Source organism: Paraburkholderia sp. USG1 (genome assembly GCF_031570135.1).
Taxonomy (GTDB): Bacteria; Pseudomonadota; Gammaproteobacteria; order Burkholderiales; family Burkholderiaceae; genus Paraburkholderia; species Paraburkholderia dioscoreae.
This window is the reverse complement of the sequence record NZ_JAMWXW010000023.1, coordinates 1-56,683: the sequence shown is the minus strand read 5'-3', so window position 1 is coordinate 56,683 and position 56,683 is coordinate 1. Positions and strand designations below refer to the sequence as shown.

Sequence of the window (56,683 nt, the reverse complement as noted above, 5' to 3'; positions counted from 1 at the left end):
AACACGGCGACATCGACGCTTGACCATGTGGTCGTGAACGCGATGTTCGAAACCGACGCCGCGGCGTCGTGTTTCGAAGCGCTCGGCTTCGCGTCTACCCCGCGCGGCTATCACTCGCTTGGCTCGGTCAATCACCTGATGATGTTCGATGGACATTATCTCGAACTGGTCGGCCTACCGCCCGGCGCCACCACGTTGCGGCGCGAGATTCTCGAAAGCCGTCTGGGTATAGACGGTCTCGTGTTCAAGACGGACGACGCGCAGGAAACCTATGCGCGATTGATCGATGCCGGCGTGCGTGCCAGTGAACCGCAGTCGTTCACGCGGCCCGTGGACATTGAAGGCGTCGAGCAGATCGCCCGTTTCCGGACAACCCGGCTCGCGGCCGAAGAACTGTCCGCCGGGCGCGTCTATTTCTGCGAGCACCTCACGCCGGAATGGGTCTTCCGTGCCGAATGGACGAAGCATCCGAACGGCGCGCAACGCCTGAAGGAATGTGTGATCGTGAGCGACGACCCGCAACTCGAAGCGCGCCGCTATGCGCTGATTGCCGGCGAGTCGGATCTCACATCGCCGTCCTCCCACCGCTCGCGCATTGCGTTGCGTGATTTCGATCTGGACTTTATCGATGGCGCGGCATATCGCGCGCGCTATGGCGACCTCGTATGTAACGCAGCAGGACGCGACAGCTATTTTGGCGCGGTCGTCGTCGAGGTAAGCGACCTTGCGGCGATGCGCGCACGTCTGGACGCGCTCGCGTCCCACGTCGACGAGAGCGTCGTGCGGCTGATGGCGCCGGCCCATGCGCAGAGCGGCGTGTCGTCCGTTGTCGTGCTGTTAGGCGAACTCAATACTGTCATTGAATTTATCGGAGCAGTTGAACATGCCCACGCCTGAGAATCTCGGCGATCTGATCGACGCCGACGGCGATCCGTGCAAGCTTGCAGTGATCGCGCTTGGGGAACCAGATGAAACGGGTTGCGCATGGCACGATACGCGCATGACCTACGGGGAACTCGACGCGCTGGCTGACGGCGTCGCGCGTGCACTGGTGCGGCGCGGTCTGAAAGTCGGCGAGCGCGTTGCCATTCTTGCGGCGAATCGCGCCGAATATGTCGCGGCGCTGCTCGGCATCATGCGCGCGGGAATGGTCGCTGTGCCCGTCAACTTCAGGTTTCCACCCGCGCTCTCCACTTTTGTGATTCGCGATAGCGGTGCACGTCTGATGTTTTGCGACGCCGCGCGACTTGCCGATTGCCCGGACGATCTGCCGACAGTCGTATTCGATTCGACGGGCGAGGAAAGTTTCGCTTCGTTCGTCGAACCTGGCCCGTTCGAGACTTTCGTCCCCACGCCCGACATGCCGGCAATGTTTCTCTATACGTCCGGCTCGACCGGCAAGCCGAAGGGCGTGATGCTGTCGCACGGCAGCCATCTGTGGGTGGCGCGTACGCGAGCGCGTGCGCAGCCACCGGCGGCGCATCGCTTTCTGGTGGCCGCGCCGATGTATCACATGAACGCGCTGACGCTCGTGCTGATGTCGTTGTACGGGCACGGTACGGTCGTACTGCTTCCGCAATTCACCGCGCGCATGTACATCACGGCGATCGAGCGCTATCGGGTCACGTGGCTCACCTCAGTGCCGCCGATGATTGCGATGATGCTGCGCGAAAAGGAGTTGCTCGCGCGAACGGATCTTTCATCGGTGCGTTTCATCCGGATGGGTTCGGCGCCCGTCAGCGAAAGTCTGCTTGCGCAGATCGGCGAGGTACTGCCGAATGCGAAGCTCACTAATGTCTACGGCACGACTGAAGGTGGGCCGATCGTGTTCGGGCCACACCCGCAGGGGATCGAACCGCCGTTGCTGTCGGTCGGATATCCGCATCCCGAAGTCAGCGTCAAGTTGCTCGACGCACCGCCGACAGGTGTGGCAACCGGCGTGCTGGCCGTCAAAAGCCCTGCCGTCATGCTCGGTTACCACAACCGGCCGGACCTGCCGCTACCGGTGACAGCAGATGGCTTTTATATAACCGGCGACGTATTTCACCGCGACGACCAGGGCTTCTATGCGTTCGTCGGCCGTGCGGACGACATGTTCGTGTCGGGCGGCGAAAACATCTTTCCCGGTGAAGTCGAGCAGATGCTCGAGACGCACCCGGATATCGTCCAGGCTTGCGTGGTGCCGGTTGCCGACGATATCAAGGGAACCAAGCCGGTGGCGTTTGTGGTGCGGCGCGCGGGTGCGTCGCTAACGGAAGAGGAAGCCAAACAGTATGCGCTGACGCATGCGCCCGCATACCAGCACCCGCGGCGCGTTTGGTTCGTCGACGCATTGCCGCTCGCGTCCACGAACAAGATCGATCGCGCCGCATTGAAAGCCATAGCGCTTGCGTCGTTGCAGGATAGCGAGGCCGCGTAAGTGAAACCGACACGACATTCAACATCATGGAGTTCAGTATGAACGAGAACTTTCGCGAGTTCCTGGAACGGCTGCGCGCGGCACAGCAACTGGTGGATATCCGGCAGCCCGTCGATATCCGCCACGTGGGCACGCTTGTCGACCAGAGCGACAAGGCGCTGCTGTTTCATAACGTGATCGGCTACGACATGCCGCTGCTGTCGGGTATTATCCGCACGCAGGAGCGCGCGATGATGGCAATGGGTTGCGACAGCTACTCCGAAATCGAGAAGATGCTGGCGCATGGCATTCAGAACCCGATTCCTCCTAAATACGTTGCCACGTCGGCCACGAAAGAAGTGATCTACAAAGGCGACGATGTCGATCTGTTCCGCCTGCCTATTCCGATGTCTTCGATTTTCGACGGTGGCCCGATGATTACCGCGGGCATCGTGATTTCTCGCGATCCGGAGTACGGCCTGAACAGCGGCATTTACCGCTTCATGGTTAAGGAAAAGGCACTGAGCGGCATCGACATCGTAACGCCGAACAATATGCGCATGTTCGCGCAGCGTGCCTACGAACAGGGACGTCCGTGCCCGATCTCCATTTCGATCGGCAACCATCCGATGGAAATCATGGGCGCCGGCTATCGCGCACCGATTGGCGTGGATGAAATGGCGATCGCGGGCGGCATTCGTGGCGTGCCGGTCGAACTGGCGCCTTGCGAGACTGTCGATCTGCCTTATATCGCCGACTCGGAGATCGTGATCGAAGCGGAAATCCTGCCGACGGGCTGGACGCAGCCGGAAGGCCGTTTCGGCGAATTCACCGCATTGATGGGCGGGCTGCACTGGAATCCGGACGTGCGCATCAAGGCGATCATGCATCGGCGCGATGCGATGTACTACTCGCTGCATATGCCGTGGGAAAACACGTGGCTCGCGGCACCGACGCGCTATCAGGCGATCCGCAGCGCGCTGCGCACGGCCGGCGTGCAGGTGAAGGACATCAACGTGACGTTGGGCGGCCGCGCATTCTGGCATGCGGTCATTTCGATCAGGAAGCAGGCGGGCGAAGGCAAGAACGCGCTGCTGGCGGCGCTGTCGGTGATGGATCTGAAGCATGTGGTGGTTGTCGATGACGACATCGACGTGTTCAACGGCGAACAGGTGGAATGGGCGATCGCGACGCGCGTGCAGGGTGACCGCGATCTGATCGTGATTCCCGGCGCGCGCGCCAAGCCGCTCGACCCGAGCCTGCCGGTGATGCCGCCTGGCATGGTGCCGACGGGCGCCAAGGTCGGTGTGGACGCAACGATCTCGGAAGGCATTCCGCACGAGCGCTACGAGCGCATTTCGTATGCGTACGCAGATACGGCGAAGATTGCGGACTACGTTGGCGGGAAGGCGGATACGGTGCATGTGTCGGAGCCGGAACAGGTGGAGGAGGCTGCAGTGGAAGCGCTCACGCTCATCGGCGACACGCCGCTTTACTACACCGAACTCGCCGAACGGCTGTCGAAATACGACTTCCGCACGCTGGCCCGCGCGCTCGGCGAACTGCATGAACGCAAGCAGTTGTGGAAAACCGCGGAAGGCAAGCTGTGCGTGCGCGGTTCGCGCTTCGACGCCGTGCCGCCGACGCGGCGCTGATTGCCGCGATGCCGTTCAGTGCGCTGCGCGGGCCGGCAGCGCTCCATCCACCCCATTGATGAGCTGACCTGATGCAACCCTACCTGCTTGCAAGGCGTGCGCTGTTTGCCGCCGTGATGTTCCTGCTCGCGCTGTCCGCGCAGGCCGCGCCGCTGCGCATCGGCTACTGGACGAGTGGAGTGAGCCTCGGCCTCGGCGCCGTGTTGGAAACCGGCGACTTCCTGAAGAAAGCCGGCATAGACGACGCACGTTTCGTGCACTTCGCCGAGGTTAATGCACCGGCGAGCGGACTCGCTGCCAATGTGATCGACGTGAGCTTCAGCGTGGCGGGCGCGAGCGCATTCAGCATCGCGGCGACCGGCGTGCCGATCAAGATCTTCGGTGCAACGGCGCCGGCCGATGTCACATTTGTCACGCCCGCCGACTCGCAGATCCAGTCGATCGCGCAGCTGCGCGGCAAGAAGATTGGCATGTCGCCGTCGGGAAGCTCGGTCGCGTTGATGACGGCTGCGGTGCTGAAAGCGAATTACGGCTTTAACGCCGGCGATTATTCGCTGGTGCCGGGCAATGAGGCGCGCCTCGCGCAGTTTCTCGTGCAGCACCAGGTCGACGCCGCGGCGCTGCGCTCCGTCACGGTCGCGCAATTGACGGAAGTGAAGACGCGACGTCTCGGCACGCTGGTGGAAGAATGGCACAAGCTGACGAAGTCCGATGCGATGCCTTATCTGGGCGTGGCTGCGGCACGCACGGAGTTGATCCAGCGCGATCCGCAATCGGTCGCGAAGCTGATTGTGGCGATTCACAATGCAATCGCCTGGGGCAACGCGCATCCGGATCAGGTCGCGGCGATCCTGCAGAAAGTCGCCAATCTGCCCGCAAGCGACGCGCAGATCTATGCCGCGCATTGGGCCGAGCTGAACAGCATCTCCTTCGAGCCAGTCGATATCGACACGCTCAAGCGCGAGCAGCAGATCTTCGCGGCGAGCGGCTCGATCAAAGGCACGCTTCCGCCCGACGTATTCGTCACCGGGCCGTACGAAACGGCAAAGAAGATCATAGCGGGTCAAAAGCCATGAGGACGCGTTTACGCGGGCAATGGCCGCATCCGGCGGAGAAAGGAGATGTTGCATGAGATCCCAATCCGCAGCACGGCGACGCATCGTGGTCGGTATCAGCGGCGCTTCGGGCGCGATCTACGGTGTGCGTTTGCTTCGTCTGTTACGCGATCTGGACGTGGAGTCACACCTTGTGGTCAGCCGTTCCGCACAGGTGACGCTTGCGCAGGAGTTGCAGATGCGGCTCGCCGATCTGCAAGCACTCGCGGACGTCAACTATCCGAATACCGATATCGGCGCGGCGATTTCGAGCGGCTCGTTTCGCGTAGACGGCATGATCGTTGCGCCGTGCTCGATCAAGACGCTGTCGGAAGTGGCCACCGGCTGCACTAGTTCGCTGCTTTCGCGAGCGGCAGACGTGATGCTCAAAGAACGCCGCCGTCTCGTGCTGATGGTGCGCGAAACGCCGTTGCATGCGGGTCATATCCGCAGTCTCGCAGCCGTCACGGACGCCGGTGCGATCGTCTATCCGCCAGTGCCGGCGTTCTACGCGCTGCCGGAAACGCTCGAGCAGATGGTCGATCATACGCTCGGGCGCGTGCTTGACCTGTTCGATATCGAATCACGAACCGTACGCCGCTGGAGCGGCACTGCTGCCTGATAGACGGTGCGACAGGGTGCTTTTTTTGTGTTCAGTTTACTTCCCTATATGCATCTCCTAGAATGACTTGAGGTTGGTGAGGTGCCTACAAAATGACGTAAGCATAATACGCAGCCATTCCTGGATAGTGCGTACGGGGGCGATATGGAAGGAAAAGTAATTTCTGGAGGCAAGGCCGCGGCCGAGGGCAAGTTGCTGGGCGAGTCGACTTATCTGGCCATGCGGCAGGCAATACTGTCCTGCTCGCTGAAACCGGGCAGCATGCTGACCGAGGCTGCGCTGATGGAGCAATACGGTGTCGGCAAGTCGACGTGCCGGCTGGCGCTTGCGCGTCTCACGCACGAAGGGCTGGTGCGTTCGGTGCCGCGACACGGCTACGTCGTCGTGCCGGTCACGCTGAAGGATGTCGAAGAGGTGTTCGCGCTGCGGCTCATTCTCGAACCCGAGGCCGCGCGGCTCGCGGCCGGCAAGGTGGACGCGAAGGCGCTGATGCGGATCGACCGCTCCGCGCGCGGCAATACGGCGTCGAAGAATCACGGCAACCGGATCGGTTTTTTCCTTGATGCGAACCGTGAGTTTCATCTGGTGATCGCAATGGCGTCGGGCAACGAACGTCTGGTGCGCAGCATCTCGGTGCTGTTCGACGAAATGGCGCGGCTGGTGGCGCTCGGTTTTAGTGACGAAGACGACAGCCCGGAAATCGCCGACGATCACCGCCAGCTGGTCGAGGTGCTGTCGGCAGGCGACGGCAAGTCGGGCGCGCGCATTACGCGCCGGCACATCGAGAAGTTTCGCGACATGACGATGGAGCGCGTGCTGCGCAGCATGAAGCAGGACTTCGAGCACGCGCCGCTAGTAGCGATCGGCAAGTAATACGGAGATTCCGCCTTTGCTTCAGGCGGAATCTCTCGATGAATGGTTGAACCGTGCTTTATGTTTTGATAAGGACATTTAGTAATCCTTCAAAGACGACGCTGGAGAGACCGGCTGCGTCGCTACTTCAGGCAAAGCACCATGAAATCATTTCGTTCCGTTCTAAAGGCAGCATGCGCACTCGTAATAGCCGGCGCGTGCCTTACCAGTGCGTATGCGGCGCCGCTGCGCGTGGGCTACTGGACCAGCGGCACCAGTCTCGGTTTCGGTGCCGTGCTCGAAGCGCAGAAGTTCTTTGAGAAACAGGGTCTGCAGGTGCAGTTCCTCCATTTTCCGGACGTGAACGGACCAACTACCGCGCTGGCTTCGAATGCGATCGATCTGGCATTCGGCACGAGCCTCGCGGGAGCATTCAGCCTGAGCCAGCAGGGTGTGCCGGTCAGGATGGTGGCCGCTACGCAGATTGTCGATGCGGAGATCGTCGTGCTCGCGGATTCGCCGATCCATTCCGCGGCTGAACTGCGCGGCAAGAAAGTCGGCATGTCGCCAATCGGCAGTGCGACCACCGGCGTCGGCACCGCCGTGCTCGACGGCAATTACGGGCTCAAGCTTGCCGACTATCGCCTGGTTGCGGGCGACGAGCCGCGTCTTGCGCAGTTCCTCGTTCAGAAAAACGTGGATGCCGCAGTCATGCGCCCCACCACGGTGGCGCAAGTGCCGGACAGTGCGCAGAAAGTCCGCGTCATCACGACTTTGTCCGATCAATGGAAACAGATGACGAAAGCGAGCACACCGCCCTATATCGGTGTCGCTGTGATGCGCAGCGAGTGGCTCAAGGACAACCCGGCGGATGCGGCGAAAGTGCTCGCGGCGATGCGCGAGGCGCTGGCCTTCGGCGCGGCCAATCCCGACGCGGTCGTGGCGATACTCAAGAAGGCCGGCAACATGAGTGACCAGGGCGCGCGTTTTTACGGCGATCACTGGACGACCATGAATACGGTCTCGTTCAAATCGGGCGACATCGACACACTGAAACGCACCTTCGAAGTTTTCAAGGCCGCCGGCACGCTGAAGGGCGAGCTTCCTGCGGATCTTTTCTATCAGAAGCCTTATCTCGACTCGGAAGCAGCCAAATGAGCGGATATCAGGAATGGGTCCGGGGCCACAAGGGCTGCTCTGGAGTACGGGCCTTCATCAACGGAGCAGCAATATGACGGGAAAGTGCGACGGTACGGTCGCGACCATTGGATTTCCGGCTAGCCGGATCCGCTGGCCGGAAGAGGGCATTACGCGCGTGCCGCTACGTGTGTTCTCCGATGCGGCAACCTACGAGCGCGAACAGGATGCCGTGTTTCGCGGGCCCACATGGAGTTTCCTCTGCCTCGACATCGAGATTCCAAACGCGGGTGACTACATCACGACCAAGGTCGGTCATACGTCGGTCATTGTCGTGCGCCAACAGGACGGCACCATTGGTGCGCTCGTGAACAAGTGTGTGCATAAGGGCTCGGTGCTTTGCTACGAAGCGCAGGGGCACCGCAAGCGTCCGAACTTCGTTTGCCCTTATCACAACTGGGTTTACAACTTCGACGGCGAACTGACGAGCGTCGCATTCGAGAAGGGCGTGCAGGGCAAAGGCGGCATGCCCGAGGATTTCGACAAATCGAAGTTCCGTCTGACGAAGCTGCGCGTGGAGACCATCCGCGGCCTCGTGTTCGGGTCGTTTTCCGAAGAAGCCCCTGCACTGAAGGACTATCTCGGACCGACAATGGTGCAGCACATCGAGCGCACACTATATGGGCAGGTAAAGATACTTGGCCGCTATAGTCAGGTGATGCACAACAACTGGAAACTCTACGTCGAGAATAGCCGCGACAACTACCACCCGAGCCTGCTGCATGCGTTTTTCTCGACCTTCAAGATCAACCGGTTGTCGGCGGAAGGCGGTACGTTGCAGGATGAGGATAGCCGGCATCACATCACCTTTACGAAGCGCTATACCGACGTTGGCGATCAGGCATACGACTCCGGTGTGATTCGTGCGATGCGCGACGATTTCGGCCTGAAGGATCCTTCGCTGATCGATCAATGGATGGAGTATCCCGATCAGATCACCAATGCGATCCAGAGCATTTTTCCGGGCTTCGTGCTGCATCAGATCATGAATTCCATCGGCGTGCGGCAGGTGGTGCCGCTCGGCGTGGATCGATGCGAACTGATCTGGACCGTGCTCGGCTTCGAGGAAGACACGCCGGAGCAAACGCTCATCCGGCGCAAGCAGAGCAATCTCGTCGGGCCCGCGGGTTTTGTTTCGATGGAAGACGGCACGATAGGCGCGTTCGTCGAAAAGGGTATTCGCGGCGATCTTGACGACGCCGCGGTGATCGAGATGGGCGGCAAGGGCACCGGCCCGATGGCGACCCGCGCGACCGAAACCTCGGTACGCGGCTTCTGGAAATTCTATAGAGAACTGATGGATGTCTAGCACGACGCGCTACCCTGACCTGGAGGTCAGCACCCAGACGGGCGCGAGTATCGCGCGCCTGATGGCCCACTATTGCAGTTCGATCGACAATGGCGACTTCGACCGCTGGCCGGAGTTCTTCACCGAAGATTGCACTTACCGCATTCTCACGCGCACCGATTTCGAAGCCGGTCGCGATTTCGGTATCTGGTTCTGCAACACGCGCGGCATGCTGCTGGATCGCGTCAGTTCGATCCAGTCGGTTAATGTGTTCGAGCCGCATGTCTACCGCCATGTACTTGGACCGACCGAAATCGTCAGCGTCGAAGACGGGCTGATCGGTTGCGAAACCAGCTACATGGTCGTGCGAACCGGCTATGAAGGTGGCATGGTTGTGTTCAGCGTCGGACGTTATATCGATCAGATCGTTGTCGAGGGCGGCCGCGCGCTGCTGCGCGAGCGCACCGTCGTCACGGATTCGTGCCGCTACGACACACTCGTTGCGCTGCCTCTGTAAGGATGCTGCCCGGATGACCGAACCCGCCCGCCGTTACCGGCTGCACCTAGAAAGCCAGCGGCGTCAGTCGCCGCCTTTTCATCTTCACGAAGCCGTGTGGCAGGTCGCCTGCGCGCGCCATCCCGATCTCGCACAACAAATCGACGTGACGTTCGGCTGGGACGGCGAGCGGTTCGCGCGTCCGCTCGACGACGTCGACTTCCTGCTGGCGTCGAGATTCCCGCATGAGGTGGTGAACGACGCGCCACGTCTGCGCTGGATTCACACGACAGGTGCCGGCGTCGATCAGTTGATGCCGCTCGATCGCCTGCGTCGCGACCTGATCCTGACGAACAGTAGCGGTATTCATAGCGATAAGGCCGCCGAATATACGCAAATGGCGTTGCTGATGCTGAATGCGCAACTGCCTGCCGTGTTGCAGGCGCAGCGGGAGCATCGCTGGGACGCGCGGCTCACCACGTCGATTCGCGGCAAGACGGCGCTGATAATCGGTTTCGGCGATCTGGGCATGGCGGCGAGCCACGCGGCGCGCGCGCTCGGCTTGCGAGTCATTGCACTGAACCGGAGCGGTGCGGCACCGGCGCAGGCGGTGGAAGCAGTCGATGTACTCGCAACGATCTCCGCACTCGACGACTGGCTGCCTCAGGCCGACTTCGTCGTTATCACGGCGCCGCTCACGCCGCAGACACGAGACCTGCTTTCCGCCGCGCGCCTCGCCCGCATGCGGCCCGGTGCGGGCGTCGTCAACCTTTCGCGCGCGGCGCTGATCGACCAAGCGGCGTTGTTTGAGCGATTGCGTTCCGGAGAGTGCGGCGGCGCATTGCTCGACGTGTTCGATCCCGAACCGTTACCGGCGGACCATGTGGCGTGGGACGTGGCGGGACTCGTCGTCACGCCGCACATTTCGTGCGACGCGCCCGATTACAACCTGCGGGTGCTCGAACTCTGGTTTGCAAATTTCGCCCGATTGCTGCGCGGCGAAGCGCTGGCGAATATCGTCGATCGCACTCGCGATTATTGAGCGGGGCGATGGGGTTCACGATCGGCGCCGGTGCAACGGCGGTGTACCGAAGCCCCAACTTTGCCGCCCTGCCCAGATTGGTATAAAGTCGATCCGTGATCGCCACGCGATGGATGCCCATTGCCGCCTCCGTCTCTCATGGGTTTGCCGCCAGCATGAAATACAAAGACTATTACGAAATCCTGGGTCTCGAGCGAAGCGCGTCTCAGGATGACATCAAACGTTCGTATCGGAAACTTGCGCGCAAGTATCACCCGGACGTCAGCAAGCACGCCGACGCCGAAGAGCGTTTCAAGGAGTTGGGCGAAGCCTACGAGGTGCTCAAGGATCCGGAGAAACGCGCCGCCTACGACCGCATGGGCAGCGACTGGCGCAACGGCCAGGACTTCCAGCCGCCGCCGAACTGGGACGAAGGTTTCGAATTCAGCGGGGCGGGCAGCGGGCCCGGCGAGCAAGCCGACTTCCACGACATCTTCGAGAAGATGTTTGGCGGCGCGCGTGGTGCGCATCCGCGGCAGCGGTCTTTCGATGCGCGCGGCGAAGACCATCACGCGAAGGTATTGATCGATCTCGAAGACGCCTATCGCGGCGCGCAGCGCTCGATTTCGCTGCAAATGCCGGTGGTCGATGCGCAAGGCCATGTTTCGCTGGAAACGCGCACGCTCAATGTCACCATTCCGAAGGGGATCCGCGCGGGCCAGCATCTGCGGCTAAGCGGCCAGGGATCCGCAGGCGCCACGCCCGAAACGGCCGGCGACCTCTACCTGGAAATCGCTTTTCGGGACCATCCGCGTTTTCAGGTGGACGGGCGCGACGTTTCGCTCGAGTTGCCGGTGGCACCGTGGGAGGCGGCCCTCGGCGCACAGGTTACCGTGCCCACGCCCGACGGTTCCGTCGAGATGACGGTGCCGGCGGGTTCCGCCGGCGGCAGGCGCTTGCGGCTCAAAGGCAAGGGCATTCCGGCCAACCCGCCTGGCGATCTGTATGTGATTCTGAACATTGTCCTGCCGCCGGCGGATAGCGAATCAGCGAAGGCCGCTTACGATGCGATGCGGCAGGCGTTCAATTTCGATCCGCGCGCGCACTTCTATCGGTGATTATCGTGAAAGAGACGAGTACGACGACCTATTTGCAAGGGCAGATTGTCGATGAGAACATCGAATTCACTCTGGTCGAATTGAGCCGGGTGAGCGGGGCATCGGAGGAGGAGTTGACGCTCTGGGTTTCCGAAGGCGTGTTCGAGCCCAAGGGCGAGCAGCCGCAGGAATGGCGCTTCAGCGGCGCGGCGTTGCGGCGCGTGCAGACCGCGCAGCGGCTCGCGCACGACTTCCAGATCAATCCGCCCGGCGTTGCGTTAGCGCTCGATCTGCTCGACGAGATCGACGTGTTGCGCTCGCGTGTCAAGCGTCCTCGCGGAAGCTAGGCGCGCCTGCGCGACGTCCTGCTGCACGGCTTTCGTCAGGCTACCTGATGATCCGCTGACGCGGGACCGCATGCGGCTTGCGCGGCGGAAAGCGTTGGTAAAGCGGCCTGCAGTGCTCGGGCAATGGCGAGCGAGATCCGGTAGCGGCCGAGGTCGCTGGGTCTGCCGGTGACGTCGTGCGTGCTGTAGTCGAACCGGGTGGTGCCATCGTCCGAATAGTCGCCGGTGTCGGCAACGAGAAGACTGATGATGCATTTTCCCGGCTTCCCGCCATCTCCTGGCAGGCACAGGTGAATCCGCGCGAAAAGATCGGGATAATCGTGGGAGCGATCCAGCACCTGCTCGTAGACGGGTGAAAGGGTGAGGCCGTGAAGCGTGACGGAAAAGCCGTGCTGGCCGCTCAATGCTTTATAGACGATTCCTTTGAGCGCGAATCGCGGATCCTCGGTGGGCGTTTCGAGCGCAAGCGCGAGATCTCGAACGGCGGCGTCGAGCGTCGCAGCACGATCCAGCAGCCATAAAACTTCTTCGGTGTTCGACATGAAGGCCTCTATCTGATATCGCCGCGGAACGGCACCTCAAGGGCGACGCATTCTCGCGCCAGTTGATCCCACCTTAGAGTTCATGCTCAAGAGGGGATTGATACAAATCAACCTATCCAACGTTGCGATTGTTGAACGGATTGCGCGGATTGCGCTACTGGCGCAACCCGGTGTCCGGCATGCGTGCGCGTATCGACTATTGGGAGAACGTCCCGGTTGACTGGAATCAATGGTTGCTTCGTTTATCCGTCTAGTCTGAGTATCAGATCGAGTCCCGATTTGAGAGGGACTTTCCACACAGGAGGATACGGGACATGAATGCAGGCGATATCTGTACTAGAGACGTTGTGACGTGCGGGCTGAACGCAACCGTTCTCGACGCATGCAAGATCATGCGCGATCGTCACGTTGGCGATGTTGTGGCGGTGGAGAAAAGCGCGGATGGAAAGATTCACCCTCGCGGCCTGCTGACTGACCGCGATATCGTGCTCGCGGTGCTCGCACGGGAAGTCGATGCGTTCGGGCTTTTTGTCGGCGACGTCATGTCCTCGCCGCTCATCGTCGCATACGAGGGGGAAGACGTGTGGCAGGTCGTGAAGCGGATGCGTCTGCACGCCATACGGCGCATGCCTGTCGTCAGCAATGCGGGCGAACTGGTTGGACTGCTTTCGTTCGACGATCTGCTCGATGCGACATGCGTCCTGCTCGCCGAACTATCGCTTGTGACAGGGCGGCAGCCGCATTTCGAGGAGAAACAACGCGCGTGACCGTTCATGCGAGGTCAGGTATCCGTCGGGGCGTCGGAGCAGCAGAGAGATGTCGAACTCGCGTGGACCCAACGCACACGTATCAGGCCATCTGACCGATGGTTCTGCGAAAACGCCGCAATGCCATCGCAAACAGCACCGAGCCGATCGCAATCAGGATCAGAAACGGCCGCCATGCGACATCGAGGCCGGCGCCGCGATACAGAATGGCCTGCCCAAGCTCGACGAAGTGAGTAGTGGGTGCGAAAAACATGACATCCTGAACGATCTTCGGCATGCTTTCCCGCGGCGTGATGCTTCCGGAGAGCATCTGCAACGGCAATAGCACGAGGACCAGCAGCATGCCGAACTGCGGCATGCTGCGCGCGAGCGTCGCCATGTAAATGCCCATCGAAGTCGTGGCGAACAGATGCAGCGCCGTGCCGACCATGAACAGGGCCACCGAGCCTTCAATCGGCACATGCAGCGCGCCGCGCACCACGAAGGTCAACGAAGCCGTGGCCACCACCATGACCACGAGTCCCATCGACCAGACTTTCGCCAGCATGATCTCTGCCGGAGTGACCGGCATGACCAGCAGATGTTCGATCGTGCCGTGTTCGCGCTCGCGGATCAGCGCGGCGCCCGTGAGAATGATCGACAGCATCGTGACGTTGTTGATGATCTCCATCAGCGCGCCGAACCAGGTCTGATCGAGATTCGGATTGAAGCGCATGTGCACGGCGAGATCGACGGGCGGCGGCGCGGTGTCCCGATAGCGCGCGACAAAGCCGGAAATCTCGTCGGTCACGATCTGCTGCACGTAGCTGCTACCTGTGAACGCCTGGCTCATGCGGGTCGCGTCGACGTTCAGCTGGATCGACGCAGGTTTTCCGGCCAGCACGTCGCGCTGGAAGTTCGGCGGAATGTCGAGTGCGAAAGTGTATTCGCCCGTATCGAGCCCGTGATCGACCTGCGCGGGGGCGATCAGGCGAGGAATGCCGAACTGGGGAGGAAAGAACGCCGAAGCAATGCGGGCGGACAACGGCGAGGCGTCTTCGTCGACGATCGCGATCGGTGCCATATGCAGCGTGTCGGGCTGCGCGGTAGCGGCGGAATAGATCGCCACGGTGAAAGTATACGCGATCAACACCAGCATGGTCGGGTCGCGCCACAGGCTCCACAGTTCCTTGATCCCGAGTCGGTAGATGTTCGAGAGGCGGCGCATGCTCAGGTCTCCTGCTTTTTGAGGAGTACCGTGGTCAAGCCGAGTACCACCGGTATGGCGGCCAGCAGCGGCCAGAATTGTGCGTGAAGATCGGTAAAGCCCAGCGCCTTGTTGATCACGCCGCGGCTGATCGTGAACATGTAGGTGGCCGGATAGATCGAGCCGATTATGCGCCCGCTGCCTTCCATCGAAGACAACGGATTGATCAGGCCGGAAAACTGGATGGCCGGGATCAGCGTGCCGATCATGGTCAGGAAGATCGCGGCAATCTGGCTGCGGGTGAACGTGGATGCCAGCATGCCCATGCCGGTCGCGACGATGCTATAGATCAGCACTGCGGCCAGTAGCGTCAGAAAGTTGCCTTTGACCGGCACGCCGAAAGCGATTCGTGCCAGCATGGTCATCAGCAGGAAATTGAGCAGCGCCAGTACGACATAAGGAACCTGCTTGCCCAACAGAAACTCGCTGCGCGTGACCGGCGTGACATACAGATTGATGATCGAGCCGAGTTCGCGCTCACGCACTACCGCCAGCGCGGTCAGCATGGCCGGCAGCATCAGGAGCAGTAGCGGGATGATCGCGGGCACCATCGCCGGGGCGCTCTTCACGTCGGGGTTGTAGCGAAAGCGCGTTTCAATGTTGACCTGCGCGGCCGGTGTCAGGCCGAGGCGGTGGATGCTCTGATCCATCAGCCAGGCCTGATGCAGCCCGAGCACATAGCCGCGGATGGTTTCCGCGCGCTGCGGCATTGCGCCGTCGATCCACACACCCAGTTGCACCGGGGCGCCGCGTTGCAGATCGCGTGCGAAATTCGGGGGGATTTCGATGGCGAGCGAGAGCTGACCGCTGCGCATGCGCTTGTCCAGATCGTTGTAGTCGCTGAGCGGGGCCTGTTCCACGAAATAGCGCGAACCCGACATGTTCAGCGCGTAGTCGTGACTCAGTTCGGTCTGGTCGCGGTCGAGAACCGCGTAAGTGAGGCTTTCGACATCGAGACTCACGCCATAGCCCATCACGAACATCAACACCAGTGAACCGAGCAGGGCGAGCGTGGCACGTACCGGGTCGCGGCGCAATTCGAGCGCCTCCCGCCAGATATAGGTGAGGGCGCGGCTCGGGCTGAACGCGCGAGGGCGGGAGCGGTTCGAGGATCGATCCAGCGTGCCCGTCCCGGAATCGCTCGTGCTTGCGGGCGCTTCGATCATTGCTTCGGCGCCGCCTTCTTCGGCCTTGTCGGCACCCGCTTCGATCAGGTAGCCGATGAAGGCCTCCTCCAAGGTTGCCGTGCCGCGCAGGCGCACGAGTTCCGCCGGTGCCTCGGTCGCGAGCACGCGGCCCGCATGCATCAGCGAGATGCGGTCGCAGCGCTCTGCCTCGTTCATGAAGTGCGTGGAGATGAAAATCGTGACCTGGTCGCGGCGGGCGAGCTCGATCATCAACTGCCAGAAGTTGTCGCGAGCGACGGGGTCCACGCCTGAAGTCGGTTCGTCGAGAATCAGCAGTTCCGGCTTGTGCACCATCGCGACCGCCAGCGAGAGGCGTTGGCGCATGCCGAGCGGCAAACTGTCCGGCAACGCGTCGCGTACGTCGCTCAGGCCGAAGCGGCTCACCATCTCGTCGACCCTGGCGGCAATCTCCTGCGGCGGCACGTGAAAGAGCTGTGCATGCAGCACCAGATTCTGCTGAACCGTCAGCTCGCCATAGAGCGAAAAGGCCTGCGACATGTAGCCGACGCGGGTGCGCGTGTCGATATCGTTGGGATCGACTTCGCGTCCGAACAGCTTGGCCGAGCCTTCGCTGGCGGGCAGCAGTCCGGTCAGCATCTTCATCGTGGTCGACTTGCCGCAGCCGTTGGAGCCGAGAAAGCCGAAGATTTCGCCGCTGCGGATGCGGAAGCTGACGTGGTCCACCGCGACGAAATCGCCGAAGCGCATGGTCAGATCGCGTGCTTCGATGGCGAGGTCGGCAGCGGCGTCGGCCGGCAGCGGTTCGACAACGACCGGCTGATGACCGCGGCGCCGTTCCTCCGGCAGCAGCGCGATGAACGCCGCTTCCAGCGTGTCGCTGTGCGTGCGCTCGAGCAGGGCGCGTGGCTCGCCTGTCGCGAGGATCCGTCCAGCGTCCATCGCGACGAGCGAATCGAAGCGCTGCGCTTCGTCCATGTAAGCCGTTGCGACGATCACGCTCATGCCGGGGCGGCCCTTGCGGATGCTCGCGATCAGATTCCAGAACTGCGCGCGTGCCAGCGGATCGACGCCGGTGGTCGGCTCATCGAGAATCAGCAGATCGGGGTCGTGGATCAGCGCGCAACAGAGCGCCAGCTTCTGCTTCATGCCGCCGGAGAGTTTGCCCGCCGGGCGCGCCAGAAACGGTTTCAGGCCGGTGCTGCGGGTCAGTGAGTCGATGCGTCGGCGGCGCTCCGGGGCGTCGTGGCCGAATAGCCGCGCAAAGAACTGCAGGTTCTCCTCGACGGTCAGTGTCGGGTACAGATTCTTTCCCAAACCCTGCGGCATGTAGGCGATACGAGGGCAGACGAGCGCGCGGTGCCGGCGCGAGCGCATGTCGCCGCCGAGCACCTCGACGGTGCCTTGCTGAACCGCGCGGGCGCCGGCTGCGAGCGCCAGCAGGCTCGACTTGCCGACGCCGTCGGGCCCGATCAGCCCGGTCATGCGGCCGGCGGGAAAATCCAGCGTGAGGTTGTCGAGCGCAAGGGTTTTCGCATAACGCAGCATGACGTTGCTCAGCCGGATGACCGGCGGAGCTTCAGCCGCCGTCACGCCGCTCACTGCGGCACCTTGATCGCGAGCGAAGCAGGCCACGCGGCGTGCTGATCGATCCTGATCCACGCGACGCCCGGCAGGCCTGTCTTGACGAGCTTCAGATGCTGCAGCAGCAGTTCGCGATTGATGCGCGCCTTGACGCGGAACATCAGTTTCTGGCGTTCGCTGCTGGTTTCCACGGTCTTCGGCGTGAACTGCGCGGTGCTGGCGACGAAGGAGACGGTGGCGGGAATCACATAGGTGGGCGCGGCATCGAGTATCACGCGCACTTCGGCGCCCAGCGCGACTTTGCCGACCACCGTCTCCGGCAGGAAGAACGTCATGTAGACGTCGGAGAGGTCGGCGATGTTGAGAACCTTGCCACCCGCGGGGAGCACTTCGCCGGCCTCGGCGATGCGATATTGCACGCGGCCGTCGCGCGGCGCCGTCAACTGGCTGTCGCTGATGTCGGCTTCGACGCGCGCAACGGTCGCGAGAGCGGCGCGCTCCGCCGAATGCGCGGCCACCAGTTGCGCACGTGTCGCGTCGACGGCAGCCTGGGCGGCGGTGACCTGGGCTCTCGCGGCGCGGACCGTGGCTTGCGCGCCGCGCTCGCGGGCGCGATCGTCGTCGAGTTCCTGCATGGACGACGCGCCGTCGCGCGACAGCGTTTCCGAGCGCGCCAGCTTGCGTTGCGCGGCGTCCAGTTCGCTTTCGCGCTGGGAGACCACGGCTTCGGCAGCCACCTTGTCGCTCTGCCGCTGCACGACCTGCGCTTCGATGCTAAGCGCGGTGTTGATCGCCTGCTGATGTTGCGCGCGGGCTTCGGCAAGCTGTGCGTCGAGCACGGTCACCTGCATGGTCGCAAGCGGCTGCCCCGCCTTGACGAAGTCGCCTTCGTCGACGGCAATGGTCTCGACGCGGCCGGCCAGTTTGGTTGCCACGTCGATTTCGGTCGCCTCGATGCGGCCGTTGCCGCTCACGAAACCTGCTGCGGGGCCCGAGTCATGCAACATCGTCCAGCCGTAGTATCCGGCCACAACGATCGCGGCCAGTAAGGCGACGCCGAGCGTCAGTTTTTTTCTGCTGGGGCTCATGGCAATGGGCCTTGTTTGAGTGTGATGTCAGCGGCTGAAGGCGGGGGAGTCGGATCTGCATCCTGCACGCCTCCACCCAGCGCGGCATAGAGCGCGACGCGGCTCGTGAGCAATGCGCGCCGTGTCTGTATCAGTTGCTGCCGTGCGTTGAGCAGATCGCGCTGCGCGTCGAGCACTTCCAGAAACGGTGTCGCGCCGTTGTCGTATCGCAGCCTGGCAAGCCGCGCGCGCTCGGACTGCGCCACCAGCGTGTCGGTTTCCGCCTGAACCTGCGCGGCGAGCCACTCTCTTGCCGACAGTGCGTCGGCTACGTCGCGAAAGGCGTCCTGAATGGTTTCTTCGTATTGCGCCACTGCTTCGCCTTCGCGGGCCTTCGCGAGTTCCAGATTGCTGCGATTGCGCCCGGCATCGAAGATGGGCAGTGAGACGTTGGGCGTGAAGATCCACGCGCCGCTACCCGACGCGAACAGGTGCTGAAGATCGGTGCTCGTCGACCCGATGGCACCCGTGAGCGTGACGCGCGGAAAGAATGCCGCGCGTGCCGCGCCGATATTCGCGTTCGCGGCCCGCAGCCGATGTTCCGCCGCGACAATGTCCGGACGCCTCTCCAGCAATGACGACGGCAGTCCCGCATGCAGATCCGGGCCAACGCTCGCGTCGTTCAGCGGTGCCGGGAGCAGCGGGGCGGCCGCGCCGACCAGGACGGCGAGCGCGTGGGCCTGAGCGGCTCGCGACTGTTCCAGTTGCGCAACCAGCGTTTGCGCCTGCTGCAGCAGAATTTCCGACTGCCGGAGATCGAGCTTCGAGATCGCTCCCACCTCGAAGCGGCGGCGGAAAATGCGCAGCGATTCAGAGCGGCTTGCGATCGTCTCGCGTGCAACGGCGATACGCTCATCGAGTTCGCGCAGCAGCAGATAATTGTCCGCTACGTTTGCGATCACGCTGATGGTGGCCGCACGGCGCGCGGCGTCGCTCGCCAGAAATTCCTCAAGGGCTGCGTCCTTGAGGTTGCGCACGCGGCCCCAGAAGTCGAGCTCCCAATTGCTTTCCGTCAGCCCGACCTGATACGCCTCACCGTCGATGCTTCCGCCGGGCAGGAGTACGCCAGGCGCGCGGAAACGGACATAGGAGCCGCCGGCGGAGATCGTCGGGAGCGTGTCGGCGCGCCGGATACCGTACGTTGCACGAGCTTCTTCGACGCGCTGCACGGCAATGCGCAGTTCCCGGTTGCCGGTTAGCGCCTGCTCGATCAGGGCCTGCAGTTGGGCGTCGGGAAAATAGCTGCGCCAGTCGATCTGGCTGGCGGCCGATGTGGCGTCGGCGGACAATGTTCCGTCGGCGGAAGACCCGGTCGACCAGGTGTCGGGAACCGGCAGCGCGGGGCGTACGTAGTGCGGCGCGAGCGACATGCATCCGCCGGCGCCGAGCGCCGCTGCCAGTACGAGCGCCGATGCGAACCGTGTGCCGCTGCGAGGCGAGCGGCGTGTTGCTGGCGGCGGTCGTGAATGCGGCGATGAGAACATGTGAGCGTCTGGTGAATTGGCCAGGGTGTTTCGATCAGGGCAATGGCCCGTGCCCCAGCAAGTTTTATGCTGCAAATACTTATAACCGACGCTATGGATGGGGCAGCTTGATCTGGATCATGTGGATACGGACAGGTCGGGGCCGCTTTCCTTGTATCGCAATGTATCTGGCCCGCGGCCCGATACATGACGTTTCATCCGCGGGCATTGGCGACACAAGCCAGATACTTCTGCCGGGTCTAATGCTTCCAGGCCGGTTCATCTGGCTTGACGCTCTCGCACACAAGGAGAATAGCCATGTCTGACCGGATCAATGACCGGCGTCGCCGTCTGCTCGGGACGGCGCTTGCGGGCCTCAGCCTGATGGAACTCGGGCTCGGCGGAATCGCCCACGCGCAGGCGAGCGGTACGAACGCGGGGCCACGTGCCGCCGGCTTCGATAACCTGAAGCAGATCGACGCAGGCACGCTGAGCGTGGGATATGCAGAAGCAGGTCCGCAGAATGGGCCGGTGGTGATCCTGCTGCACGGTTGGCCCTACGATATCCACAGCTTCGCCGAAGTCGCGCCGTTGCTGGCAGCCGCGGGCTACCGCGTCATCGTGCCGTATCTGCGCGGCTACGGCATGACGCGTTTCCTCTCAGCGGACACGCCCCGCAATGGGCAACAGGCGGCCATTGCCGTGGACATCATTGCATTGATGGACGCGTTGAAGATCGACATGGCGATTCTTGGCGGCTTCGATTGGGGCGCGCGCACGGTGAACATCATCGCGGCGCTGTGGCCGCAGCGATGCAAGGCGATGGTGTCGGTGAGCGGCTATCTGATCGGCAGTCAGGAAGCCAACCGGGCGCCGTTGCCGCCGAAGGCGGAACTGGCATGGTGGTATCAGTTCTATTTCGCCACGGAGCGAGGCTATGCAGGCTACGAAGCGAACCGCCACGACTTCAACAAACTGATCTGGCATACGGCATCGCCGAAATGGAATTTTGACGATGCAACCTTCGAGCGCTCGGCGCAGTCGTTCAACAACCCGGATCACGTTGCGGTGGTGATACACAACTATCGCTGGCGTCTGGGTCTGGTCAAGGGCGAGGCGCAATACGACGAACTGGAGAAGCGTCTGGCACTGGCGCCGGTCATTACCGTGCCGACCATCACGATGGAAGGGGACGCGAACGGCGCACCGCATCCCGAACCGGCAGCGTACGCGAAGAAGTTCACCGGCAAGTATGCGCACCGGAACATTGGCGGCGGTATCGGCCACAACCTGCCGCAGGAGGCGCCGAAGGCATTCGCCGATGCAATCGCCGACGTCGCCCGGTTGTGAGGGGACTTTGCGTCCGTGACCTTGCTCGTCACGAATCGCGATCCGCTACGCCCCGCGAGACCGCCCCCGCCGTTCGTTGCCGATACGACCGCGACGCTTGGGTGCTGCCGCCCGACTCGCCCGCTGTGCAACCGCGGATTGCGATTCATAAGTCCGTTGCAGAGGCCCACCGAACCTTCGGACCGCCCAATTCTTCAGTCAAATCAACGCGATTAACCAAGGGTAACTACCTACAAAACAGTGCGCCAGACGCCGGTTTAACAAAGTTAGAATGTTTCATCTAATTCTGTATCGCAGAACGATTCGAGGGGACTGGGAGCCGTCAGGCCAACAATCCGCATGCTTGCAGGCTGTTTTCGCATACCTCGTCTGGAGCAATGTGCAGGTTTAAAGAAGGAGTGCAGAGTGTATTTTTCGACGCCGGATCAGTTTATCTCCATGCAAAGTGCCAATGTTGCCGTCGCATTTTCGTTGGCGCAGCAAACATTCCAGTATTTTGAAGAACTGGCCAGGTTGAACCTGCAGGCAGCCAGGGCCACGCTCGCCGAGAGCGAACAGGCCTGGCAACTGGCCGTCTCCGGTAAGACGCCGATGGAATTGTTTGTTTATCAAGCCGGCAATGCGAAACCGGTGGCGGAGAAAGTGCTGTCGTATAACAGTCACCTGTTTGGAATTGCGAATAGCGCGCAGGCCGAGTTTCTGAAACTCTTCGAAGATCGCTTCGCGCAGTCGAACGCAAAAATGCAGACGGCCATGGACGATTTTTCCCGCAATGCGCCGGCAGGTTCGGAGGTCGCGGTCACCGTGTTCAAGTCCGCGGTTTCCAGCGCGGGGGTAGCCTACGAAGCAATGCGCAAAGCCGCCGCACAAGCCATTGCCGTGGCGCAGGCAGGCCAGGCCGCACCTGTGCCTACGCGGGACAAATAAAGCAGATCAACCAATAGCAATGCTCACACAGCCTGGCGCAAACGCTTCACGGCTGTTGCTCCGCTTTCCTGCAAGCAGGACGGATCGACCGATTCGGAGACGAAATGGGTATCGCATTGCTTGCCAACTCGTTCGAAGGGCGATCCGAAGGCGCTAAAAAAGTTAGCCGGGAATGTAATGGGAAGTCACGCCTCTTTTAAGAATGATCTTCTGCATATCGAAACGATAGTCACAACGCTTGAGAGATTAACTTCCAAAGGTGATTCGATGGCTTGCACGTCGTTAGTGAGTGACCCGGGCTATTGGCGTCAGCGCATCGAGGCGATACTGAATCAGCGCGAAATATCAAAGGTTGATCGCGAGCATGCTGACGCTTTACTGAGGCGCTTGCGCGGCATCGTAAAGACGTCTTCGTAAAGGCTAAAGGCGGAAGAATCGAACGGGTGTCCCGGATGCCCGTTCGAAATGGACCAGCCAGCGGCGTGTCCAACGCAGCCGTGACCAATCCACCAGGGTTTATTCCAGCGCCGCAGCCGGGCCGAAGAATTCATAGCGGCTTTGTGATTCCGGCACGCCGATCGCCTTCAGATGCTTCTTGACGGCCTTCATGAACGCGATCGGGCCGAGGAAATAGACGTCGACGTCGCGGGTTTCCGGCAGCCAGGCATGGAGACGCGTTTGGTCGAGATAGCCGATGCCATCGGCGTCGGCATCGTTGGCGCGGCGCTGTTCGTAGCAATAGAAACGCTTCAATTGCGGGTGACGCGCGGCCAGTTGCTCGATCGTGTCGCGGAATGCATGAACGCCGCCATGACGTGCCGAGTGGATGAAGTGCACGACACGACGGGTATTCAACGCGGCTTGCAGCATGGCCAGCGTGGGGGTGATGCCCACGCCGCCGCTAATCAGCACCAGCGGCTTGTCGCCCGGTTCGAGCGTGAAGTCGCCGGCCGGCGCAAACAGTTCGACTGTGTCGTTTTCGTTGACGTGCGTATGCAGATGATTCGACACCTTTCCATTCGGTTCGCGCTTTACGCTGATACGGTATTCGCGGCCATTCGACATGGCCGAGAGCGAGTAATTGCGGCGTACTTCTTCGCCGTCGATATACAGCCGTACGCCGATATATTGTCCCGGATGAAACGCGAGTAACTCGCCGTTGTCGTCGGGGCGCAGATAGAACGACGTGATCTCGTCGCTCTCCCGCACTTTACGCGCGACACGAAAGAGCCGCGTGCCGCGCCAGCCGCCCGGCGCCGCTTCCCGCTCGGCGTAGATTTTTTCTTCGAGCCCGATCAGCAGATCGGCAAGTTGTTGATATGCGGCGGCCCACGCTGCGATGACCGCATCCGTTGCGATTTCGGCGCCGAGCACTTCGCGGATGGCTCTTAGCAGGCACTGTCCGACAATCGGATAGTGCCCCGGCAGGATATTCAGTGCGACGTGCTTGTTGATGATCTGCGAGACCAGCCCGCCGAGTTGTTCGAGTTGATCGATGTGACGCGCGTACATCAGCACGCTGTTGGCCAGCGCGCGTGGCTGCGCACCGCTTGCCTGATTCGCGAGGTTGAACATGGGACGCACTTCGGGATGTTCGCCGATGAGAATCTTGTAGAAGTGCGTGGTCAACGCTTCGCCTCCGCTCTCGAGAAGAGGAACGGTGGCTTTGACGATAGCGCGGTGTTCGGCGGAAAGCATAAATAGTCCTGGTGTGAGTGGGTAGTCAGTCGTGCATCGACTGTCGTGCTTTTCTATCCATGTTTCGTGCCAGGTATAAAATGCAAATAAATCAACGATCTGAATTCGATGATGGTCAATTCGACCCTGGTCGCAAAGACTCCAGACGGAGTCGATCTGACTGCGCAGGCACTGCTCGACGTCCTCACGCCCCTGATCCTCGATCTCTCGCGCGACCTGTCCGACCGCGAGCGTTACCGCCGTTTGCTCAGCAGCCTGCGGACGCTGTTTCCCGGCGACGCGGCGGCGTTGTTGCGTCTGGAAGGCGACACGCTGGTGCCGCTCGCGATCGACGGTTTGAGCAGCGATACGCTTGGGCGGCGCTTTCGTGTCACCGACCATCCGCGCTTCGAGCAACTTCTGTCGCGCTCGGAGCCGACGCGTTTCGCCGCCGACTCCGATTTGCCGGATCCCTACGACGGCCTCGTGCAAGGCGCCACCGGGCATCTCGAAGTTCACGATTGCCTCGGCTGTCCGCTGTTTGTTCGCGGCCGGCCGTGGGGTTTGCTCACGCTCGATGCATTGGACCCGGCGCGCTTCGATAGCATCGACATGGCCTCGCTACAGGCGTTTCTGAGTCTTGCAGCGGCTACGGTGAGTGTCGTCGAGCGGATCGATACGCTGGCGCGCAGCGGCGAGGCGGAGAGGCGGCGCGCGGAGGCCTACCGGCAGGCGAGTAGCCAGAGTCGGCGTGAGATGATCGGCAGCAGTGAAGCCCACACGCAGTTGATGCAGGAGATCGAGGTTGTCGCCGGCAGTGATCTGACCGTGCTGATCACCGGCGAGACAGGCGTCGGCAAAGAACTCGTGGCCAACGCAATTCATGCGCTCTCGTCGCGCGCGAATAAGCCGCTCGTCAGTCTGAATTGCGCCGCGCTGCCCGACACGCTGGTCGAGAGTGAACTGTTCGGGCATGTGCGGGGCGCATTCTCCGGCGCGTCGTCGGACCGGCGCGGCAAATTCGAACTGGCGGATGGCGGAACGATGTTTCTCGACGAGGTGGGAGAACTGCCGCTTCTCGTGCAGGCCAAGCTGTTGCGGGTTCTGCAGAACGGCCAGTTGCAGCGGATCGGCTCGGACCACGAACACAAGGTCGACGTGCGGCTGATCGCGGCCACCAATCGCGATCTCGCCGAAGAGGTGCGCGCGGGGCGCTTTCGCGCGGACCTCTATCATCGTCTCAGCGTCTATCCGTTACGCGTGCCGCCGCTGCGCGAACGCGGCCGCGATGTGCTGCTTCTCGCAGGTTTTTTCCTTGAAGAGAATCGCTCCCGGCTCGGGCTGCTGAGCCTGCGTCTCGCGGCGGATGCGCAAGCCGCGCTGCTGCATTATCCGTGGCCGGGCAACGTGCGTGAACTCGAGCATCTGATCGGGCGGAGCGCGCTCAAGGCGCTAGCCGCGAATCGCGAGCGCCGTCGGATTCTGACGTTGACCGCCACCGACTTCGCGCTGTCGGCCGCACCGGACGAAACCACAAGTCAAATGCCCGCCGATCCGGCCGGGACCGGCGTGAAGGACTTCCGCAGCGCGGTGACCGAGTTCGAGCGGACCACCGTTCTCGACGCATTGGCGCGCCACAACCGGAATTGGGCAGCGGTCGCGCGCGAACTCGGTCTCGATCGGGCGAATCTGAACCGGTTGGCCAAACGGCTTGGCCTCAAATAACCCGCAATATGCCTGGCCGCGCAACCGCCGCAAAGTGGCAACAGGTTGCGCGGCATGTCCAACAGCAGGACGCTCAAGCGGTCATTTCTTCGTTTTGTGGAAACAGCGCGCGGCGTGTTTCTTCATCGAACTCGGCTTTCAGCGTCAGCTTGTTCTTCAAGGCCTGTGCGCGTGCCGCGGCGGGACGCGCGGAGATTTCGTCCACCACGCGCTTTACGTTCGGATACGCGCTCAAACCCGCTTCGCCGAGAATGTAGCCGGCGAAGTTGGCCCAGCCCCACAGTGCGATATCCGCGACCGAATAAGTATCGCCGGCCAGATACTTCGACGTCGCGAGGCGTTCGTCCAGCACGCGATAGTGGCGCTCGACTTCCTTCAGATAGCGATTGCGCGCATAGGGCAGCGGCGTCGGCGCGTGATGCAGAAAGTGCACCGCCTGGCCCGAAAACGGCGACAGTCCGGTCGCGACGAACATCAGCCACGACAAGGCCTGCGCACGCTCGGCAGCCGATGTCGGCAGGAAGCGCTCGTGTTTCGCCGCGAGGTGCAGCAAGACGGCGTGCGAATCGAACACGGTCACGCCGTCGTCGGTAATCGCGGGGACTTTTGCGTTCGGGTTGATCTCGCGAAACTCGCGGCGATGTTGCTCGCCCCTGAACGTGTCGACCGCGATCAACTCGAACGGGGTCTGCAGTTCTTCGAGCATCAACGCGACTTTCATCGGGTTCGGCGAGGGGTGGAAGTAAAACTTCAGCATGACGATCTCCGTGGAATAGGGCTACGCAAATGACGGCCGTGCGGCACATTGCCGGTCGCACTTACGCTGCGATGGCGGCCGGGTCGTTGCGACCTGTGGTGATGATGGGCCGCCGGGCCGCGTTTGCCGTACAACTATTCCGATGAGATCGTTCGAAGAATTCGCACGTGTTGTCACGAGCGAATCGCTGCCGCCAGCGCGCCGTTACTCCGCGATCGAAAAGCGCGCCGGGCGCTTTTGCGGCGCCTTGCGGGGACGCCCTACGCGCGGGTTGGCGCCGCGAATGAAGAGAACGGCACAAACGGCCACCATGAACCAGATGCAGAGAACTACCGTCAGAGCGCTCATTTCAGTTTTCAGAAGTTGAGACTGCGATTGGTGCTGTCCGGCCTGCCGGCCGGTCAATGCGTCGTGTGCGGGCCGGCGCCGTCGAGCAGAAGCTCGTCGATCAGGCGCGTGGCCAGTGCCAATTGCTGTTCGAGCGAGGCGCGCGCCGCTTGCGCACCCGCCGCGTCGCCGCGCGCAACCGCGTCGTAAGTCTGCGTTGCGAGGCACAACACGCTTTCCGATGCGAGGTGCAGCCCGCGCATCGTATCGGCGTCAGCGCCCGGCACCGGGCTCGTCCATTCAGTCGTCGAAACAGCCGGCAGGCCGATTTCGAACTCGTCGTTTTTGTCGTGGCGGGAAGACATTTGAGGCTCCTTTTGCGCGATTGGCACGATGTCAGTGTGCGCCTGCACGGTGGGTTTCAATCCGGCGAACAGAAGCCTGTTTTTTGGTCAATCTGCGGTGGTTGGGGCGTCGAGTATTCCGCTGAAGAATAGGCGCGCGGTAAGCGGCGAACGGCAAAGGGTAAACGGCAGTGAATATACGCAGGAACCCCGCCGGCGCCACGTCCTTCACTCCGGCTTCTTTCCACCCGACTCATCCTGCGACTCGAGCGCGGCAACCATCTCGCGCACTGCGGTCTGGAGCTCCGGCACGTAGCGTCGTTTCGCCTCCGCGAGCGTCACCGCCCGCGAAAGAAACACCACATTCAGACTCGCGAGCACACGTTCGCGCGAGACGATCGCAACGGCGACCGCGCCGATCTTGCTTTGCGCGGACCAGTCGCCGTGATTGGAGCCGAAGCCGTCCGTGCGCACCCGTTTCACGAGGCTCTTTATCAACGTGTCGTTGGCGGCGAGCGCTTTCTGCTCCTCACCGCCCACGCCCGAGCGCAGCAATTCGAGAATGTCCTCGCGCTCGCCGTCGGGGCACATCGCAAAGTAGGCACGCCCGGCAGCGGTCAGCAGAATCGGCAAACGGCGCCCGACCATCGAACGGTGAAACGAGAGCGGACTGAAGCGGTGCGTTGTTTCGCGGATGATCATCGCGTCGCCGTCCGGCGTAGTGAGGTCCGAAGGCCACGCAACGCGCTGCAGCAATTGTCCCATGATCGGCGGTGCGATCATTGCAATCCGTTCGTTGTCCGTAAAACCTTCGCTCAACGAACGAACCTGCAGCGTCAGGCGGAAACTGTCGTCCGACGCGCTGCGCCGCACGAAACCTTCCTCCATCAACGTCTCCAGCAGTCGTCGCACGGTGGTGCGATGCAGTCCGGTCAGATCGCTGATCTGCTGGCTGGTGGCGCGGCCGCTTTCCACGGAATTGAGCGCCTGCAGCACCTGCAGGCCGCGCGCGAGCCCCCGCACGCTTGTGTATTTTGTCACCAGAAAATCTCATTAAATCAACCATGTGCATTCTATGCACATTTCTCACAAATTGTTGAGGCCGTACGGCGCGAGTCCTAGACTGCGAGCAAATCAACGATTCATGGAGACGCGAGATGCCGCATCTCATGCGCGACTTTTTCGCCATGGCGATACGCAATCGTCACGCCGCGCTCTCCCTGGATATTTCAAACAAGTCCGCTATCTGAAGCGGCGGCGCGTTCGGCCGCTCGCGGGAAAGGAGACAGTATGCCCTCATCGAATGATCCGGTGGCCGCGAGCCGCCGCTGCGAAACCGTGTCCGCCGACGTGGCGATTATCGGTGCCGGTCCCGTTGGTTTGATGATCGCCAATTACCTAGGCTTGCAGGGCGTGCGCGTGGTGGTGCTGGAAAAGCTCGAACAGATCATCGACTATCCGCGCGCCATCGGTCTCGACGACGAAGCGCTGCGCGTGTTCCAATCGGTCGGCCTCGCCGACGTGCTGTTGCCGCACACCACGCCTGACCACTGGATGCGCTTCGTCACGCACACCGGTCATTGCTTCGCGTCGATCGAACCGCGCACCGACGAATTCGGCTGGTCGCGCCGCAATGCATTCATCCAGCCGCTCGCTGATCGTGTGCTGTACGAAGGGCTGCGCCGCTTCCCGCATGTCCAGGTGCTGTTCGGCACCAGCGTGAGCGGGTTCACGCAGGACGCGACCGGCGTGACGATCGAGGCGGAGGACGAGAGAGGCCGCCGCCGCACGGTGCGCGCGTCGTACATGGTCGGCGCGGACGGCGGCAACAGCTTCGTGCGCCGCATGCTCGACGTGCCTTTCGAGGGACGTACGAAACCGAATCAATGGATCGTGGTGGATGTGCGTAATGACCCGATCGGCTCGCCGCACATCTACATGCATTGCGATCCAGAACGGCCGTACGTGTCGGCGGCGTTGCCGCACGGCATTCGCCGCTTCGAATTCATGGTCATGCCGGGAGAAACCGAAGAGGAACTGTCGAAGCCGGAGAACATGGCTGCGCTGATCCGCAAGGTGGTGGCCGATCCGCAGAAGGTGGACTACATCCGCAAGCGTGTCTATACGCACAATGCGCGGCTCGCCAGCACCTTCCGCGTGGACCGCGTGCTGCTGGCCGGCGACGCCGCGCACATCATGCCGGTCTGGCAAGGGCAGGGCTACAACAGCGGGATTCGCGACGCTAGCAATCTCGGCTGGAAGCTGGCAATGGTGGTCAAGCAGATCGCCGGCGACGCGTTACTCGACACCTACACGGCGGAGCGCCGCGCTCACGCCCGCTCGATGATCCATCTCTCGGAAGTGGCGGGCGACATCTTCGCGCCGACGAGCCGCTTCGGCATCAAATTCCGCGACGCCTTCGTGCGGACCTTCAACGTGGTCCCCGCCATGAAGCGCTACTTCGTGGAGATGCGTTTCAAGCCGATGCCGCGCTACGAAACGGGTGTGGTCCTGCTGGCGGAGCGCAAACGCAAGCATGGCGTGCTGGCTCGCGTGCTGGAACGCTCCGGTCATTCCGCGCCCGGCCGGCTGCTCGGCCTGATGAGCGAGAAGCGCGAGTCGCTGCTCGGCCGCCTCGTGTACGGCCGTGATCCGTTGTGTCACTCGCCGGTTGGGCGCATGTTCATTCAGCCTCGTGTACGCACAGTGGACGGCAACGTCGTGCGTCTGGACGACGTGCTCGGCAGTCGCTTTGCGATTATCGGCTGGGGCTCGGATCCCACCTTCGGGTTGTCGCCGCTTGCGCGCGAAACGTGGCAACGCCTCGGCGGCTGTTTCGTGCTCGCCAAGCCCGACAATCAGCTGGCTTTTCATGACGACGTGCCGGAGGGCGTGATCGCCATCGGCGATGTGCAGGGTCGGCTGAAGGAGTGGTTCGCACGTGTGCCGGAGTCGGTCGTGTTGCTGCGGCCCGATCGTTTCGTCGCGGGTATGTGCACGCCGCAACAGGTGTCGGACTGCATCGGCGAACTTGCCGTCAAGCTCTCGCTGAAGCCGGGCGAGTGGCCCGCGGTGAAGCTTGCGGTGCCTGAGCGGGCCGTCGCGTCGGAAAGCGTCGCGGCCATCGCGGCCGTTGCGACCGGAGCCTGACATGCCGGTGTTGCTCGAATGTCTTTCCCACACGCCGCTTAGCGGCTACTGCGATCCGGCGCCGGACGTCGTCGAGGAAGTCGGGCGGATTCACGCGGCGGCGCGCGCACGTGTTGCGGCCTTCGATCCGCAACTGGTCGTCGTGTTCGCGCCGGACCACTACAACGGTTTCTTCTACGACGTGATGCCGCCGTTCTGCATCGGCGCTTCGGCGAGCGCGGTTGGCGACTTCGGCAGTCTGGCGGGCCAGCTTGCGGTCCCCGCCGACATCGCGCTCGATCTCGCGCAAGCCGTGCTCGCCGCCGACGTCGACGTTGCCCTGTCGTACCGGATGCAGGTCGACCACGGTTGCGCGCAGGCGCTGGAGATTCTCACCGGCTCACTGGACCGTTATCCGGTCGTGCCGGTGTTCATCAACTCGGTCGCGCCGCCTATGGCGTCGTGCCGCCGTGCGCGTTTGCTCGGCGACGCGCTGGGCCGCAGCCTCGCGCGGTCCGGTCAACGCGTGCTGGTGATCGGCTCCGGCGGCATTTCGCACGAGCCGCCGGTGCCCGAACTGGCGGGCGCCACGGACGAAGTCGCCGAGCGTCTGATCGCTGGCCGCAATCCATCGCCGGAAGCCCGGGCGGCGCGCCAGGCCCGCACTGTCGCGGCGGCCCGCGCGTTCGCCGCGGGCGACAGCCGCCTGCATCCGCTGAATCCCGAATGGGACCGCGCGTTCCTGAAGCTGCTCGAAGAAGGGGAATTGCCCGCGCTCGACGGCTTCACCGATACCGCGATCACGCGCGAGGCAGGCAAGTCCGCGCACGAGGTCCGCACGTGGATCGCCGCATTCGGCGCGCTGCAGGCGTACGGACCTTATCGCGCCACGCTCGATTACTACCGGCCGATCCCCGAGTGGATCGCGGGCTTCGGCGCGATGCACGCGCGGCCCATTGCCGAAACCGCCTGACGAATCACGGAACCCGATATGAACCATCGAAGCAATGCTGAAGCGCTGGCCCTGCGGCTGCACGAATCCGAACACACGCGTCAGACCATCGCGCCGTTGCGCGACGACGAGCGCTTCGCCCATCTGAACGCAGCCGACGCCGCCGGCCTCGCGTATGCAGTGCAACAGGTCAACGTCGAGGCGCGAGTGGCCGCCGGCGAGCGTATTGTCGGCCGCAAGATCGGCCTGACTTCCCCCGCGGTGCAACGGCAGCTCGGCGTCGATCAACCGGACTTCGGCGCGCTGTTCGCGTCGATGGCGTATGGCGACAACCAGCCGGTGCCGCTCGGCGAACTGATCCAGCCGAAGGTCGAAGCGGAAATCGCGCTCGTACTCGAACACGATCTCACGCATGAAAAGCACACCTACGCCGACCTGATTCGCGCGACGGCGTACGCGGTCGCCGCAATCGAAGTCGTGGACAGCCGCATCGAGGGCTGGAATATCCGCTTCGTCGATACGGTCGCGGACAACGCGTCGAGCGCGCGCTTCGTGCTCGGCAGCCGCCCCGTGCTGCTGCGCGACGTCGATCTCTCGGCTTGCGCGATGACCCTTTCGAACGATGCCGAAACGCTCTCGCGCGGCAACGGCGCTGCGTGTCTCGGCAATCCGCTGAACGCCGCCGTGTGGCTCGCGGACCGGCTGCAGCAACTCGGCACGCCGCTGCGAGCCGGCGACGTCCTCATGACCGGCGCGCTCGGCCCGATGGTCGCGGTGACGCAGCCCGGCACGTTCAGCGCGCAGATCGAAGGCCTCGGCAGCGCTCGCGCGATTTTCTCCGCATAAGCAATCATCCGACTGAGGACTCACATGGCAAGCGAAAAACTCAAGGCCGCGATCATCGGCTCCGGCAACATCGGCACCGATCTGATGATCAAGATCATGCGGCACAGCGAGCACCTGGAGATGGCGGCAATGGTCGGTATCGACGCGGCGTCCGACGGTCTCGCGCGCGCTGCGCGGCTCGGCGTCGCCACTACGCACGAAGGCGTGGAAGGGCTGACGCGCCTGCCGGTGTTCGAGGACATCGACTTCGTGTTCGACGCCACCTCGGCCGGCGCACATGTGAAGAACGACGCGTTCCTGCGCGCGCTGAAACCTGGCATCCGGCTGATCGATCTGACGCCTGCCGCGATCGGGCCGTACTGCGTGCCGGTCGTGAATCTCGACGCACATCTGGACAGCCGCAACGTCAACATGGTGACGTGCGGCGGTCAGGCAACGATTCCGATGGTGGCCGCGGTCTCGCGCGTGGCGAAGGTGCACTACGCGGAAATCGTCGCGTCGATCAGCAGCAGGTCGGCCGGTCCCGGCACGCGCGCGAATATCGACGAGTTCACCGAAACCACCTCGAAGGCGATCGAAGCCGTGGGCGGCGCGGCCAAAGGCAAAGCGATCATTGTGCTCAATCCGGCCGAGCCGCCGGTGATGATGCGCGACACGGTCTACGTGCTGTCGGATCTCGCCGACCGCGCGCAGGTGGAAGCCTCGATCGAAGCGATGGCCGCTGCCGTGCATGCGTACGTGCCCGGCTACCGTCTGAAGCAGAAAGTGCAGTTCGACGAAATCGCCGCCGACGTGCCGTTGAACATTCCGGGCCTTGGCCGCTTCAGCGGTTTGAAGACCTCGGTGTTCATCGAGGTCGAAGGCGCGGCGCATTATCTGCCGGCGTATGCGGGCAATCTCGACATCATGACCTCGGCCGCGCTCGCGACCGCGGAGCGCATGGCGCAATCCCTCGTGCAGGCTTAAGGAGACGCTTCTCATGGACAGGAAACTCTATATCTCCGACGTGACGCTGCGCGACGGCAGTCACGCGATCCGTCATCAGTATTCGATCGACAACGTGCAGCAGATCGCTCGCGCGCTCGACAACGCAAAGGTGGACAGTATCGAAGTCGCGCATGGCGACGGTCTGCAAGGGTCGAGTTTCAACTACGGCTTCGGCGCGCATAGCGACCTCGAGTGGATCGAAGCGGTCGCCGACGTGGTCGGGCACGCGCAGATCGCCACGCTGCTGTTGCCCGGCATCGGCACGATTCACGATCTGAAGGCGGCGTACCAGGCGGGCGCGCGTATCGTGCGGGTCGCCACGCATTGCACCGAGGCTGACATTTCGAAGCAGCATATCGAATACGCGCGCGAACTCGGCATGGACACGGTCGGCTTCCTGATGATGAGCCACATGACCACGCCGGAAAACCTCGCCGTCGAAGCGAAAAAGATGGAAAGCTACGGAGCAACGTGTATTTACGTGGTCGACTCCGGCGGCGCGATGAACATGAACGACGTGCGTGCGCGCTTTCGCGCATTGAAGGCCGTGCTGAAGCCGGAGACCAAGACCGGCATGCACGCGCACCACAACCTCAGCCTCGGCGTCGCGAATTCGCTCGTCGCGGTGGAAGAAGGTTGCGACCGCATCGATGCGAGTCTCGCGGGCATGGGCGCGGGTGCGGGCAATGCGCCGCTGGAGGTGTTCATTGCCGCGGCCGAGCGCGCCGGCTGGCACCACGGCACCGATCTCTACACGCTGATGGATGCCGCCGACGATATCGTGCGGCCCTTGCAGGACCGTCCGGTACGCGTGGACCGTGAAACCCTGGCGCTCGGTTATGCGGGCGTGTATTCGAGCTTCCTGCGGCATTCCGAAGTGGCCGCGAAGAAGTACGGCCTGAAAGCCGTCGACATTCTGGTCGAGCTGGGCAAGCGGCGCATGGTCGGCGGCCAGGAAGACATGATCGTCGACGTGGCGCTGGACCTGAAACGCGCGGCCGGCGTCTAGCTTTTTTAGAAGCCTGGCGGCTGCCCGAGCCGCCGGCAACCACCCAGCGTTATCGCCGCCAAGAGCGATGCTGAAAACACATTGGAGACTTTTTATGCAGCGATCAACCAATACTCGCACCACCGGTGCCGTCACGATCGGCCTATGCCTGATCGTCGCGTTACTGGAAGGGCTGGATCTGCAATCGACCGGCGTCGCGGCGCCGCGCATGGCTCGCGAATTTCATCTCGCGGTCGCGCAGATGGGCTGGGCATTCAGCATCGGCGCGCTCGGCCTGCTGCCCGGCGCGGCGATTGGCGGACGGCTCGCCGACAAGCTTGGCCGCAAGCGCGTGCTGATGCTCTCGGTCGCGCTGTTCGGCATCTTCTCGATTGCCACTACGCAGGTGTGGGACCTGAACAGTCTGCTGGCCGCGCGCTTTCTCACGGGACTCGGTCTGGGCGCCGCAATGCCGAACCTGATCGCGCTGTGCTCGGAAGCGGCCTCGCCGGATCAACGCAATACGGCAGTGGGCGCGATGTATTGCGGCATGCCGTTCGGTGCGGCGCTCGCGGCGGTGATCGGCATCGTGAGTCCGGGCGATGCGGGGTGGCGGCATATCTTCTACGTCGGCGGCGTGGGACCGCTGCTGGTGCTGCCGTTGCTGGCGATCTTCATGCGCGAGTCGGCGCATTTCGTTGCCGCGCGCTCCGGCGGCTCGCGTGGGTTGGGCGAGGCGCCGTCCGGCATCGCGCAGGCATTGTGGAAGGAAGGGCGAGCCGGCACGACGGTCGCGCTGTGGATCAGCTATCTGGGCACGTTGATCGTGCTGTACTTCCTGATCAACTGGCTGCCGTCGCTGGTGCTGAGCCGTGGACTCACGCGCGTGCAATCGGGCGTCGTGCAGATGATGTTCAACATCGGCGGCGGCATCGGCGCGATCGTGATCGCAAGCCTGATGGATCGCATCGGCAAGCGTCGCACCGTGACCGGCATGTATCTGGGCATTGCCGCGGCGTTGGCCGCGCTCGTGGCGGCGAGCGGCGGTGTGTCGATGGCGTGCGGCGGTTTGCTTGCGGGTCTGTTTCTGGTCGGCGGACAGTCGGTGCTGTATGCGCTCGCGAGCAGCGTCTATCCGACGCACGTGCGTGGTACCGGCGTGGGCGCCGCCGTGGCGGTGGGGCGCATGGGCTCGATTCTCGGACCTTTGATCGCCGGACAGTTGCTGGCGATCGGGCAGAGCGCATCTGTGCTGCTGAGCGCGAGCATTCCGTTGATCGCGGTCGCGGCGGTTGCGGCGTGGCTCGCCGTTGGCAAGCCGGCGCCGGTCTACGCGCCGGTTGCCGCGCAATGACGCAATGACGCAATAGCGCAATAGCGCCGCCGAATGCTGCTCGCGCGCGACTGAGCGGTGTGCGCAGCCAATCAATTCTCTTCAGATCAAGGAAAGCAACATGACCTCGAATGTATCGGCAATCACCGAAGCGTCGACCAGCAAATTCGTGCGTATCAAGGAAGGCGAAGGAGAAGTGCAGTTGCACTACAACGACGCCGGCCAGGGCGCCGAAACCGTGGTGATGCTGCACGGCTCGGGCCCGGGTGCGAGCGGCTGGGCGAACTTCAATCGCAACGTCGAGCCGCTCGTCGCGGCGGGCTATCGGGTCATCCTGCTGGACTGTCTGGGCTGGAGCAAAAGCGATCCGGTCGTGTGCAACGGCTCGCGCTCCGAACTCAACGCACGTTCGCTGAAGGGCTTGCTCGATGCGCTCGACATTGAACGCGTGCACATCATCGGCAATTCGATGGGCGGTCATAGCGCCGTGGCGTTCGCGCTCGCCAATCCACAGCGTGTCGGCAAACTGGTACTGATGGGCGGTGGAACCGGCGGCCCCAGCCAGTTCGTGCCGATGCCGACAGAAGGCATCAAGCTGCTGCAAGGCCTGTATCGCGAACCGACAATCGACAACCTGAAGCGGATGATGAACGTCTTCGTGTTCGATGCCAGGGCGCTGACCGACGATCTGATGCAGGCGCGGCTCGACAATATGCTGGCGCGTCGTGATCATCTGGAAAACTTCGTGAAGAGTCTCGCGGCCAATCCGAAGCAGTTCAACGACTTCGGCCCGCGTCTCGGCGAGATTGCGGCGCCGACGCTGGTGATCTGGGGGCGCGACGATCGCTTTGTGCCGATGGATGTGGGTCTGCGCCTCGTCGCGGGTATGCAGAATGCCGAGATGCATATTTTCAGCCGCTGCGGACACTGGGCGCAGTGGGAACATGCGGAGAAATTCAACCGTATGGTGGTGGACTTTCTCGCGCACTGAAGCTTGCCGCGCGCACGTCGGCGAGACTCGGCTGCCCACGCATGGGCGCCGCCATCCGGTTATTTCGGACTACGGTCTTACTGCGTGCCGCCCGGTGCGGGTGTCTGCGGGGCTGGATTGACGCGTGCGGATTCCCGCACCAGTTCCTGCGTTATCGCGGCGGCAACGGGGTTCGACCCGCCGTGATCCTGGCTGCCCGGCGCGGCCTGGATTGGCGGCGGCAGCGGCAGCGACGGATCGGGTTTGGAAGACTCCCTGACGAGCTGTTCCGTCATGGCCGCCGCGACGGCATTCGAGCCGTGGCGGCTCAGGTCGTCACGTGCGCGGTTGACCGGCTGCGCCGTCACCGATTCGCGCGTTTCGGTCGGTCCGGCCGCGCGAACCTGTTTATGGCGCTGTCCTGGCGGCTTTGCGGCCGTTTCCGCCTCGTTGGTGACGGAGCCGGATTGGGACGCCAACGGCGCGCCCGCGATCTCGCCCGTACTGTTCGCAGACGGCGTAGTGGAGACCACGTTGCCGGCGGTTACATGCGTGCCGTCCAATCGCGGATCGACCGCCGCCGTAGTGGCGGAGTCGGCCGTTACCGCGGCGGACGCCGCTTCGGAGCGCTCGCCTTTCGGGAGCAACTGGTAAGCGATGAATCCCAGATCCACCAGAACCAGCGCGATTATCAAAGCCTTGCCTGTATTCGTCATATCCAACACCGAGTCGTTCGAGTGAGGTGATCGAATCATGATAATCGACTGTCCAAAAACATTTGGAGCGGCGTTCCGCAACGCGATTTATTCGGTTTTCTCCGTACGTTTTGACACCGTTTTGACACCGCGTGTCAGCTACCCGCAGCCTCCGCGCGTTTCGCCCCGAAGTCCCAGCGTTGCGCCTGCACCGTGTCCACCCTGGCAGGCAACAATCCGGCCTGAAAAAACGTATCCGCGATCTTTTGCTGCTCGCCGAAATTCTGCGCAAGAACAGGGCGTACCGCATAACTGCGGCGCGCATTCGCACGTTCGATGGTGGCGGCGTCGAGTCCCCAGATTGGCGCGAGTGTCTGGGCCGCTTCCTGAGGGTGCGCGCGCAACCAATCGCCGGCTTGCGTCAACTGGTCGAATACGATCTGGATGACATCAGGGTGCGCCGTCGCGAAGCGGTTCGATGCAAGGTAGTAGCGCTGATATGAAGCGAGCCCCTTGCCGTCCGCGAGAATGCGCACGTCGGCCTCGTGGTCGACGGATGCCACGTATGGATCCCACGTGATCCACGCATCCACGCTGCCGCGCTCGAAGGCGGCGCGGCCGTCGGCCGGCGTGAGGTAGCTGATGCGGACATCCGCGGGCGTAAGGCCCGCCTTGATGAGCGCCGCAAGCAGCAGGTAGTGACTGCCGGCGGCTTTGGTCACGGCAATGCGCTTGCCTTTGAGATCGGCGAGCGTATGGAGCGCACTGTCCTGCTTGACGATGATTGCCTGCGCGCCCGGCGACGGCGCTTCCTGCGCGACATAGACGAAGTTTGCATGCGCGGCTTGCGCGAAGATCGGTACGGTGTCCGCCACGTCGGCGCTGAAATCGACGGCATCGACATTAAGCGCTTCGGTCAGGGGCAAGCCGCTCGAAAATTCATTCCATGACACGCGAACGCCCAACGGCGCCAGCGCCTTGTCGAGCGAACCGCGTGCCTTGAGGAGCGTGATCAGGGTCGACGACTTCTGATAGCCGATCCGCAGCGCGACCAGCTGGCCATTCGAGGCCGATGTTTGCGCATTGCTCCGCGCCGCGATCGTGGTCAGCGAGGAAGCCAGTGCGACGCGAATGAAAGCCCGTCTTGTGAACAGCGCCATGAATGAGCGTCCTTTGAGTCGAGTCTGAATGGGAAGGCCAATCGGCCATCCTAGCAACGACCCTGCGCGACGCTAACTGACAGTTTCAGCTAATCATCGAACGCCAGCGCATAAGGACCAAGAGCCTTGAAGAATCGCCCGGCGTGCGACTGCACGCAGGTGTCTTCAAATGCAGGCGGGCGCCGTTTCCGTTAAGCGTCGCCGCCTTGTGCCACGATCAGATCGAGCGATCCGGCAAGAATCGATCTGGCGAGTTCGGGATCGTCGACAGCACGCGCCAGCGTCACCGCGCCCACAATGGTCGCAACGATGCCGAGCGCCAGGCTTTCGCTATGCCCCGCCAGCGTCTGCGCTATTTGCGACGCGAGCCTGTGCACGTAAAGCGTCAGACGCTCGCGGATTTCCGGTGCCGCATGCCGCGCTTCGCCGGCAAGCGCGCACAGCGCGCACCCGCTGCCGGGATTCCTGATATGACGGTCGCTGAGGAATACGTCGGCAATTGCCCGCAACGGGTCTTTCTTCGCTGATCCGGCCTCGCCCGACCCCGTGTTCAACGCCGCGATACGTTTCTCGCTCTGCGCGACTGCATATTCCAACGCCTCTACGATCAGCGCGTCACGCGAAGCGAAGTGGCCGTAGAACGCGCCATGCGTGAGCCCGGCGCGCCGCATGCAGTCCGCCACGCCGAGCGACTCGATCCCGTCTTCCCGGATTTGCCGCGCGGCTGTTTCCAGAACGCGCTGCCGGCTTTCTGCTTTTTGCGCCTGCGAGTAGCCCATTTCCGTCACCCTCTTGACAATCTGTATGATGAGCATAATACTGAAAATGTGCATGATGATCAACATGCAGATTGTCCGGCTAAGGGCGTCTTGCGAGATGTCCGCGTGCAGCGGCGCTTTGCCGCTTGATTCAATCGTTCCAGCCGCTGCGCCGCCGTGATGTCCGGTGCGCGGGCGGCGCAATCAAGGAGAGAGATGATGCGTTTCACTGGAAAGACAGCGTTGGTGACTGGCGGGAATAGCGGCATTGGTTTCGTCACGGCAAAACTTCTGATCGCCGAAGGCGCGCGGGTGGTGATCACGGGCCGCGACCGTGCGAAGCTCGACCAGGCGGTGACGGAGTTGGGCGAAAACGCGCTGGGCGTGCAGGCCAATCTCGACGACGAAGCGGCAATCGGCTCGCTGTTCGAACAGATCAAAGGCGCTTTCGGGTCGCTCGACATCGTCTTCGCCAACGCAGGCATCTCCGGGCCGACGCCGCTCGGCGGCACCTCGGCTGCCGCGTTCGAGGCGATTCTTCGCACCAACCTGACGGCGGTTTTTCTGACGGTTCAAGCGGCACTGCCGCTGATGAGCGCGGGCGGCGCGGTGGTGTTGAACGGCTCGGTGATGCGCGAACTCGGTTCGCCGGGGGCGGCGGCGTATTCCGCTAGCAAAGCCGGCATTACGGGCATGGCGAAGGTGTTCGCGTCGGAACTCGTGCAGCGCGGCATTCGTGTGAATACGGTGATTCCCGGCGGCACGCGTACGCCGATCTGGACGCGTGGCGCGCGCGAAGGCGCGACGCTCGACGGAACCGAACAGGCGTTTGCGCCGCGTATTCCCATGGCCCGCCTCGCAACGCCGGAAGAAGTCGCGGCAGCGGTGCTTTTCCTTGCGTCCGGCGACGCGTCGGGAATGACGGGCGCCGAGATCGTCGTGGATGGCGGCACGATCGGCGCGCCGTGGGGTGCGCCGATTTTCCGCCAGGGTTGAAGCGGATTGAAGCCGGGTCCGCGGCGGGGCGCCGCGATCCGCCCGAAGGGCATTTTTAACCAAGACGGCCCCGCACGGGACTGGCTATGCTTAGGCATATTCAGTCAATTCCTGCGAGGACATCAAGGTGCCGCATTATCTTTGCCATGAGCAGCCGGATCTGCTGGACTTCGAAACGGCCGTGATCGCCGCACGGCCGGGCGCGGTCGTGCTGGGCCGTTCCGCGTTGCATCCGGGCGGCGGCGGCCAGGTGTCGGACGCGGCCACGCTGACGCACGCGCACGGCGCGGTGCGTATCACCGGCGTCGCGGCGGAAGGCGACGTGCTGTGGCATCTGCTCGACGAGCCGCTCGAACTGTCCGGCAATGTGCAGGTGGCTATCGACGCTGCGCGCCGCGCCACGGTCGCCCAGCTCCATACCGCTACGCATATTCTCAACGCGCTGGTGTATCAGCGCTTTGCCGGCGCGCTCGTGACCGGCGCGCAGATCAACGCCGACGGCACCGCGCGCATGGACTTCGATCTGCCCGACGCGGATAATGACGCGCTGCGCCTGCTGGAAGAACCCGCCAACGAGGTGATCCGCAACGCGATGGAGGTGCGCGTCTACTACGTCAGCGCAGCCGAAGCGAAAGCCACGCAAGGTCTGATCCGCAGCCTCTCGGTCGCTCCGCCGCCGACGCCGGACGGCACGGTGCGCATCGTCGAAATCGGCGATCTGGACCGGCAGGCGTGCGGCGGCACGCATCTTACCAATACCGCGCAGTCGCGGCCCATCCGCATCGCGAAGATCGAGAACAAGGGCCGTCGCAATCGCCGGGTCAGAATCGAGCTGGTTTGAAGGGCACACGGAGCGCGAACTATGGAGACATCGGATAAATGCGAGCCGGAAGTGGTGTGCTGGCGCGACGGCGCGTTGGACGGCGCGTGTCTCGCGAGCGCCCGTTACGGCAATCACAAGTTCGACCGGCATCTGCACGACGAACTCGTCATTGTCATGACGGAGGCCGGCGCGGGCCAATGTCATACACGCGCCGGCAGCGAGATTGCCGGACCCGGCAGCGTGCTGGTTTTCGGGCCCGGCGAATACCATAGCGGTGAGGTCTGGGAAGGCCGCGAATGGATTTATCGCGCCATCTATCTGGACATGGAAGGTCTTGGCGCGCTCAGCGCGGTCTTCTCTCCCGACGCACGCGCCGACAAGCCGCTGCTGATTCCGCCGGGGCTCTACCAGGACCCGCACCTCGCGGGCCTGCTGGTCAAGGCGCATGCCAGCCTGGATGAACAGGGCTCCGTCTCGCTGATGGAGCGTCAGGCGAACTGGTGGGCCGCGATGGGCATGCTGGTCGGGCGCTATGGGCGTTCAGGCGAGGAGCCGGTCGAACCGCGGCGCGAGGCACGCAAGATGGAGCAGGTGCGCGAGTACGTCGCCGCCAATTACGAGCGGGATATCTCCGTCGACGAACTGGCGGAACTGGTCGGCCTGAGCCGCTATTACCTCACGCGCGCTTTCTGCAAGGCGTTCGGGTTGCCGCCGCACGCGTACGCGACGCAGGTGCGGCTGCTGGCGGCGAAGCGGATGCTCGCGGCGGGCCACAATGCGGCGACGGCCGCCGCGGCTGTGGGCTTCTACGATCAAAGCCATCTCAACCGCTTGTTCAAGCGCGCGTATGGCATCACGCCGGGCGCGTATGCGGCGTTGAAGCCGGGGCACTAGGCGGCGCGCGTTTCGCCGCCCTCATCACGCTTCTAAGGGCACGTCTTCGATCAGCGCCGCCTGCACCGCGCGAATCCTTCGGTCGACGAAATACCCGCCGCCTTCCACGTAACGCAGATAAAGCCGCCCGCACAACGAGCATTGCCACACGGCGCACCGGTTATACGGAAAGTATCTCGGTGCGATAGGCGCGTCCGCTGCCCAGTAAGTGGTCTTACCCGGCAGATACTCGCTGAACGTCGGCTCCGGATCGTCCTCCCGCAACAACGTGCCGATTTCCTCGAACTGCGTTTCATCGAGCGACAGAGGTTGCGATTGCCAGCCTTCCAGCGGTGTTTTCGTGCACGAGCAGGGCGCGGCGGCGCGCGTCTGCGCAGCGCGCGCGAGTTCGAGGAAAGTTGCCGTGTTCAGGTATTGCGCCATGAGGTCCGCGATCAGTTGTTCATCATCCGTTGCCGGTGCGGAACGACCCATGAGCGGTCGAACCTGCCGTCGGCAATCGACTTTAACGCCGCCGTTTCTTTCGCATGCTGGCGACGCGCGCCCGCGATCACCGCTTCCACGTCGGCGGGGGCGATGGCGAGCAGGCCGTCTTCGTCGCCGACAATGATATCGCCAGGATGCACCACCGTGCCGCCGACCGTGACCGGCACGTTGATTTCCCCCGGTCCGTTCTTGTACGGGCCACGATGCGTCACACCGCGCGCGTACACTGGAAAATCGCGCTGGCGCAGCGCGCCGACATCGCGTATCGCGCCGTCGATCACGAGACCCTGCACGCCGAGACTTTCCGCGAAGCTGGCCATGATCTCGCCCATCAGCGCCTGTGTGAGTTCGCCCGCGCCGTCGATCACGAGCACGTCGCCGGGCCGGCAAAAGTCGAACGCGCGATGAATCGCGAGGTTGTCGCCCGGCCGCGTGTGAACCGTGACGGCGGTGCCGGCCATCGCTCTTGGCTGATGATAGGGCCGCAAGCCCACCATGCCGCTCGCGCGCGCCATGTTGTCGCTCAGCAGCGAGACCGCGAGTTCACGCAATGCTTCGAGTGTGGCCGGGTTGGCCTGCGGCGCGGACTCGTATTCGCGCCATCCGATTGGATTCATACCGTTGCCCCTTGAGTTGCCGGTGTAGCGAGTTGTCGATCGATTTGCCGCGAGAGCCGCGCATACACGGCGCGCGCGTTGTCTTCGTAGATACGCTGGCGGTCCGCGTCGCTGAGCCATTCGATGGCGTCGATATAGCGGCGCGTGTCGTCGTAATAGTGGCCGGTCTCCGGATCGATGCCCTGCACCGCGCCGATGGTTTCCGACGCGAACAGGATGTTGCCGACCGGAATGACCTTGGCGAGCAGTTCGGTGCCGGGCTGGTGATAGACGCAGGTGTCGAAGAACACGTTGTTCAGCAGGTATTCGGTAAGCAACGGGCGCTTCATGTCCTGCGCGAGTCCACGATAGCGCCCCCAGTGGTACGGCACGGCGCCGCCGCCATGAGGAATGACGAAGCGCAGCGTGGGAAAGTCGGCGAACAGATCGCCCTGCAGCAACTGCATGAACGCCGACGTGTCGCCGTTGATGTAATGCGCGCCCGTCGCATGGAAATTCGGATTGCACGACGAGGAGACGTGGATCATCGCCGGCACGTCGAGCTCCACCATCGCTTCATAGAGCGGATACCAGGAGCGGTCCGTGAGCGGCAAGCCGGACCAGTGGCCGCCCGACGGATCCGGATTCAGATTGCAGCCGATAAAACCGAGCTCTTCGACACAGCGCCGCAATTCGGCGATGCAGTTCGCAGGCGGCACGCCGGGCGCCTGCGGCAACTGGCACACGCCGACGAAGTTGCGCGGAAAAAGGCCGCACACGCGGTGCACGAGGTCGTTGCATTCGCTCGACCAGCGTGCGTTGGCTTCGGCGGTGGCAAGGTGATGGCCCATGCCGGCCGCGCGCGGCGAGAAAATCGTGAGGTCGGTCCCACGTTCGCGCTGAATCCGCAACTGGCCGGTTTCGATGCTCTCGCGAATCTCGTCGTCTCTAATGACAGGGCGGGGTGGTGGCGTGCCGCCGTCCCTGAGCGCGGCGATCTGCTGATCGCGCCAGGCTTCGTGCGCGGGTGGTGCGGTCGTGTAGTGACCGTGGCAATCGATGATCATGGTGTGCAAATCCTGTAAGTTGTCGTTGCGCGTGCATGTGATGCACGCGCGGATTCAGTCCGCTGTCGTTTCAACCTGTCTGTCCGGTCGCGCCGTTTCTCAGGCGCGCGGAGCGGCGTCGCCGGTGGCGAGGGAGCGCGCTTCGTCCTCCGCGGGCGTGACTCGCATGACCAGCGCGATGATCGTCGCGACGACCAGAAAGGCTGCGATCGTCAGCAAGGCCAGCTTGAAGTTGCCGGTGGCATTGCGCACGAGACCGATGCTCCACGGGCCGACCAGGCCGCCGAATTGCGCGATGGTGTTGATCAGCGCGATCGTCGCGGCGCCTGCCGCGCCGGTTCTGAATGAGGACGCGAGGCTCCAGAACAGCGGATTGCCCGCATAGATGAACAAACCGGTCACGCACAGCAGCGCATAAGCGATCACGGGGTTCGGCGCGTACGCGCTGCCGGCAATGGCCAGCGCGCTCATGCCGTACACGAATGCGAGGTGCTTCTTGCGATCGCCGGTGCGATCGGAACTGCGGCTGATCAGGAACGTGCCCAGCACGCCTAGCAAAGGCGGCGCGGCTGACAGAAAGCCGACTTCGAGATTGGTCAGGTGGCCGAGACTCTTGACGATCTGCGGCAGCCACAGAAAGAGGCCATAAATGCCGACCAGCGCACAACCGAACAGGCAGGCAAGACTCCATACGCGGATGTCGCCCGCCACGCGCAGCAGCGGGAAATGCGCGTTACCGCCCACCGCTTCGCGCTCGGCGGCGAGCGTCGATTCGAGCCAGCGCTTTTCGTCGCCGGACAGCCAGTCGGCGTCGGCGGGACGCTCGGTCATGATGCGCAGCGTCAGCAGACCGAGCAGCATGGCCGGCACGCCTTCGAGGATGAACATCCATTGCCAGCCCTGCAAGCCGAAAATGCCGTTCGCGTAGGTCATCAACGCGGTGGAAATGGGACCGCCCAGCACTGCCGAAAACGAACCGGCAATGATATAGCCGCCCACCGCACGCGCGCGGTAGCGTACGGGAAACCATTTCGTCAGATAGACCGCGACGCCCGGCAGAAAACCCGCTTCCATGACGCCGAGCAGAAAGCGCAGCACGTAGAAGCTCGAATCGTTGAATACGAACGCCGTGACGGCGGCGACCGCGCCCCACGTGAGCAGTATGCGTGCGATCCAGCGGCGTGCGCCGACGCGATGCAACAACAGGTTGCTCGGCACTTCCAGTACCATGTAGCCGACAAAGAAGATGCTGCCCGCGAAGCCGAACACGGCCGGACTGAAACCGAGCTGTTTGTTCATGTCCAGCGCGGCGAAACCGATATTGATCCGGTCGAGATAGTTGAAGAACATCATCGCGAAGAGCAGGGGCATCAGGCGCCCGTAGACTTTTCGCATGGTTACGGCTTCGTTGATCGCGGTCATCCTGTCTCCTACCTTGCTGCGACGGCCGTAGCCGTGGCCGCGTTCTAATCATGTGTGGGTCAATGATAAGAACGTGCGCGCAGGGAGTCCAAGACCGCTTGCTTATGCTTCTATAATTTTTTGCTTATAGTGTGGCGTTCGGCAGCGGCGCGGGGAGACAAGCCAGAAACGCCCGCAGATGAGGCGACGGGTCGTCGGTGCGGAAGGTGGCCGCGAGTGTGGAGCGATACGACGAGCCCGGTCCGGTGAGATGGCGGAAAGCCACGTCGGTGCGCCCGTGCCGCGCCACCGATTCGCCGATGAACGTCACGCCCAGGCCCGCGGCCACCAATGCAATCGCGGTCTGGATTTCATATGCTTCGTGCGCGACGACCGGGGTGATGCCCGCATCGCGGTAGAGCGACAGCACCGAGCGTTTGAACTGCGCGTTCTGATGCTTCGGATAAAGAATCAACGGGGTATCGGCGAGATCGGCAATGCGCACCTTCTTGTGTGCGGCAAGCGGGTGGCCGGGTTCGAGCGCGGCCATGACGCACTCGCTCAGCAGTGGATACGACGTGCAGCCTTCAACCGCCAGCGGTTGCCGGCCAATGCCGATGTGAATGCGCATGTCGCGCAGCGCGTCGGTCTGTTCTTCGGTCAGCATTTCGAAGAGCTTGAGCTCGACCTGCGGAAACGCCTCGTGAAACGCTTTGAGCGCCGGTGGCAGCACGCTGTACATCGACGAACGTGTGAAGCCGATGCTCAGCCAGCCACGCCGGCCAATGCCTATTTCCTGCGCGACGACCGTCATCTGCTCCAGCGTGCCGAGTATCTGGCGCGCCTCGCTGCACAGATAGTGGCCGGCCTCGGTGAGGCTCAGCGGGCGTCTTGCCCGATCGACCAGCTGCGTGCCTAGTCGCTCTTCGAGCGAACGGATCTGCTGGCTCAGCGCGGGCTGTGCGATATGCAGGCGCTCGGCGGCGCGGCTGAAATTGAGTTCCTCCGCGAGAATCACGAAACACTGCAGGGCCCTGAGGTTCATATGGGTTCTTTCGTCCGTGCCTATCGCAGTACGGGGCCGGCCGTTTCCGCGCTAACCGTGGGTTGATGGAACATGTCGTAGATCGCTTCGAGCAGCCAGGCAATGCCCGGGTCCGCCGAAAATTGCGAGTGCGAGTGAACCTGGATTTCAATGGGCGGCAGCGCGAACGGCAAAGGCAGAATGCGAAAGGCCTTATTGCGGTTGAAGCGCTGCGCGATACTTCGCGGGAAAATCACCGCGAGGTCGGTATGCTGAACGATCTCCGGCGCCACCACGAAATGCGGCAGGCGCAGCACGATATCACGGCGCAGATTGAGTTCCTCCAGCCACTGTTCGACCATCCGGTGGCCGGTTGCGTTGGTGCTCGCATAGACGTAACGCAGGTTCGCGAGATCCTCCTTGGTAGGCTTCTGCTTGCGCAGCGGGTGGCCGGCGCGCACCACGCAAACATGTTCGTCGACGAAGAGCGTCTTGCTCACGCAACCGGGATCGAGACCGGGCACATAGCCGAGCGCGAGATCGATCTCGCCGCTGCGCATGGCCGAGCTCACCGAGTCGACGGAGACATTCGCGATTTCCAGGCGAATGCCGCGTGCGTTGCGGTCGAGCATTGAAAGAAGCGGCGGCAGGAAATAGAACTCCGACATATCCGACATGGACACACGAAACACGCGTTGTGCCGTGGCGGGGTCGAACCTCGCGATTTGCTGGACCGCGACATTGATGATGCTGAACGCCTGCGTAAGCGGCGCGTGCAGGCGCAACGCGGCGTCGGTGGGAACCATGCCGGTGGGCGTTCGCACGAAGAGCGGGTCGTCGAACAAGGCCCGCAGCCGGCGCAACGCATGGCTGACCGCAGGTTGCGTGAGTCCAAGACGCTCCCCGGCGGCGGTCAGGCTGCGCAGATCGGAGATGGCCAGAAACACACGCAGCAGGTTCAAGTCCGTAATGCCGGGGTGCGACTTGCTCATGAGGTTCGATCGCGGCGAGGGAGGGCGTTTATTTGGGTTTCAGATTACCGTAAATGCTACGCATAGGGAAATGCAGTGTCGCGCCGTTGTACGGCGGAAAGGCGATGAAGTCCTGCTTCATGCTGGCGCGAATGGGCGACGCGAGCGCAGCGGCCAGCGCCGCAGGATCGTCGAAGACGACCTTGTTGCGTTGCATGGCCGTGGCGCGCCCGATGCGCAGACCTGACCGGTAATCGAGCCGCGTGTAGATTTCGAGCTCGCGAATGCCGGGCAATTGCGCCATCAGCGGGGAGTGATGCGCGAGGTAATGCGTGAGCCACGCGTTGAAGTCCTGCGCTTCGCCTTCATAGCTGACGAGGTACGTGCAGCGTTCGGCGCGGGTGCCAGGGCCGGCCGGATCCGGGGTGGCGAACGTCCTGACCGCCATGACCTGCTGCGTGAAGGTGAGACCGTTGTTCGACGAACCGTCTGCCAGGTCGTGCATCGCGTGCCCTGGTTGCAGCGTTTGTTCGAGCAGTTCGAGGTCGTCGAAATACCATTGCAGCACGCAGCGGGGGCATGCGGAGGCGTCGGTCTTCGACAAAGGATCGCAGTCGTCCGCTTGCGCAGGCACGTGGATCGCAAAACGGCGCAATCCCTCAATGCCTTGCGATGCCGCTTCGAATCGCGACAGGTCGGTAGACCTCGCCTCACTCGCAGGCGCACCGTGGCCAATCAGAAAGAGGCAGACTTCCACGCTCACCTCGATGCTTGCGCGGCAAGCGGCGCTGTAGCCTGCGGCCGTATCAGGCGATGAAACTGCCGCCCGAAATAGATGAGACCGTCGCCATCCGGGCGCAACGCGATGTGGCGGATCTGCGCGAACATGACCGAGTGCGAGCCGACCTGCTTGATGTCGACGATCTCGCCTTCGAGACTGACGATCGCATCTTCCAGCACCGGCGCCGACGACGCGCCTGCCGTCCATGCGTGGCGCCCGAAGCGCTCGTCCATCGAGCACGCTGTCATGCCGGCAAAATCGCGCGCGAGCTCCTGGCACTCCGCGGCAAGCACATTGATGCACACGCTGCGGTTGCGATGCAGTACGTCATGCACGTAGCTGGCCTGATTGATACAGACGAGCATGGTGGGAGGCGCGTCCGTTACCGAGCACACCGCGCTTGCGGTGATGCCGCAGCGGCCGCCGGGGCCATCCGTGGTGATGATGTTGACGGCGGCCGGCAGGCACGCCATCGCGTCGCGGAAACGTTTTCTGGTGTCTTCGATCGTCACGTTGTTTTCCTTCTGCATTGCGCGAGGCGGGGCGTGCTACCTTACGGAAAAGGCGTGACCGGCGGCACGCCGGCGAACAACGCGCCGGACGCGTCATAGGTGCCTTCGCCCAGAAACGCATGCTGCGTCACGACGATCGAATCGCGCACGAGACGCTGCAGCCGGCTCTCGCGATAGATCGCAGCGATGCCCGCCATCTGATAGGCCTGCATCACCACTTCGGCGCCGACCTGCGCGGCGTGTGTCGCGCTGAGGCGCAACAGATTGGCCTGCTCCTGCGAGACGGCATCGCCGTCGATAATCGTCTGCCACGCGGTTTCGGCCGATTCGTAGAAGAACGCGCGGGCGCTGCGCCAACTGGCCTCCGCTTTCGCGAGGCCCGAGCGGTAATAGCCGCGATCGGCGAGGCGCGGTGCGCCGGTCGTGGTTTTGGTCGAGCCGGACATGCCCGTGAGCAGATCGAGTGCCGCTCGCGCGAGACCGATATTCACGGCGGCGTGCACCTGGGCCTGATAGGCGATAGCCGGGTAGCGGTAGAGCGGTTCGTCGATCAGCGCCGCGCCGCCGCGTACGAAGGTCCATTGTGCATCGACGAATTTTTCACGCAGCCGCAGATCGTGGCTGCCGGTTCCCTGCATGCCGACCACGTTCCAGTTTTCGACGATCTCGACCTCATGCGCGGGGAGCACCGCGGTAAACGGCTTGCCCGCAGCCGCTCCGCCGGCGTTGGCGGGCGTGCCGCCAATGCCGACGCCGATCCAGTCGGCGCCTTTGCAGCCGCTCGCGAAGCGCCATTGCCCGCTGACCAGGAAGCCGCCCGGCGCCGGGTTCGCGGGTTGCAGCGGATAGAGGCCACCCGAGAAAACCTGATCGGGGCCGGTGGCGTAGATCTGCTGTTGTGTTTCGATCGGCAGCGCGGCGAGATAGGTGTTCGCCGAGCCGAACGCGGCGACCCAGGCTGCGGAGCCGTCGGCGAGCGCAATGCGTTCGAGTATCCGCAGGAATTGCGCGGGCGGCAGCGCGTCGCCGCCGAAACGTTGCGGCGTGCTTGCGCGAAAGATGCCCGCGCGCTTCATCTTCGCGATCATGTCGCGCGGCACATGCGAGAGTTGATCGAACTCGTCGCGGCGGCGTTCGATCTCGCCGATCAGCGCATCGAGCGTGATCGGGCCCGCGTAGTCGGGATACGAGTCCGTGTGACCGATTGCATGAGGCTCGTAGGCGTAGGTCGAATGACTGCTCATCGGAAGGCTTTGCATGGTGACGGCTTGAGAATTGGAGTGAATGAGTTCGAACGAAGCGGTGTCGACGGGGCGTCAGACGCTTTCCTGCCCGGCGTGCTCTTTGGTCCTGGCCTGAAGCCGCAGTGCTTTGGGAAAGGTCTCCGGTGCGAAACAGGTGGCGAGTACCGTGATCAAACCGAGTACGACGAGATAAATAGCCACCGGCGCGGCGCTGCGGTAATGCGCGAGCAGCGCGGTCGCCACCATCGGCGAGAGTCCGCCGCCGAGTACCGACGAAATCTCGCGGCCGATACCGAGCCCTGAGAAACGCAGATGCACAGGCAGCAACTCGCTGATGAAAGCAGGCTGTGCGCCTTCGAGAATGCCGAGCGTGATGCTGTTGGCGAGTACGAGCGCCGTAATGACTTTCCACAGCACGCCGGAGCCGAGCAACGCGAAATACGGGTAGGCGACCAGCACCATCGCCACCGCACCGGCGAGATAGACCGGCTTGCGGCCGATCCGGTCCGTGAGGCGCCCCATCAACAGGGACACGGGGATCATCAGCAGCATCGACACGGTCAGACCGCCGAGCATCCAGCTCGATTTGAGGCCGATGAACTGGCCATACGCAATCGAGAAGGCGAAGAAGATGTACGAGGCGGCGCCTTCACCGAAGCGCAGGCCGAACACCGTCAACACCTGACGCGGGCATTGGCGCAGCACTTCGACGATCGGCATGCGGGCGTCGCGGTGCGTGGCCTTGACTTCGGCGAACTCCGCGCTTTCGTCGACGGAGCGGCGCATCCACAGGCCGAGCGCGACCAGCACGGCGCTGCAGAGGAACGGCACGCGCCAGCCCCAGCTGTGAAAGTCGGCGGGCGAGAGCGTTTGCACGAGAAGAAACGCGGCGGTGGACAGCACGAAGCCGAACGCCGCGCCGCACGGACTCCAGGCCGCAAGGGCGCCGCGTCTCGCGGCCGGCGCGTTTTCGTGGATCAGCAGGATGCTGCCGCTCCATTCGCCGCCGGCGGCGAGGCCTTGCAGAATGCGCAGCAGCACCAGCATGACGGGCGCCGCGAGGCCGATTTGCTGATAGGTCGGCAGAAGGCCCATGCAGACGGTGGCCGTGCCCATGACGAGCAGCGTCAGCATCATGACCGTCTTGCGGCCGTAGCGGTCGCCGATATGGCCGCACAACACGCCGCCGATGGGCCGCGCGATGAAGCCCACCGTAAAGCCGCCGAATGCCGCGATCGTGCCGGTCAACGGATCGCTGCCCACCGGAAAGAACAGCTTGCCGAACACGAGCGCGGCGGCGGTGCCGTAGAGAAAAAAATCGTACCATTCGAGCACCTGACCGAGCACGGCGGTCGTCACTGCGCGACGAACCTTGCTAGTGGGCCGGATTGCGGGCAGGGGTGTCAGAGCGGCTGTCGCGTCAGAGTTCATGGCAGGTGGAGGGTCACGATGTGGAGGGTCGCGCGTTCTCGCCATGTTCGTTGTTCGGCTGGAGCGGCGAGACGAGCCCGGCAGGCATGTCGAACGATAGGACCGTGAAAAAACGCGGTCAAATTCGGGCCAAAAATGGCCGTCATGAATCGTATGCATGACGGTTACGCTATTTCGCTAGGGCTATCGGGGCTATCGGGGCGACGGCGGCGGTTGCGTTTCTTCGGAACGCCAATGCTGTGGGCTTTCGTTCGGGCAACTGAGATTTGGCCATGCGCAGGCCATGCCACTACACTGTGTGGTCCTATCCTGCGAATCACGGAGGGAACTGGAATGCAACTGACCGACTTCGATACGCTGACCTTCGACTGCTACGGGACGTTGATCGACTGGGAAACCGGCATTTTCGAAGGTTTGCGGCCGCTCCTCGCACGTGTCGAACCGCCCCTCACGCGTGATCAGGTGCTCGAAGCGCACGCACGGCATGAATCGTCGCAGCAGAAGTACACGCCTGCGCGGCGTTATCGGGAACTGCTGCCGATCGTCTACAAGCGTCTCGCGGAGGAGTGGCAGGTGCCGTACACGCTCGCCGATTGCGTGGCGTACGGCAAGTTCATTCAGAACTGGCCGGCGTTCGACGATTCGGCCGCGGCGTTGCAATACCTGAAGCGGCATTACAAGCTCGTGATTCTGTCGAACGTCGACAATGAAAGCTTTGCTTATAGCAACGCGAAATTGCAGGTCGAATTCGACGCGATCTTCACGGCCGAAGATGTCGGTTCATACAAGCCGTCGCCGCGCAATTTCGAGTACATGCTGGAAAAGCTGGGCGAACGGGGCGTGGCCAAAGAGAAGATTCTGCACACGGCCGAGAGCCTGTTCCACGACCACCAGCCGGCGAACGCGTTCGGCCTGGCGTCGTGCTGGATTTATCGGCGGCACGCGAAGCAGGGCTTCGGCGCGACGATGGATCCGGGTTCGCAGCCGAAAGTCGATTTCCGCTTCAATAGCATGGCCGAACTGGTGAAAGCGCATCAGCAGGCTTTGCAGCCCAAGTAGCGAGCGAGCCGGAATCAGCGCTGCGGCGCACCGGTTCTCGCGAGCGGTGGTTGATGCGGGCGCTACTGCGTGGGTGCCTGTGCTTTATGCTTCACGCAGTCCGACGTGAACGCCATGCTGGCCTGATCCGGCGTCATGTGCGGCGCGTCCGGGCTGTAGATCTTTTCGATGATGGCGTTGACCGCCTGACGGTCCGCCGCATCCTTGTAATAGCGGGCCGCCTGATCGAGCGCTTGTGTCCGGGTCTTTTTGTGCGCGCGCCACGAGGCCACCTGACCGGCGATATCGCCGATTGCAAAGCACTGATCGCTGACGGTTTGCGCAACGGCTCGAGCGGCCGGTTGCGCGAGGCACACCGCAAGCAGCGCGGATACAACTACGCGTTTCATTCCCTGAATCCTGTGGTTAGATGAGCAACGGTGCGAAAGCGCTGGCATCCACCACCGCGGCAACCGAACGGGTCGACAACGCCGTAGTTTATCGGGAACTCACGTGCAGCGTTTTTTCACGCACGGCCCGCTCGGGCGTTCAATGTCCAAACGACTCGGTCTTCGACGCGCTCACGTTCGCCACATGTGGCCGTGCCGCCTGCTTGATCAGCAACGCCACGCACGCAATCAGACCCGCCGCCGCGACCATCGCGAAGATGCCCGCGAAGGTGAAATGGCGGCGCGTAAGTTCGGCCACGAGGAACGAACCCGCAATGCCGCCGAAGCGTCCAATGCCGAGCATCCACGCCACGCCCGTGCCGCGGCCTTCGGTCGGATAGAACGCGGCGGCGAGCGCCGGCATCGACGATTGCGCGGTGTTCATCAACACGCCGGCCACGAATACGATGAACACGAGCGCGCCCACGTTGCCTACCGCCTGGCCGATGAAATACACGCTCACGGCCGTCAACGCATAGCAGGCCGCAATGATCCGGTTCGCGTTGAAGCGGTCCATCAGCACGCCGCACAGCACCGCGCCCACGCCGCCGAGCGGGAACAGCGCGGAAATCAGCGTCGCGCGTTGCGGCGTGAGTCCTGCGTCTTTCAGCAGGATCGGCATCCAGTTGATCGACGCGTAGAAGATGACGAGGCCCATGAAATAGGCAACCCACAGCATCACCGAGCCGATGATGTACGAGCGCGACAGCACCACGGCCACGCCCTTGCCGCCGGTTTGCGGCGCGGTTTCGGTCATGATGAAGGCGCCCGCTTGCGCGGCTTCGGCCGAAATGCGCGAGAGCGCCGCGCGAATCCGTTCGACCGGCTGGCTATTGGCCACCATGTAGCGCACCGACTCCGGCATCTGGATTACCAGCACGACCAGAAGCAACAGCGGAGTAATGCCGCCGAGCAGCAGCACGCTTCGCCAGCCGAAATGCGGAATCATCCACGCCGCGAGAAATCCGCCGAACGCGGCACCCAGCGGAAAGCCGCAGAACATCAGATTGATCACCGTCGCGCGGCGACGATCCGGGCAGTATTCGCCCATCATCGTCACGGCGTTCGGCATGGCCGCGCCGAGACCGACACCGGTGATGAAGCGCAGCGCGGTCAATTGTTCGATGCTGTTCGAGAAGGCCGAACCGAGGCACGCCACGCCGAACAGCAGCACGGCGCCGAGCAGCATGGAGCGCCGTCCGAGCCGGTCGGACAGTGGTCCCGAGCCGAGCGCGCCGCAGGCAAGACCGAACAGCGCCGCACTCAGCACAGGCGCGAGTGTCGGCCTTGTGATGCCCCATTCGGCGATCAGCGAAGGCGCAATGAAGCCGATCGCGGCCGTGTCAAAACCGTCCAGCAGGACAATGATGAAACACATGAAGAAGACGAGCCACTGGAACGGCGAAAACGGATGGTCGTTGATGAAGGTCTGAACGTTCACAGCGTGACTGCGACTCATGATGTGTCTCCTGGCTGCGGAATACGGAAAGGCCCGCCGTAACGAGCGGCCATTGCGCGGGCGAGCCGGTCGTCATTTGATTTCCGTTTCTAGTTTGTTCGTATGTAGAACCGTGATTCTTTATTCGAACAAACATCGAACTGTAAGTAATTCGACAACGAAGGGTCAACGCGGGATTACCCGACACTCTCGTGGATGCCCTCGAACCTCACGCCGCCTGCCCGCGAGTATTCGCCGCCGGTGTTCTCGCGCGCGAGCGTATGGTCCGCAAGCGCAGCGCCTACCTATTGCCTACCTATTGTGTAGCGTTCAGCTTCCGCCATAGCGTCGTCTTGCTGATGCCGAGCGCCTTACAGACCGCGTCGCGGTCGCCGTCGTGCGCGGCGAGCGCGGCGCGGATTTCGTCAGCTTCCACGTGACGGCTGCGCTCGCGCAGGGATAGCGCGGCTTTCCTGCCGCGCGCGTGGGGCCCGACGATTTCAGGCGCGACCGTGCGCAACATGTCGCGTGTGAAAGCGGCTTCCGTAGTGTCTTCGGGAACCGCGTCCGCGTCGGCGAGTTCCACGGCGATCCGTTCGATCACGTTCTGCAATTCGCGCACGTTGCCGGGCCACGCGTAACGTCTGAACGGTTCATCGAGTGCGGCGAGCAGGTGTTCGGCGGCGGCCGCGTCGGGCAAACGCGCGGCGAGCCTCGGTTCACGCGCCGCGGCTTGCAGCAGCAGTTCGACGGCGAGCGGCAGCAGATCGGTCGGCCGCTCGCGCAGCGGCGGCAGCGCGATGCTCAGAATGTTGAGACGGTAGTAGAGATCGGCGCGAAAGCTCCCTGCTTCGATGCCCTCGGTCAACGCGCGATGCGTCGCCGCGACCACGCGAATGTCGACCCGCGTGGGCTCGGTCGAACCGAGCCGCACGACTTCGCGCTCCTGCAGCACGCGCAGAAGCCGGCTTTGCAACGACAGCGGCATCTCGCCGATTTCATCCAGAAACAGCGTGCCGCGGTGTGCCACTTCGATCAGCCCCGCCTTGCCGCCCTTGCGCGCGCCGGTGAACGCGCCTTCCTCGTAGCCGAACAGTTCGCTCTCCAGCAGCGCCTCGGGAAACGCGCCGCAATTGATCGCGACGAACGCGAAGTCGCGCCGCGCGCTCAGCTGATGCATGCTCTGCGCGACCATCTCCTTGCCCGTGCCGCTTTCGCCGAGGATCAACACGGTGGCGTCCGAGCGGGCATAGCGTTTGACGAGCGTGCGCACCCGTTCGATCGATTCGGACGCGCCGACGATATCGGCGAGCCGGTAACGCGCGCTGAACTGCTGCACACGCTGGCGCGAACGCAAGGTCCGGTCGAGCCGTTCCACCGCGCGCGATTCCTGAAACGTCAGCACGGTGCCCGCCGCCGAGCCGGTGCTGGCAAGCGGCCCGCGATGCACGACATAGCTCGCGCCGCGTACCGTGCAGAACGTGTCGCCGTCCGCGTCCGGCAGGCTGCCCGCGAGATCGGGCGCGAGTTCGAGCAGCACGCGGCCCACCGCATTCGCCGCATCTAGGCCGAGCACGCTCGCAAGGCGCTGGTTCATCGCTTCGACCCGCCCTTGCGCGTCGAGCGCGACGACGCCGTCGCGCAGATGCTGCAGCAGATTGTCGAGCCGTTGACGCCGAACCGTTTCCCGCCGTGTGGCCTGGGCGACTTCGAGCGCCGTATCGAAAGCCGCGCGCACCGAGGCGCGCGAGTAGAGAAACACCGCGCCCATGCCGGCATTCGCGGCCAGATCCGTGACGAGTCCGGGGCCGACCACCACGTCGATGCCGCGATCGCGCAGATCGAGCACGACGCTCTCCGCGTCCTGCGCCGATTGATAGGAAGCGAACGTGACGTCGAGTGCATAGGCTGCCGAGAAGCGCAGCACTTCGTCGGGCGTGTTGCCGTGCGTGACGAGTGCGACCTTCGCGCCGTCGCGGCGCGCGCGAGCGAGCGCGTGCATCACGTCGAAACCGGTCGGGCCGATCAGCACGACTGGCACTGAGACGCGCGTCTTCAGATACGCGCCGTTCGAGCCGCCGGCAATCACGACATCGGGACGACCCGTGCCCGCGGCTTCCACTTCGCGCACGGCGTCTTCGAAACCGTGCGCGACGATGCGCAGGTCCGCGCGTTCCACATATTCGCCGGCGATATCGAAAAACAGATCGCGCAGGCGGCTGATGCTGAGCGCCCAGATGCGGGGACGCTGGGCGGTTTCGAAAAGAGGTGTGCTCAAGGCGGGGCGGCTCGCGGCGGGGCTGGAAATGTCCGTCTATTATGCGCGCATCCATTTCTAATTTGAAATCAGCATTTCACTTGTGAAATCGATGGCGATCCGGCGAGGCCGGGAGTCTTTTGTTAAATCAGGCACTTAGCGCGCACTCGGGCGGCTGGCCCGTTCTTTGCGTTTTAAGGCCCGGTGAAGCATCCCCCATACATCTGGAATCTGGAGACAGTCATGAGCGAAGCAGATAACAGCACGCCGAACACGGGCGCGTTCAAACCGAAAAAATCCGTCGCCCTGTCGGGCGTGACGGCGGGCAACACGGCCCTTTGTACGGTCGGCAAGACCGGCAACGACCTGCACTACCGCGGCTACGACATTCTCGATATCGCCAGCGCCT

At 63.1% G+C, this 56,683-nt stretch carries 52 protein-coding genes and 1 pseudogene (1 of these 53 cut by a window edge); 28 read left to right on the top strand and 25 right to left on the bottom strand.

Going from position 1 to position 56,683, the window contains the following annotated elements; genetic code table 11:
* The 12 genes from NE850_RS26870 to NE850_RS26815 all read left to right on the top strand — a co-directional run.
* A protein-coding gene (locus tag NE850_RS26870) for a VOC family protein (protein ID WP_007176426.1) crosses the window boundary here: on the top strand, window positions 1-897 show its 3' portion. It extends 6 nt beyond the left edge of the window; only the last 897 of its 903 coding nucleotides appear in the window; the start codon falls outside the window, past its left edge; the stop codon is at window positions 895-897.
* Window positions 884-2,419 (top strand): class I adenylate-forming enzyme family protein, encoded by a 1,536-nt coding sequence (locus NE850_RS26865; RefSeq protein WP_007176427.1) that lies wholly within the window; start codon window positions 884-886, stop codon window positions 2,417-2,419. The genes NE850_RS26870 and NE850_RS26865 overlap by 14 nt, the downstream gene beginning before the upstream one ends.
* 38 nt (window positions 2,420-2,457) lie before the next feature.
* On the top strand, window positions 2,458-4,053 hold the full coding sequence (locus NE850_RS26860) for a UbiD family decarboxylase (protein ID WP_007176428.1): 1,596 nt from the start codon (window positions 2,458-2,460) through the stop codon (window positions 4,051-4,053).
* Between the two features lie 71 nt (window positions 4,054-4,124).
* Window positions 4,125-5,129, top strand: coding sequence for an ABC transporter substrate-binding protein (locus tag NE850_RS26855; RefSeq protein ID WP_007176429.1), 1,005 nt, complete (start codon window positions 4,125-4,127; stop codon window positions 5,127-5,129).
* Between the two features lie 52 nt (window positions 5,130-5,181).
* Window positions 5,182-5,769 (top strand): UbiX family flavin prenyltransferase, encoded by a 588-nt coding sequence (locus NE850_RS26850; protein WP_007176430.1) that lies wholly within the window; start codon window positions 5,182-5,184, stop codon window positions 5,767-5,769.
* Window positions 5,770-5,913: 144 nt separating this feature from the next.
* The gene (locus NE850_RS26845) at window positions 5,914-6,642 is read left to right on the top strand and encodes a GntR family transcriptional regulator (RefSeq protein ID WP_165187932.1); all 729 of its coding nucleotides are present in this window, start codon (window positions 5,914-5,916) and stop codon (window positions 6,640-6,642) included.
* A 141-nt stretch (window positions 6,643-6,783) separates the two neighbouring features.
* Window positions 6,784-7,779, top strand: a complete 996-nt coding sequence (locus NE850_RS26840; protein WP_165187934.1) for an ABC transporter substrate-binding protein — start codon at window positions 6,784-6,786, stop codon at window positions 7,777-7,779.
* 73 nt (window positions 7,780-7,852) lie between these two features.
* A complete protein-coding gene (locus NE850_RS26835; RefSeq protein WP_007176433.1) occupies window positions 7,853-9,127 on the top strand; it encodes an aromatic ring-hydroxylating dioxygenase subunit alpha in 1,275 nt (424 codons plus the stop codon).
* Window positions 9,120-9,623: an aromatic-ring-hydroxylating dioxygenase subunit beta gene (locus NE850_RS26830; protein ID WP_007176434.1), complete on the top strand. Its 504-nt coding sequence runs from the start codon at window positions 9,120-9,122 to the stop codon at window positions 9,621-9,623. The genes NE850_RS26835 and NE850_RS26830 overlap by 8 nt, the downstream gene beginning before the upstream one ends.
* A 13-nt stretch (window positions 9,624-9,636) precedes the next feature.
* Entirely contained in the window at window positions 9,637-10,644 is a 1,008-nt protein-coding gene (locus NE850_RS26825) for a D-2-hydroxyacid dehydrogenase (RefSeq protein ID WP_165187936.1), read from the top strand.
* A gap of 155 nt (window positions 10,645-10,799) precedes the next feature.
* The gene (locus NE850_RS26820; RefSeq protein WP_007176436.1) at window positions 10,800-11,741 is read left to right on the top strand and encodes a DnaJ C-terminal domain-containing protein; all 942 of its coding nucleotides are present in this window, start codon (window positions 10,800-10,802) and stop codon (window positions 11,739-11,741) included.
* Window positions 11,738-12,067: a chaperone modulator CbpM gene (locus NE850_RS26815; protein ID WP_007176437.1), complete on the top strand. Its 330-nt coding sequence runs from the start codon at window positions 11,738-11,740 to the stop codon at window positions 12,065-12,067. Before NE850_RS26820 ends, NE850_RS26815 begins: the two co-directional genes overlap by 4 nt.
* Window positions 12,068-12,102: 35 nt before the next feature.
* On the opposite strand, the gene NE850_RS26810 is transcribed toward NE850_RS26815, so the two are convergent.
* Window positions 12,103-12,609 (bottom strand): hypothetical protein, encoded by a 507-nt coding sequence (locus tag NE850_RS26810; protein WP_007176438.1) that lies wholly within the window; start codon window positions 12,607-12,609, stop codon window positions 12,103-12,105.
* A 314-nt stretch (window positions 12,610-12,923) separates the two neighbouring features.
* On the opposite strand from NE850_RS26810, the gene NE850_RS26805 reads away from it, so the two are divergent.
* Window positions 12,924-13,376 carry a CBS domain-containing protein gene (locus NE850_RS26805; RefSeq protein ID WP_007176439.1) on the top strand — a complete coding sequence of 151 codons (453 nt, stop codon included), beginning with the start codon at window positions 12,924-12,926 and terminating at the stop codon, window positions 13,374-13,376.
* An 82-nt stretch (window positions 13,377-13,458) separates the two neighbouring features.
* Here NE850_RS26805 and NE850_RS26800 read toward each other — a convergent pair whose 3' ends face one another.
* Genes NE850_RS26800 through NE850_RS26785 form a run of 4 tightly spaced genes read right to left on the bottom strand, consistent with a single transcriptional unit; the run spans window position 13,459 to window position 19,962 of the window.
* Window positions 13,459-14,583: an ABC transporter permease gene (locus NE850_RS26800; RefSeq protein WP_007176440.1), complete on the bottom strand. Its 1,125-nt coding sequence runs from the start codon at window positions 14,581-14,583 to the stop codon at window positions 13,459-13,461.
* Between the two features lie 2 nt (window positions 14,584-14,585).
* A complete protein-coding gene (gene rbbA / locus NE850_RS26795) occupies window positions 14,586-17,315 on the bottom strand; it encodes a ribosome-associated ATPase/putative transporter RbbA (protein ID WP_232064423.1) in 2,730 nt (909 codons plus the stop codon).
* Window positions 17,316-17,365: 50 nt separating this feature from the next.
* Window positions 17,366-18,439: an HlyD family secretion protein gene (locus tag NE850_RS26790; protein WP_007176442.1), complete on the bottom strand. Its 1,074-nt coding sequence runs from the start codon at window positions 18,437-18,439 to the stop codon at window positions 17,366-17,368.
* Entirely contained in the window at window positions 18,436-19,962 is a 1,527-nt protein-coding gene (locus NE850_RS26785) for an efflux transporter outer membrane subunit (RefSeq protein ID WP_007176443.1), read from the bottom strand. Before NE850_RS26785 ends, NE850_RS26790 begins: the two co-directional genes overlap by 4 nt.
* A gap of 297 nt (window positions 19,963-20,259) precedes the next feature.
* Between NE850_RS26785 and NE850_RS26780 the strand changes: the two genes are divergently transcribed.
* Together NE850_RS26780 and NE850_RS26775 are read left to right on the top strand one after the other, a co-directional pair.
* Window positions 20,260-21,291, top strand: coding sequence for an alpha/beta fold hydrolase (locus NE850_RS26780; protein ID WP_007176444.1), 1,032 nt, complete (start codon window positions 20,260-20,262; stop codon window positions 21,289-21,291).
* A gap of 405 nt (window positions 21,292-21,696) precedes the next feature.
* Window positions 21,697-22,218 (top strand): phasin family protein, encoded by a 522-nt coding sequence (locus NE850_RS26775; protein ID WP_165187945.1) that lies wholly within the window; start codon window positions 21,697-21,699, stop codon window positions 22,216-22,218.
* A gap of 516 nt (window positions 22,219-22,734) precedes the next feature.
* Here the strand turns inward: NE850_RS26775 and hmpA are convergent.
* Complete coding sequence (gene hmpA / locus NE850_RS26770) at window positions 22,735-23,916, bottom strand: NO-inducible flavohemoprotein (RefSeq protein WP_007176446.1); 1,182 nt, start codon at window positions 23,914-23,916, stop codon at window positions 22,735-22,737.
* 111 nt (window positions 23,917-24,027) lie between these two features.
* Here hmpA and norR point away from each other — a divergent pair, with 111 nt between their 5' ends.
* Window positions 24,028-25,620, top strand: a complete 1,593-nt coding sequence (norR, locus tag NE850_RS26765) for a nitric oxide reductase transcriptional regulator NorR (RefSeq protein WP_035516489.1) — start codon at window positions 24,028-24,030, stop codon at window positions 25,618-25,620.
* A 73-nt stretch (window positions 25,621-25,693) separates the two neighbouring features.
* On the opposite strand, the gene NE850_RS26760 is transcribed toward norR, so the two are convergent.
* The 3 genes from NE850_RS26760 to NE850_RS26750 all read right to left on the bottom strand — a co-directional run bounded on the left by NE850_RS26760 (window position 25,694) and on the right by NE850_RS26750 (window position 28,089).
* Window positions 25,694-26,377, bottom strand: coding sequence for a glutathione S-transferase family protein (locus NE850_RS26760; protein ID WP_007176448.1), 684 nt, complete (start codon window positions 26,375-26,377; stop codon window positions 25,694-25,696).
* Window positions 26,378-26,778: 401 nt separating this feature from the next.
* Window positions 26,779-27,069 carry a hypothetical protein gene (locus NE850_RS26755; RefSeq protein WP_007176449.1) on the bottom strand — a complete coding sequence of 97 codons (291 nt, stop codon included), beginning with the start codon at window positions 27,067-27,069 and terminating at the stop codon, window positions 26,779-26,781.
* 207 nt (window positions 27,070-27,276) lie between these two features.
* Entirely contained in the window at window positions 27,277-28,089 is an 813-nt protein-coding gene (locus NE850_RS26750; protein ID WP_007176450.1) for a DNA-binding transcriptional regulator, read from the bottom strand.
* Between the two features lie 249 nt (window positions 28,090-28,338).
* On the opposite strand from NE850_RS26750, the gene NE850_RS26745 reads away from it, so the two are divergent.
* From NE850_RS26745 to NE850_RS26715, 7 genes are all read left to right on the top strand, one after another.
* Window positions 28,339-30,198 carry a bifunctional 3-(3-hydroxy-phenyl)propionate/3-hydroxycinnamic acid hydroxylase gene (locus tag NE850_RS26745; RefSeq protein WP_007176452.1) on the top strand — a complete coding sequence of 620 codons (1,860 nt, stop codon included), beginning with the start codon at window positions 28,339-28,341 and terminating at the stop codon, window positions 30,196-30,198.
* Between the two features lies 1 nt (window position 30,199).
* On the top strand, window positions 30,200-31,150 hold the full coding sequence (locus NE850_RS26740) for a 3-carboxyethylcatechol 2,3-dioxygenase (protein ID WP_007176453.1): 951 nt from the start codon (window positions 30,200-30,202) through the stop codon (window positions 31,148-31,150).
* 18 nt (window positions 31,151-31,168) lie between these two features.
* A complete protein-coding gene (locus tag NE850_RS26735; protein ID WP_165187951.1) occupies window positions 31,169-31,975 on the top strand; it encodes a fumarylacetoacetate hydrolase family protein in 807 nt (268 codons plus the stop codon).
* 24 nt (window positions 31,976-31,999) lie between these two features.
* Window positions 32,000-32,941 carry an acetaldehyde dehydrogenase (acetylating) gene (locus NE850_RS26730; RefSeq protein ID WP_007176455.1) on the top strand — a complete coding sequence of 314 codons (942 nt, stop codon included), beginning with the start codon at window positions 32,000-32,002 and terminating at the stop codon, window positions 32,939-32,941.
* Window positions 32,942-32,954: 13 nt separating this feature from the next.
* Window positions 32,955-33,971, top strand: coding sequence for a 4-hydroxy-2-oxovalerate aldolase (gene dmpG, locus NE850_RS26725; protein ID WP_165187953.1), 1,017 nt, complete (start codon window positions 32,955-32,957; stop codon window positions 33,969-33,971).
* A 94-nt stretch (window positions 33,972-34,065) separates the two neighbouring features.
* Window positions 34,066-35,304 (top strand): 3-(3-hydroxy-phenyl)propionate transporter MhpT, encoded by a 1,239-nt coding sequence (gene mhpT, locus NE850_RS26720; protein WP_007176457.1) that lies wholly within the window; start codon window positions 34,066-34,068, stop codon window positions 35,302-35,304.
* A 100-nt stretch (window positions 35,305-35,404) separates the two neighbouring features.
* A complete protein-coding gene (locus NE850_RS26715; RefSeq protein ID WP_007176458.1) occupies window positions 35,405-36,274 on the top strand; it encodes an alpha/beta fold hydrolase in 870 nt (289 codons plus the stop codon).
* 77 nt (window positions 36,275-36,351) lie between these two features.
* On the opposite strand, the gene NE850_RS26710 is transcribed toward NE850_RS26715, so the two are convergent.
* From NE850_RS26710 to NE850_RS26700, 3 genes are all read right to left on the bottom strand, one after another.
* Complete coding sequence (locus tag NE850_RS26710) at window positions 36,352-36,969, bottom strand: hypothetical protein (protein WP_232064312.1); 618 nt, start codon at window positions 36,967-36,969, stop codon at window positions 36,352-36,354.
* 134 nt (window positions 36,970-37,103) lie between these two features.
* Window positions 37,104-38,108: an aliphatic sulfonate ABC transporter substrate-binding protein gene (locus NE850_RS26705; protein WP_007176460.1), complete on the bottom strand. Its 1,005-nt coding sequence runs from the start codon at window positions 38,106-38,108 to the stop codon at window positions 37,104-37,106.
* Window positions 38,109-38,299: 191 nt separating this feature from the next.
* Entirely contained in the window at window positions 38,300-38,887 is a 588-nt protein-coding gene (locus NE850_RS26700) for a TetR/AcrR family transcriptional regulator (RefSeq protein WP_035517082.1), read from the bottom strand.
* A 198-nt stretch (window positions 38,888-39,085) separates the two neighbouring features.
* On the opposite strand from NE850_RS26700, the gene NE850_RS26695 reads away from it, so the two are divergent.
* From NE850_RS26695 to NE850_RS26685, 3 genes are all read left to right on the top strand, one after another.
* The gene (locus NE850_RS26695) at window positions 39,086-39,862 is read left to right on the top strand and encodes an SDR family NAD(P)-dependent oxidoreductase (protein WP_007176462.1); all 777 of its coding nucleotides are present in this window, start codon (window positions 39,086-39,088) and stop codon (window positions 39,860-39,862) included.
* 127 nt (window positions 39,863-39,989) lie between these two features.
* Window positions 39,990-40,703: an alanyl-tRNA editing protein gene (locus tag NE850_RS26690; RefSeq protein ID WP_007176463.1), complete on the top strand. Its 714-nt coding sequence runs from the start codon at window positions 39,990-39,992 to the stop codon at window positions 40,701-40,703.
* Window positions 40,704-40,724: 21 nt separating this feature from the next.
* Window positions 40,725-41,579, top strand: a complete 855-nt coding sequence (locus tag NE850_RS26685; protein WP_007176464.1) for a helix-turn-helix domain-containing protein — start codon at window positions 40,725-40,727, stop codon at window positions 41,577-41,579.
* Window positions 41,580-41,603: 24 nt separating this feature from the next.
* On the opposite strand, the gene NE850_RS26680 is transcribed toward NE850_RS26685, so the two are convergent.
* The 10 genes from NE850_RS26680 to NE850_RS26635 all read right to left on the bottom strand — a co-directional run bounded on the left by NE850_RS26680 (window position 41,604) and on the right by NE850_RS26635 (window position 51,092).
* Window positions 41,604-42,002, bottom strand: a complete 399-nt coding sequence (locus NE850_RS26680; protein ID WP_007176465.1) for a hypothetical protein — start codon at window positions 42,000-42,002, stop codon at window positions 41,604-41,606.
* Between the two features lie 11 nt (window positions 42,003-42,013).
* Window positions 42,014-42,682 carry an RraA family protein gene (locus tag NE850_RS26675; RefSeq protein WP_007176466.1) on the bottom strand — a complete coding sequence of 223 codons (669 nt, stop codon included), beginning with the start codon at window positions 42,680-42,682 and terminating at the stop codon, window positions 42,014-42,016.
* Window positions 42,679-43,728, bottom strand: a complete 1,050-nt coding sequence (locus NE850_RS26670) for an amidohydrolase family protein (protein WP_007176467.1) — start codon at window positions 43,726-43,728, stop codon at window positions 42,679-42,681. The genes NE850_RS26675 and NE850_RS26670 overlap by 4 nt, the downstream gene beginning before the upstream one ends.
* A gap of 99 nt (window positions 43,729-43,827) precedes the next feature.
* A complete protein-coding gene (locus NE850_RS26665; RefSeq protein WP_310699612.1) occupies window positions 43,828-45,150 on the bottom strand; it encodes an MFS transporter in 1,323 nt (440 codons plus the stop codon).
* Window positions 45,151-45,274: 124 nt separating this feature from the next.
* Window positions 45,275-46,174 (bottom strand): LysR family transcriptional regulator, encoded by a 900-nt coding sequence (locus tag NE850_RS26660; protein ID WP_007176469.1) that lies wholly within the window; start codon window positions 46,172-46,174, stop codon window positions 45,275-45,277.
* A 20-nt stretch (window positions 46,175-46,194) separates the two neighbouring features.
* Window positions 46,195-47,145: a LysR family transcriptional regulator gene (locus NE850_RS26655; RefSeq protein WP_007176470.1), complete on the bottom strand. Its 951-nt coding sequence runs from the start codon at window positions 47,143-47,145 to the stop codon at window positions 46,195-46,197.
* 28 nt (window positions 47,146-47,173) lie between these two features.
* Window positions 47,174-47,881, bottom strand: a complete 708-nt coding sequence (locus tag NE850_RS26650) for an EthD family reductase (protein ID WP_007176471.1) — start codon at window positions 47,879-47,881, stop codon at window positions 47,174-47,176.
* 2 nt (window positions 47,882-47,883) lie between these two features.
* Complete coding sequence (gene hpaC, locus NE850_RS26645; protein ID WP_007176472.1) at window positions 47,884-48,435, bottom strand: 4-hydroxyphenylacetate 3-monooxygenase, reductase component; 552 nt, start codon at window positions 48,433-48,435, stop codon at window positions 47,884-47,886.
* 23 nt (window positions 48,436-48,458) lie between these two features.
* Entirely contained in the window at window positions 48,459-49,676 is a 1,218-nt protein-coding gene (locus NE850_RS26640; RefSeq protein WP_007176473.1) for an acyl-CoA dehydrogenase family protein, read from the bottom strand.
* 57 nt (window positions 49,677-49,733) lie between these two features.
* Window positions 49,734-51,092: an MFS transporter gene (locus tag NE850_RS26635; RefSeq protein ID WP_310699611.1), complete on the bottom strand. Its 1,359-nt coding sequence runs from the start codon at window positions 51,090-51,092 to the stop codon at window positions 49,734-49,736.
* Between the two features lie 333 nt (window positions 51,093-51,425).
* Between NE850_RS26635 and NE850_RS26630 the strand changes: the two genes are divergently transcribed.
* The gene (locus NE850_RS26630) at window positions 51,426-52,151 is read left to right on the top strand and encodes a haloacid dehalogenase type II (protein WP_007176475.1); all 726 of its coding nucleotides are present in this window, start codon (window positions 51,426-51,428) and stop codon (window positions 52,149-52,151) included.
* A 62-nt stretch (window positions 52,152-52,213) separates the two neighbouring features.
* On the opposite strand, the gene NE850_RS26625 is transcribed toward NE850_RS26630, so the two are convergent.
* The 3 genes from NE850_RS26625 to prpR form a co-directional block, all read right to left on the bottom strand.
* Complete coding sequence (locus NE850_RS26625) at window positions 52,214-52,540, bottom strand: hypothetical protein (protein ID WP_007176476.1); 327 nt, start codon at window positions 52,538-52,540, stop codon at window positions 52,214-52,216.
* Window positions 52,541-52,679: 139 nt separating this feature from the next.
* Window positions 52,680-54,038, bottom strand: a complete 1,359-nt coding sequence (locus NE850_RS26620) for an MFS transporter (RefSeq protein ID WP_165187960.1) — start codon at window positions 54,036-54,038, stop codon at window positions 52,680-52,682.
* Between the two features lie 295 nt (window positions 54,039-54,333).
* A complete protein-coding gene (gene prpR, locus NE850_RS26615; protein ID WP_007176478.1) occupies window positions 54,334-56,295 on the bottom strand; it encodes a propionate catabolism operon regulatory protein PrpR in 1,962 nt (653 codons plus the stop codon).
* Between the two features lie 222 nt (window positions 56,296-56,517).
* Between prpR and NE850_RS26610 the strand changes: the two are divergent.
* Window positions 56,518-56,683, top strand: a pseudogene (locus tag NE850_RS26610) (2-methylcitrate synthase); the annotation flags it as partial.

What these genes read in the sequence shown, in the direction of transcription:
- NE850_RS26675 (WP_007176466.1), bottom strand. Translation starts at nt 42,682, where the DNA reads ATGAATCCAATCGGATGGCGCGAATACGAGTCCGCGCCGCAGGCCAAC.
- NE850_RS26845 (WP_165187932.1), top strand. Translation starts at nt 5,914, where the DNA reads ATGGAAGGAAAAGTAATTTCTGGAGGCAAGGCCGCGGCCGAGGGCAAG.
- rbbA (WP_232064423.1), bottom strand. Translation starts at nt 17,315, where the DNA reads ATGCTGCGTTATGCGAAAACCCTTGCGCTCGACAACCTCACGCTGGAT.
- NE850_RS26730 (WP_007176455.1), top strand. Translation starts at nt 32,000, where the DNA reads ATGGCAAGCGAAAAACTCAAGGCCGCGATCATCGGCTCCGGCAACATC.
- NE850_RS26655 (WP_007176470.1), bottom strand. Translation starts at nt 47,145, where the DNA reads ATGAGCAAGTCGCACCCCGGCATTACGGACTTGAACCTGCTGCGTGTG.
- hpaC (WP_007176472.1), bottom strand. Translation starts at nt 48,435, where the DNA reads ATGCAGAAGGAAAACAACGTGACGATCGAAGACACCAGAAAACGTTTC.
- NE850_RS26865 (WP_007176427.1), top strand. Translation starts at nt 884, where the DNA reads ATGCCCACGCCTGAGAATCTCGGCGATCTGATCGACGCCGACGGCGAT.
- dmpG (WP_165187953.1), top strand. Translation starts at nt 32,955, where the DNA reads ATGGACAGGAAACTCTATATCTCCGACGTGACGCTGCGCGACGGCAGT.
- NE850_RS26665 (WP_310699612.1), bottom strand. Translation starts at nt 45,150, where the DNA reads ATGACCGCGATCAACGAAGCCGTAACCATGCGAAAAGTCTACGGGCGC.
- mhpT (WP_007176457.1), top strand. Translation starts at nt 34,066, where the DNA reads ATGCAGCGATCAACCAATACTCGCACCACCGGTGCCGTCACGATCGGC.
- NE850_RS26810 (WP_007176438.1), bottom strand. Translation starts at nt 12,609, where the DNA reads ATGTCGAACACCGAAGAAGTTTTATGGCTGCTGGATCGTGCTGCGACG.
- NE850_RS26710 (WP_232064312.1), bottom strand. Translation starts at nt 36,969, where the DNA reads ATGACGAATACAGGCAAGGCTTTGATAATCGCGCTGGTTCTGGTGGAT.
- NE850_RS26780 (WP_007176444.1), top strand. Translation starts at nt 20,260, where the DNA reads ATGTCTGACCGGATCAATGACCGGCGTCGCCGTCTGCTCGGGACGGCG.
- NE850_RS26800 (WP_007176440.1), bottom strand. Translation starts at nt 14,583, where the DNA reads ATGCGCCGCCTCTCGAACATCTACCGACTCGGGATCAAGGAACTGTGG.
- NE850_RS26860 (WP_007176428.1), top strand. Translation starts at nt 2,458, where the DNA reads ATGAACGAGAACTTTCGCGAGTTCCTGGAACGGCTGCGCGCGGCACAG.
- NE850_RS26695 (WP_007176462.1), top strand. Translation starts at nt 39,086, where the DNA reads ATGCGTTTCACTGGAAAGACAGCGTTGGTGACTGGCGGGAATAGCGGC.
- NE850_RS26740 (WP_007176453.1), top strand. Translation starts at nt 30,200, where the DNA reads ATGCCGGTGTTGCTCGAATGTCTTTCCCACACGCCGCTTAGCGGCTAC.
- NE850_RS26830 (WP_007176434.1), top strand. Translation starts at nt 9,120, where the DNA reads ATGTCTAGCACGACGCGCTACCCTGACCTGGAGGTCAGCACCCAGACG.
- NE850_RS26855 (WP_007176429.1), top strand. Translation starts at nt 4,125, where the DNA reads ATGCAACCCTACCTGCTTGCAAGGCGTGCGCTGTTTGCCGCCGTGATG.
- NE850_RS26850 (WP_007176430.1), top strand. Translation starts at nt 5,182, where the DNA reads ATGAGATCCCAATCCGCAGCACGGCGACGCATCGTGGTCGGTATCAGC.
- NE850_RS26635 (WP_310699611.1), bottom strand. Translation starts at nt 51,092, where the DNA reads ATGAACTCTGACGCGACAGCCGCTCTGACACCCCTGCCCGCAATCCGG.
- NE850_RS26785 (WP_007176443.1), bottom strand. Translation starts at nt 19,962, where the DNA reads ATGTTCTCATCGCCGCATTCACGACCGCCGCCAGCAACACGCCGCTCG.
- NE850_RS26760 (WP_007176448.1), bottom strand. Translation starts at nt 26,377, where the DNA reads ATGCTGAAGTTTTACTTCCACCCCTCGCCGAACCCGATGAAAGTCGCG.
- NE850_RS26685 (WP_007176464.1), top strand. Translation starts at nt 40,725, where the DNA reads ATGGAGACATCGGATAAATGCGAGCCGGAAGTGGTGTGCTGGCGCGAC.
- NE850_RS26630 (WP_007176475.1), top strand. Translation starts at nt 51,426, where the DNA reads ATGCAACTGACCGACTTCGATACGCTGACCTTCGACTGCTACGGGACG.
- NE850_RS26755 (WP_007176449.1), bottom strand. Translation starts at nt 27,069, where the DNA reads ATGTCTTCCCGCCACGACAAAAACGACGAGTTCGAAATCGGCCTGCCG.
- NE850_RS26625 (WP_007176476.1), bottom strand. Translation starts at nt 52,540, where the DNA reads ATGAAACGCGTAGTTGTATCCGCGCTGCTTGCGGTGTGCCTCGCGCAA.
- NE850_RS26825 (WP_165187936.1), top strand. Translation starts at nt 9,637, where the DNA reads ATGACCGAACCCGCCCGCCGTTACCGGCTGCACCTAGAAAGCCAGCGG.
- NE850_RS26705 (WP_007176460.1), bottom strand. Translation starts at nt 38,108, where the DNA reads ATGGCGCTGTTCACAAGACGGGCTTTCATTCGCGTCGCACTGGCTTCC.
- NE850_RS26660 (WP_007176469.1), bottom strand. Translation starts at nt 46,174, where the DNA reads ATGAACCTCAGGGCCCTGCAGTGTTTCGTGATTCTCGCGGAGGAACTC.
- NE850_RS26700 (WP_035517082.1), bottom strand. Translation starts at nt 38,887, where the DNA reads ATGGGCTACTCGCAGGCGCAAAAAGCAGAAAGCCGGCAGCGCGTTCTG.
- norR (WP_035516489.1), top strand. Translation starts at nt 24,028, where the DNA reads ATGGTCAATTCGACCCTGGTCGCAAAGACTCCAGACGGAGTCGATCTG.
- NE850_RS26735 (WP_165187951.1), top strand. Translation starts at nt 31,169, where the DNA reads ATGAACCATCGAAGCAATGCTGAAGCGCTGGCCCTGCGGCTGCACGAA.
- hmpA (WP_007176446.1), bottom strand. Translation starts at nt 23,916, where the DNA reads ATGCTTTCCGCCGAACACCGCGCTATCGTCAAAGCCACCGTTCCTCTT.
- NE850_RS26640 (WP_007176473.1), bottom strand. Translation starts at nt 49,676, where the DNA reads ATGCAAAGCCTTCCGATGAGCAGTCATTCGACCTACGCCTACGAGCCT.
- NE850_RS26840 (WP_165187934.1), top strand. Translation starts at nt 6,784, where the DNA reads ATGAAATCATTTCGTTCCGTTCTAAAGGCAGCATGCGCACTCGTAATA.
- NE850_RS26715 (WP_007176458.1), top strand. Translation starts at nt 35,405, where the DNA reads ATGACCTCGAATGTATCGGCAATCACCGAAGCGTCGACCAGCAAATTC.
- NE850_RS26620 (WP_165187960.1), bottom strand. Translation starts at nt 54,038, where the DNA reads ATGAGTCGCAGTCACGCTGTGAACGTTCAGACCTTCATCAACGACCAT.
- NE850_RS26790 (WP_007176442.1), bottom strand. Translation starts at nt 18,439, where the DNA reads ATGAGCCCCAGCAGAAAAAAACTGACGCTCGGCGTCGCCTTACTGGCC.
- NE850_RS26820 (WP_007176436.1), top strand. Translation starts at nt 10,800, where the DNA reads ATGAAATACAAAGACTATTACGAAATCCTGGGTCTCGAGCGAAGCGCG.
- NE850_RS26745 (WP_007176452.1), top strand. Translation starts at nt 28,339, where the DNA reads ATGCCCTCATCGAATGATCCGGTGGCCGCGAGCCGCCGCTGCGAAACC.
- NE850_RS26835 (WP_007176433.1), top strand. Translation starts at nt 7,853, where the DNA reads ATGACGGGAAAGTGCGACGGTACGGTCGCGACCATTGGATTTCCGGCT.
- NE850_RS26805 (WP_007176439.1), top strand. Translation starts at nt 12,924, where the DNA reads ATGAATGCAGGCGATATCTGTACTAGAGACGTTGTGACGTGCGGGCTG.
- NE850_RS26670 (WP_007176467.1), bottom strand. Translation starts at nt 43,728, where the DNA reads ATGATCATCGATTGCCACGGTCACTACACGACCGCACCACCCGCGCAC.
- NE850_RS26680 (WP_007176465.1), bottom strand. Translation starts at nt 42,002, where the DNA reads ATGGCGCAATACCTGAACACGGCAACTTTCCTCGAACTCGCGCGCGCT.